Genomic DNA, 45,837 nt, shown 5'->3' with positions numbered 1-45,837 from the left:
GTAAAATCGAATCGCTGAACCTGGCCTCGGCCGTCAACATGTGTGTTTACGAGCTGCAGCGAGGCCGCTAGTGGGCGCTGCCGCCAGCGCAAAACAGGAGGTGCGCTATTACCATGACGCAATCCGATACCGTACAGGCCTATATCGAAAAACACTCGCAATGGCGCGTGCAATTGCGGCAACTGCGCGCGCTGCTATTGGCAACGCCGCTGCTGGAGAGTGTGAAATGGGGGGCACCTGTGTATGCACTGGCTGGCAAAAACGTGGTGGGCCTGGCGGCTTTTAAGCAATATGTGGGGCTATGGTTTTTTCAAGGTGCACTCTTGGCCGATCGCGCCGGGCAATTGGTGAATGCGCAATCGGGTAAAACCCAGGCCATGCGCCAGTGGCGCTTTGGACCCGACGACTGGCTGGACGAGGCGTTGATCGCAGCTTACATCCAAGAGGCCATCGCACTGCAGGCAGCGGGCAGGCGCGTCGCCACTACGCCGGCGCCACTTGAACTGCCGGCGTTATTGCAACAGGCGCTGTCGGCAGATGCTAAGTTAGCGGCGGCATTTGCCGCACTGGCGCCCTACAAACAGCGCGAGTTTGCCGAGCACATTGGCGGTGCCAAGCGCGCCGCTACGCAAGAAAAACGCCTAGTCGCGGCGTTGGCACTGATTGCCCAAGGGCTGGGTCTGAACGATAAATACCGGCAAGGAAAATAGACTTCTGGCGGTTATTCGGTAATTTCTGAGTAGTAGTGTTTACGGCACACGGAAACATAGCGAGAGCTGTCGCCAATTTCAATTTGCTCGCCCTCTTTTACCGCGCGGCCCTGCTCGTCTACGCGCAACACCATGGTAGCCTTGCGCCCGCAGTGGCACACAGTTTTAATTTCAGAAAGCTTGTCGGCCCAGGTGAGCAGGTACATACTGCCCTCGAAGGGATTGCCCAAAAAGTCTGAACGCAGGCCATAGCAAAGCACGGGAATGTCTAGCTCATCGGCAATTTTTGCGAGTTGGCGCACCTGATCTTTGCTGAGAAACTGCACCTCGTCCATCAAAATACAATCAATGGTTTTCTTGCGTAGTTGATCGCTGATTTCGTGCCAAAAATCGGTGTTGGCATCGAACAGGTTGGCATCGGCATCCAGGCCAATGCGCGAACTGATTTTACCCACCCCAAAGCGATCATCGATGGCTGCCGTGTAGAGGCTTACTTCCATGCCGCGCTCGCGGTAGTTATAAGCCGATTGCAGTAAGGTGGTGGACTTGCCCGCGTTCATGGTGGAGTAATAAAAATACAGCTGTGCCATGGGTAAACCGTTGGTGTTTTTAAGACGGGCGCACTTTACCACATTTGGCTGCGCGCGCGAGGGCGGTGCCATAGGGCTCAGCGAGACGCGGCGGTGTTAGGCTTAGGGTTGATGGAAGGCTTGCTGTGGGGGGCGAACCACCGCTGCGCCCAGGGGCAGCGGTGGTGGGTAATGTCTTAGACGAAATAGTCTTTCAGCGGCGGGAAGCCGTTAAATTCCACTGCCGAATAACTGGTGGTGTAGGCACCGGTGGAGATCCAGTACAACCGATCGCCAATGGCCAAATTGAGCGGCAGACCGTACATGTAGTTTTCGTACATAATATCGGCGCTGTCGCAGGTGGGGCCGGCAATCACGGCCTCTTCCAGTTCGCCGGTTTTCTCGACGTAGATGGGGTACTTAATGGACTCGTCCATGGTTTCGATCAGGCCGGAAAACTTGCCCACGTCGGTAAAAATCCAGCGGTTTAAGGCGGTGTGTGATTTTTTGGAAATCAACACCACTTCGCTCACCAAAATGCCCGCGTTGCCCACCAGTGAGCGGCCTGGCTCCAGGATGATTTCTGGCATTTCGTCGCCAAAGTCTTCTTCCAAAAAGCGCGTGATTTCCTCGGCGTAGGTGGTCAGGCTATTGGCTTTGGTCACATAGTTAGCGGGAAAGCCGCCGCCCATGTTAATCATTTTCAGTGCGATGCCATCCTCTTCTTTCAGGCGCTCAAAAATGACTTTGGCCTTGCCGATGGCAGCGTCCCATACGCCAATGTCGCGCTGCTGGGAGCCTACGTGGAAAGAAATGCCGTAGGGTGTTAAGCCCAGGTCGCGCGCCATTACCAGCAAATCCATGGCCATGTCGGTTTGACAGCCAAACTTGCGCGACAGTGGCCAGTCGGCGGTTTGCGATCCCTCAGTTAAAATGCGCACGTAAATTTTTGAGCCGGGCGCGGCCTTGGCAATGTTGCGCAGGTCGGCTTCCGAGTCGGTAGAGAAAAGTCGCACGCCTTTGTCGTAAAAGTAGCGAATGTCTTTGCTCTTTTTAATGGTGTTGCCAAAACTGATCCGATCGGCGCTGACGCCGTGCGCCATCACCTTGTCCAATTCGTAAATGCTGGCAATGTCGAAATTCGAGCCCTTGTCTTTGAGCAACGCAATCAGTTCGTCGGCGGGGTTGGCTTTGACAGCGTAGTAAATTTTTGCCACCGGAAATCCGGCGACCAAGTCGTCGTAGTGCTCGGCTACCGTGGCCTTGTCCACCACCACAAAGGGGGTTTCTTTGGTGTCGGCCAGGTCTTTAATACGCTTGAAGGCTTCGGGGGAAAAGTAATCGTTGATATCGATTCGTTGCTGCATGCTGCAATTCGCTCCAATCTGGTGATGGTTGGGACTCAGAGGTCATTGAAACGTCTGGATTTGCGCGCGGTGTTCTACCGAGCGTTCACCCTATCCGTATCCTCACTTGGGCTCACTGACGAGTCAGCGTAACAGCTGTGGGTGGAGCGTGCCAGCATGGACGTTTGAGGTGGCGAAAGTTAAGACCAAAGCGGGGAGTGGTCAAGCAATAATCTGCCCTCGGAATCAAATAAAATAATCCTTCGGTTTTTAAGGGCACAGTGTCTAGCGCGGGCCCGGCAGACTACACTGATACTGTACTGGGGTATCTTGCTTCGGGCGTTCGCATTCAATGGGGGAGTTTATGGATTGGCAGTCGTGGGTGAGTATCGCGCCCTTTGATTGGGCATCGGTGGGTACGGCTTTGGCGTGTGGTGGTTTGGTGGGCTTGGAGCGACAGTTGCGCGGCAAGCCGGTGGGTATTCGCACCTCGATTCTTATCGTGCTGGGGACCTATATATTCATTGCGGCCTCGATCAGCGTGTCGTCGCACATGACCGACCCCTCGCGCATTATTGGCCAGGTCATCACTGGGGTGGGCTTTTTGGGCGCAGGCGTGATGTTAGCGCGCAAGGGCGTGGTTATGGGTGTGACCTCGGCGGCGGCGATTTGGGTGTTGTCGGCCATCGGTGTCTGCGTGGCCATTGGCAAGCTGTTGGTGGCCTTTAAATTCAGTGTGCTGGTGGTATTTGTGCTTTCCGGCGTGGACTTGCTGGAAGAGTATTCCCAGGTATTCACGCGCGGTGTTTATCGCAAGGTGTTGGACATATTGGATAACTCAAAAAAATACGACGACAACTGAGCGCGTCGAGCATTTAATCCAGGGGCGCACGCGCCGTAGAAAAAGGCCATTGCACCGGCTGAAAGTGATCGCCGCTCCAGCAGTGTCCTTCCAGCGTTACCGGGTAGGGAGTGGCAATGCTCAGATGCAGAGGTTCCTCTGCCTCCGCTTTGGGTACCCAGCGATGGTGGTACACCCACAGGCCCGCACTCTGAGGCTCGGCGGTGGTGAAAATTTGTCCGCGCAGTAATTGCGTGCCCAGTGGTAGGTGGCTCGCTTTGACCACCGCCTCACAGCGAGTCCAGCGCTGAAAAAATTGGGGCAGTAGCTGCGATTCGTGCGCCGCCAGCCAGTCGGCACCGAAGCTGTGCCCTGCCAAGCGCGTTAAGTTAGGCCTGGCTCGCTCGGTTTCGATATCGATACCTATTTTTAGCGCCGGCGTGTGTGCATTTTGCAGCACCAACAGCCCGAGCCAGCCCTTGCAGTGCGACAGGCTGGTGACTAGGCCGGGTACATCGGTAAACAGGGGCGGGGATTTTTCCGGTTGCTGCACGGCAAAGCTGTCGGGCGCACGGCCGGTGATATAGCCAATGGCCAAGCGCATCAGCCAGTGACCCTTGATAAACTCCAGGCGTCGAGCGCTAGAGCCCATGGCCACATAGCGGTGGATTTCATCGTTGCACAGCCAATTTTGCGGGTCGGGCCAGTCTTGTAGATCTCCGGCTCTGGCGAGAAAAAATTGGATGTCTGAGGGCAAAGCAGGCGCTCCCGGCAAAGGCTCAGATGCAAGGTTATTTAGCGAGCCGTGTTTAGTATAGCGGTACCTATTGGTGCACTGCACAGCAAATAAAGGCAGACGACGCCGAGGTGCGCGGGTATTCTATGCCATCGCGACGTTTTACCCCATACCAAAGGAGTTAATCATGAAGCAGTTAGCAGTGGCCGCAATGTTGGGATGCCTGGCAACCAGTGCCTGGGCCGATTGGAATCTGAAACCCGACCAGTCTTCAATGCACTTTATTTCCGTGAAAAATGGCGCTGTCACAGAGGTGCACCACTTTGGTCAATTAAACGGTGCCATTAATGCCGCGGGCAATGCCACCTTCTCTGTCGACCTGGCCTCGGTCGAAACCGGCATCGCCATTCGCAACGAACGTATGCAGAAATTGCTGTTTGATACTGTCAAGTTCGCCACCGCCGACGTGGCGGCGCAATTGGATATGAGTCGCTTTAGCGGTTTAAAGGTCGGCGAGTTTGTAGATGTGGAGCCGGCGTTGGCGCTGAGCCTGCACGGCGTAAAAAAGACGCTCACCGTGCCCTGCCGGGTGACCGCCCTGGCCGGCGGCGGTTTTCAGGTAGTGAACCGCGCGCCAGTCGTGATTAATGCGGCAGAGTTTGGCATGCAGGCCGGTGTGCAGGCGCTGCAAGCGGTGGCCAAATTAAACGCCATCGCCACGCAGGTACCGGTGAGCTTTCAGTTGGTGTTTGAAAAGCAGTAACCGCACAGTTTGGGCAACAAAAAAGCCGCGCTCTGCGCGGCTTTTTTATGGGCTGATGTTCAAACGTCGCTTAAATTACGCGGCGCTTGGTTCCGTCGCCGCTTGGTTTAGGCGCCTAGCAGTTCAAGCGCGCAGCCGCTCGGCAATGCAGAAGGCCATCTCCAATACTTGATCGCCGTTCAGGCGCGGGTCGCACTGGGTGCGGTAGCAGTTTGCCAAATCGCTTTCGCTGATCTGGTAGGCGCCGCCGGTGCACTCGGTGACGTGCTGGCCGGTCATCTCCAGGTGAATGCCGCCGGGCTCCTGGCCCTCGGCGCGCAGGGCGGCAAAAAAGTGGTTGATCTCCGCGAGAATATCGTCGAACGAGCGGGTTTTATAGCCGCTGCTGGCCTTGACGGTGTTGCCGTGCATGGGGTCGGACGACCAGACCACCTTGCGCCCTTCGGCTTTCACCTTTCGCGCCAGTGTCGGCAATTTGTCGGCCAGGTTATTGGCGCCCATGCGGGTAATCAGCGTCAGGCGGCCCGGAATATTGTCTGGATTCAGGGCGTCGATCAGTTGAATCATTTCGTCGGGCTGCATGCCCGGCCCCACCTTCACACCAATGGGGTTGTGAATGCCGCGGAAAAACTCCACGTGCGCGGCATCCAGCTGGCGGGTGCGCTCGCCAATCCAGAGCATGTGCGCAGAGCAGTTGTACCAGTTGCCGGTCAGGCTGTCTTTGCGCGTGAGTGCCTGTTCGTAATTCAGCAGCAACGCTTCGTGCGAGGTGTACAGGTGGGTGGCGTGCAGCGGCGGTGTGTTGTCTGAACTCACGCCACACACTTCCATAAACGCCAGCGCGTCCTGGATGCGCTCGGCCACTTCCAGATAGCGCTCGCGCAGCGGGCTGGCCTCGGCAAAGTCCAGGTTCCACTGGTTGACCTTGTGCAGGTCGGCCAGGCCTCCGGTGGCAAAGGCGCGCACTAGGTTCAGCGTGGCGGTGGACTGGTGGTAGGCCTGCAGCATGCGGCTGGGGTCTGGCACCCGCGCCTGCTCGGTGAAATCCAACTGGTTAACAATGTCGCCACGGTAGGCGGGCAGGGTTACGCCATCGATGGTTTCGGTGTCGGCCGAGCGGGGCTTGGCAAACTGGCCCGCCATGCGCGCCACCTTAACCACCGGCTTGCGGCCCGAGTAAGTGAGCACCACCGCCATTTGCAGCAATACTTTAAAAGTATCGCGAATGCTATTGGCGGAAAAATCGGCAAAGCTCTCGGCGCAGTCGCCGCCCTGCAGTAAAAACGCTTTGCCTTCGCACGCCCGTGCCAGCTGGGCTTGCAGGTCGCGTGCCTCCTGGGCAAATACCAGCGGCGGCAACTTGGCCAGTTGCGCTTCCACGGCCGCGAGCGCGGCCGCATCTGGGTAGGTGGGCTGCTGGTGAATGGGGTGTGATCGCCAGCTGTCCGGGCTCCAGGGTTTCATGGGTGTCCTTATTTTTTCAGTACGGCAACAATCGAGTCTGCCAGGTAGTCCACATTAGCCAAGCTAATGCCCGCAATATTGATGCGGCTGGAGTCTACCAAATAAATACTGTAATCGTGCACCAGGCTGTGCACTTGTTCTTTATTAATGCCCAAGAAAGAAAACATACCCGATTGGCGCTCGATAAAACTGAAGTCGCCCTCGGCGCCTTTTTCCTGCAGCTTTTGGTTGAGCAGTGCGCGCAGCGATTTAATGCGCTCGCGCATCTCGGCCAGCTCTTGGTGCCAGGTGGCGGTCAGCGTCGGGCTGCCCAGAATGGTTTCGACAATGGCGCTGCCGTGGTTGGGCGGCATGGAGTAGATGCCGCGCACCACGCTAAGCAGGTTGCTTTGGCCCTTATCGGCATCTTGGCTACTGGCGTACATGATCGACAGGGCGCCGGCGCGCTCGCGGTAGAGGCCAAAGTTCTTCGAGCAGGAGCTAGACACTATTAGCTCGGGCACAGTGTCGGCCAGCAAGCGCACGCCGTAGGCATCCTGCTCCAGGCCCTCGCCAAAGCCCTGATAGGCCATGTCGATAAAGGGGGTGAAGCCGTTTTGCACCGCCAGCTCGGCAATGGCCTGCCATTGGGGCTGGCTGAGGTCGGCGCCGCAAGGGTTGTGGCAGCAGCCGTGCAACAGTACCAGGTCGCCTTTGCCCACTGCTTTCAGGGTGTCCATCATGGCGCTGAAGTTAACGCCCTTGGTGGCGTGGTCGTAGTAGGGGTAGGTTTTAATGGTCAGGCCGGCGTTGCCCAACAGTGGAATGTGATTGGCCCAGGTGGGGTCCGACACCCACACGGTGGCCTTGGGGTTGGCCTTTTTAATCAGCTCGGCGGCGTCGCGCAGCGAGCCGCAGCCGCCGGGTGTCTGAATGGTGCGCACTCGGCCGCTGGTGACGGCCTGGTGGTCGGCGCCAAAAATCAGGTTTTGCAGCAGGGTATTGGCTTCAGCCGAACCCGGTGGGCCAATGTACACCTTGGTGGTTTCGCGGTTGTGGTAGTCCAACTCGGCCTGCTTGACCGCTTTTAGCACGGGCGTATTGCCTTGCTCGTCTTTGTAAACGCCCACGCCCAAGTCAATTTTTTGCGGGTGGCTGTCGGCTTTGTAAGCGGCAGACAGGCCCAGAATGGGGTCGGCGGGGAGCGCGGTCAATACTTCAAACATCTTGGGTCTCCTGGAGGCTGGCGGGATTGACGTTTTGTTTTTCCCACTGATTTACGCGTTTCATTAATTTGTTGGTGATGTGTTTGAGCGCCTGTTGTTCGTCGTCGCTCAATTGATTCAAAAGGTCCTGTTCGTAGCAGCGCGCCAGCGGGATGATGCGCTGGTAGATGTCGCGGCCCTTGTCGGTCAAGGTCAGCAGCGAGCGGCGGCGGTCGTCTGGGTCCAGCTCGCGGTGAATGCAGGCCATCTCCAGCAAGCTGGCCACGGCCCGGCTGATGGCAACCTTATCCATGGCGGTGCGGGTGACTAAATCGGCGGCGGTTAGATTGTCTTCCAGGCCCAATACCGCCATGACTCGCCAGGCGGGGATGGTCAGGTGAAAGCGGCTGGAATAGGCATCGGCGATGGCATAGCTGATGCGGTTGGCCAGTATCGACAACTTGTAGGGTAAAAAATCTGCCAGTTGCAGTTGGGTAATTGCGTTTTTTTCAATAGTCATCTTACAAAGCAGCCGTCTTGAGGTTGCCATTCGAGGAGCACAATGGTTTCATATGTAACCTTATCATGCAATCATAGAAATGGCGTGAGCGGGTGGGGTGCCAGTGCACAGGCGTTGCGTGCAGCCCCAAGCAATAGGCTGGCAACGGCCAGCAAGGCCTGCGCCGCCGCTGCGACACACTACAATAATCACCTGTGACAAAATCACAACAGGAGCGCCCATGAACGCCGAAGCCTTTATCCCCCTGCAGTTTGAACGCATGACCGAGGCCAGCATGTGCCGGGAGGCCGAGGCATTCTACCAGAGGATGCGCAAGCGCCGCAGTGTTCGCGAATTTTCGCCGGAGCCGGTGCCCATGGCGGTCATTCAGCAAGCTTTGCTGGCAGCTGGCACGGCGCCAAGCGGTGCCAATAAACAGCCCTGGCACTTTGCCGTAGTCACAGACCCGGCCGTAAAGCGCGAAATACGTCTGGCGGCCGAGGCCGAGGAGCGCGAGTTTTATCAGCGCCGCGCCTCAGAGGAATGGCTGGCGGATTTGGCGCCCCTGGGCACCGATGATCAAAAACCGTTTTTAGAAACGGCGCCCGTGCTGATCGGTATTTTTCTGCAAAAGTTCAACCCCGGCAACGACGGCGGCAAACACAAAAATTATTACACCAGTGAGTCGGTGGGCATTGCGACGGGCATGCTGATCTCTGCGCTGCACCTGTCGGGTTTGGCCACGCTGACCCACACCCCAAGCCCGATGAAATTTTTAAACACTATTTTAAAGCGCCCCGACGACGAGCGACCCTACATATTGCTGGTGGTGGGCTACCCCGCAGCGGGCGTGCAAGTGCCCAATATCAGCAAGCACTCGCTGGCCGAAACCAGCAGTTTTTTCTGAGTGCGCGCGCAGAAACAAGACAACCAAACTACCCCTATCGATTGAATAAGTGAGTATTTCATGGCGTTAACCTATGGCGACTATCTGAAGGTCAATGAACTGATTGCGCTACAACAACCGCTGTCTAAGGGCCCAGAGCACGATGAACTGTTGTTTATCACCATTCATCAGGCCTACGAGCTGTGGTTTAAGCAGTTGCTGCACGAGCTGGACCACCTGGTGGTGTTATTTGCAGAAGACGAGCGCTACCGCTGCCTGCACACACTCAAGCGCGTGCGCACCATTTTTAAAACGCTGGTGCAGCAGGTAGATATTTTAGAGACATTGTCGCCATTGGAGTTTTCGTCGTTCCGCGAATTTTTAGATACCGCCTCGGGTTTTCAGTCCTTCCAGTTTCGCGAATTGGAATTTTTACTGGGCATGAAAAATGTGTCTAAGTTGTCGCCTTACCCAGAGGGCAGTCGCGAGCGCGAGCGGCTGCTGGCGCGCCTGGCGGCGCCCACCCTGTGGGATGCGTTTTTGGCATTTTTGTCGCGCCGGGGCTTTGCCGTCCCGCTGGATGTGATGAAGCGCGACCTGACCGAAAGCGTCAAGCCCGACAGCGAGGTGCAAGAGCTGTTGATCACCATTTACCGCACCGAGCCGCTTCTGTCGGAAATTATGGAGGCACTGGTGGATATCGACGAGGGCCTGCAAGAATGGCGCTACCGCCATGTCAAAATGGTAGAGCGCACCATCGGCATGAAGCCCGGCACCGGTGGCTCTAGCGGCGCGGAATATTTGCGTTCGACGCTGTTTGCGCCCCTGTACCCAGACCTCTGGAATATTCGCTACCGCCTGTGAGAAACCTACCATGACCATCACTATTGAAGACCTCAAAGGCGCAGTGAATCCGCTGGCCCAACACTACAGCCATTTTCGCGTGGCCGATCGCCTGTTGTTAACCGGCCACTCGCATCAGGCCTGGCCCGACTGCAGCCTGGGCGCCCAGGAACAGGCCTGGCACGACGCCGCCGAACTGGTGGATAACAAATGGGCCAAGGCCGAACAAATGGCCGAGCAGGTGCGCGCCGGTTTTCGGCGCCTGCTAAACGAACCCGAAGCCGAAATCGCGCTGGCGCAAAACACCCACGAGCTGGTGATGCGCTTTATCTCGGCATTGGACCTGGTGGCGCGCCCGCGCATTGTGACCAGTGACGGCGAGTTTCACACTTTGCGCCGGCAGCTAACCCGGCTGCAGGAAGAGGGCGTAGAATTAATTGTGGTGGCGCAATACCCCGCCAATACCTTTAGCGAACGCCTGGCCAAGGTGGTGGATAAAACCACGGCGGCGGTGATGGTGTCGCAGGTCTTTTTTAATTCCAGCCGCGTGGTCAACGATTTTCACGCCGTGGCGCAACAGTGCCGCTACCAGGGTGCGCAGTTGTTGGTCGACATGTACCACTCGCTAAACGTGTTGCCCGTGAACGTGCACAATTTGGGGCTGGACTCGGCCTTTATCGTGGGCGGCGGCTACAAGTACTGCCAGCTAGGCGAAGGCAATTGCTTTATGCGCGTGCCGCCCGATTGCGAGTTGCGCCCGGTCAACACCGGTTGGTACGCCGAGTTTGGCCTGCTGGAAAGTCAGCCCGACAACCAGGTGCACTACGGCAAGGGCGCGGCCCGTTTTGCCGGCTCTACCTACGACCCCACCAGCCACTACCGGGCCGCCCGGGTGTTTCGCTTTTTTGAAGAGCAGGGGCTGACGCCGGAATTGTTGCGGAAAATCAGTCAACACCAGTTGGCGGTATTGGCTACCACCTTCGAGGGCCTGGATTTACCCACCGAGGATATCCAGCTAGACCACGAGTTGGCGCTGTCGGAGCGCGCGGGCTTTTTAGTGGTGCAAACACCGGCGGCCGGTACCCTGTGCCAATTGCTGGCCAAACAGGGGGTCTACACCGATGCGCGCGGTCACGCCCTGCGTTTTGGGCCGGCGCCCTACCACGCCGATCACCAGTTGCGCGAGGCCATGCAAGCATTGGGCGAAGCCTACCGGCAACTGTAACCTTCAGCTAAAACCAGCGCTGACAATCGCACCCAAAGGCCGCTGCCCAGGCGCGGCTTTTGGGTGCGATTGTGTTTCAACGCTAACGCGGGCTCGGTTGGACTGCTGCAGAAACCGTTGCTGCTCAGTGGGTTTGCAGGTTTTTCAGGCGCGCGGCTGCTTTATCCAGCCAGGGTTTATCGCTTTCGCCGCTCGGGTCCCAGGCATTTTCCTCTTCGAGAATACTGCTGTATTGCGCCAGTGCATCGGTGGGGCGGTTGTGTTGGTAGAGCAGTTCGCCCAGGTGATATTTCACCAGCGCCGTGGGGTGGTATTCGCGCAGGGCGCTGAATTCCTTGAGGGCGCCCTCGGTGTCGCCCATTTCAAACAGGCTGCGCGCATAGAGCACGTGGCCGATTTTAGAGCGGTAATCGGGGTTGGCTTCAATTAAGGTTTCCAGTGTCACCCGGCAATTGGCGTAGCGCTTGTCGCCGAACTGTGCGCGCGCCAAGCCTTCGAGCAGCACCGGGTCGTTGGCGAACTGGCCCTTGAGCGCGCGGCGCCAAAAGCCTTCGGCGTCTTCGAACAGGCCCTTGGCCATGCACTCTTCCGCCATGTTAATCAGGTTTTGCACCGTGTCGTTATTGCGCAAATGGGCGTGGGCCTGGCGCAAATCGCGGTGGGGGTCGGTCATATCCACCACTTTTTTGCGCACCTTGTGGGCCGCCGCGCCCCGGCTCCACTCCGGCAGTAACTCAACCACCAGATAGGCCAAACCGCCAATCATGGGCGCCATCAGCAGTATCCAAATCCACATGTGGTCGCGCCCGGTTTTAATCACGTGCACCACCAGTGCAAGTTGAATAAGTATGGCGAGTAGTAACAGTGGCATCTGCCGTAATCCTTTTGGCGTGAGTGTGAGCGAAAGTCGCATTGAGCCTTGCCAGTATAAACCAGCCGGGCGCGCCAGGTGCAGCGCGGCGGCCCCCACACCTGCCGGCGCATAAACTTTAGCGGGCGCTTGGGATATACTCGGCACCTTTCTTACCTACAGATACTAAGCAGAATCGCGCCATGACCCAGTCTACCAGCCGTTTGTGGAGCCCCGCCGTCGCGCGGCTTGAACCCTATGTGCCGGGCGAGCAGCCCAAGGCCCAGAAGTTGATTAAGCTCAACACCAACGAAAGTGCGCTGCCGCCGTCGCCGGCGGTGTTCGAGGCCATCACCCAGGCCGAGGTGGATCGGCTCCGGCTCTATCCAGATCCAAATTCGCAGGTGCTGGTCGACAGCCTGGCGGGCTACTACGGTGTGGGCGCCAACCAAGTATTTGTGGGCAACGGATCAGACGAGGTATTGGCACACGCGTTTTACGCATTTTTTCAGCAGCCCCGGCCGCTGCTGTTTCCGGATGTGAGCTACAGCTTTTACCCGGTGTACTGCAACCTGTACAACATCGCTTTTAACACAGTACCGCTGCGCGCGGATTTCAGCTTGGCACTGGAGGACTATCGCCAACCCAACGGCGGCATCGTGTTTGCCAACCCCAATGCGCCCACCGGCCTGGCGCTGCCCTTGGATGACATTCGCCGGCTGCTACAGGCCAATCGCGATTCGGTGGTGTTGGTAGATGAAGCCTATGTGGATTTTGGTGCGGAGTCGGCGCTGCCCTTGATTGCCGAATTCGACAACCTGCTGGTGGTACACACCACGTCTAAATCGCGCGCGCTGGCGGGTCTGCGCCTGGGCTACGCCATTGGGTCTGCGGGCTTGATCGAGGCGCTGGAACGGGTCAAAAACAGTTTTAACTCCTACCCCGTAGACCGCCTGTCGCAGTTGGCGGGCGTGGCCTCCATTAACGACGATGCCTATTTCAAACAGGCCTGCGCGCAGGTGGTGGCCACTCGCGATTACACCACCCAGGCCTTGCAGCGGCTGGGCTTTGAGGTGCTGCCCTCCAAGGCCAATTTCGTGTTTGCCAAACCCACGCACGCCGATGCAAAAACCGTTTTTGAAGCCCTGCGCGCCAAGCAAATTATTGTGCGCTACTTCAACAAGCCGCGCATCAGCGACTACCTGCGCATTAGCATCGGCTCGCAGCACGACATGGAAGCACTGGTGGCGGCACTGGAGGCTATGCAGGGGGCATGACACTCGATTGGACCAATACCCACGCCGCCATTTGGCGCGCGCGTAAAAATTGCCTGCGGCCGGCGTTGCGGTTAGACACCATTGCGCTGGCAGATTTACTGGGTATTGATACGCAAAAGCAGGCCCTGCTGGAAAACACCCAGCGCTTTCTGGCGGGCCGGCCCGCCAATCACGCGCTGCTTTGGGGCGCCCGCGGTACCGGTAAGTCCAGCCTGGTTAAGGCCTTGCTCAACCACTTAGCACCGCAGGGGCTGCGCGTGATAGAAGTGGACAAGGACGACCTCAAAGATTTACCGGATATCGTGGACGATATTCGCACCCTGCCACAGCGCTTTATTGTGTTCTGCGACGACCTCTCGTTCGAGGCGGGCGAGGGCGGCTATAAACCCTTAAAAAGTGTGCTTGAAGGTTCCATTGAATTGCCGCCGGAAAATGTGCTGCTTTACGCCACCAGTAATCGCCGCCATTTGATGCCCGAGCAGGCACAAGATAACGCCGGCGTCGCGCTGCGTAATAACGAGCTGCACTACGGCGACGGTGTGGAAGAAAAGCTGTCGCTGGCCGATCGGTTCGGCCTGTGTCTGAGCTTTTACCCGGCCGGTTGGGACGACTACTTTGCCGTGGTCGATGCGCTCTTTAGCGAGCAGCTTGCGCGCGCCCAAGATCCGGCGGCGGCCACCCAAGCCTTGCACGCCGCCGCCCGGCAATTTGCCCTAGACAAAGCCAGCCACAGCGCCCGCGTGGCGAAGCAGTTTTGGCAGGCCAACTGCGAGCCTTAAACACCGGCTGCAATTAACAATAAAAAACGAAGGGAAGCCCATAGGCCATGACCGGCATCAAATCGCACCTTTTATGGTTGGCGCCCGCACTGGGCGCGCTGCTTGGTTATATTTTGTCGCTCTACGGTTGGCAAATGTCGGCCTGCCTGACGGCGGGCTTAACGGTGGTGTGCGGCCTTTGGTGGGTGTTTGAGCCCATTCCCATTCCCATTACGTCGCTAATTCCCCTGGGCGTGTTTCCGCTGCTGGGTATTTTGGATGGTCAACAGGTGGCGGCGGCCTATGGCTCGCCGTTAATTTTATTGCTGGCCGGCGGTGCTATGTTGTCCAAGGCCATGGAAAAAAGTAGCGCACACCAGCGCTTGGCCATGGCCATGGTGCGCCTGTGCGGCGGCAGCAGTTATCGCCGGCTGGTGTTTGGTTTTATGCTGGCCAGCGCGAGCTTGTCCATGTGGATTTCCAATACCGCCACCGTGCTGATGCTATTGCCCGTGGCCTTGGCGGTGATTGAGCGCGCCCACGATAAACGCTTTTCTGTGCCACTGCTGTTGGGCATTGCCTACGCCGGCAGCATTGGCGGTTTGGGTACGCCGATTGGCACGCCGCCCAATGTGATATTTTTACAGGTCTACGCCAATAGCACCGGCGAAACCATTTCATTTGTGGGTTGGATGCTGACCGCGCTACCGGTGGTGGCATTGTTGTTGCCGCTGGCGGCCTGGTGGTTAACCCGGCATCTATCCGATTCCGCCCAGCTAACCCTGCCCGCGCCCACGGCGTGGCGGCCCGCCGAAAAACGCGTGCTGTGGGTATTTGCGCTAACGGCGCTGGCCTGGATGACGCTGACCGAGCCCGCCGGCGGCTGGCAGGGCTGGTTGGATTTGCCCACCGCCAACTACGCGGCGGTGGCATTTACCGCGGTGATTGTTTTGGCCATGTTGCCCGACGGCGAAGGCGGGCGCCTGCTGGATTGGGAGCACGCCAGTAACATTCACTGGGGCGTGTTAATCCTATTTGCTGGCGGTATTGCCCTGGCCTCGGCCTTTACCGCCACCGGTTTGTCGGCCGCCATCGGCGCCAAACTGGGCGCCTTGTCGCACCTGCCGGTGTGGCTGCTGGTGTTGTGTGTGGCCTTGTCGGTGACATTTCTCACCGAAATTACCAGCAACACCGCCACTACCACATTGCTCATGCCCATTCTGGCGGCGGCCGCCATCGGTGCCAATATCGACCCGCTGCTACTAATGTTGCCCGCGGCCCTGTCTGCCAGCTGCGCTTTCATGCTGCCCGTGGCAACCGCGCCCAACGCCATTGTGTACGGCACGGGCGAATTTACCGTGGCGCGTATGGCGCGCGAGGGTTTGGTCATCAACCTCATGGGGGCGCTGGTGATTACCTTGGTGGTTGCGATAACGCATTAAATTCGCACCTTGTTTAAAACCAGCACTGGCGGGCCACCCCTATGACTGCACAGCCACCCACAGAAACGCAGGCCTTGGCGCAATTGCGCAGCGCCATGCAAGCCTATGCGCCCATTCCAGATAGCAGTTGGCAGCACCTGGTTGCCATGGCCAAAGTGCAGGGGCTGCCCAAGGGCGCAGCCCTGTATCCCGCCGGCCAGTTGCCCACAAGTTTTGGCTTTGTGGTGTCGGGCCTAGTGCGCAGTTTTGTGACGGATGCCGAGGGCCGCGAGTACAATAAAAATTTCTTTGCCGAGGGCAGTTTTCCGGGCTCGATGGCGGCACTGCTAACACAATCGCCCTCGCGCTTTACCTTGGAAACCCTCGAGCCCACATCCTTGGTGTTGATCGACTTCAAGGCCTACCGCCTTCAGCTAATGCGCGATGAAGCATTAAAAATTTTTCACATACACTACCTAGAGCGCAACTGGCTGCTCGCCAAAGACGCGCGCGAGGTAGAGCTGGTACAGGAAGACGCCCGCAGCCGCTACCTGCGCTTTGTAACCGACCACCCGGCCTTACACCAACGGTTACCCCAATACCACATTGCCGCCCACCTCGGCATTACGCCCACACAGCTGAGCAGAATTCGCAAGGCGTTGGCGATGTGAAGAAACGCCGCGTGTTCAAAAAAGCTGGCCTTGCCTGGTCTAGAAAGGGGCGGCAATGCTTGACGAAGTTGGATTAACTTTATGAGAAAGTGGATAGATAGCCTGTGACAAGGGAGTGGGAGAGTCGCAATTATACAGCCTTTCAAATGAATGGCTGAAACGAATCAATAGACCAGATTCCTTGACGCCAGTTATTGAAACAATGTCATGATCTCTGGCCCTTTGGTTAAGACTTGGCAGTGAAGATTATTTGTCGCCTTATTGATCTGAAGACAAATTTTGCATAGTGCCTAAGCCGAAATATTCTCGCCGTAAAAAATTCAGTTAGATTAAGTTCAGGATGAGGCTGATAGGGCGGCAGAAGAGTGTTTGTATTGATATTCGACGTGTTTCCAGTTTGAAAGAAACTGATCAGGGCGTTCATGCTCGTTTTTTGGGGAATATTAAATCGCTTCCGCCTAATTGGAGTCTGGAGGGTATAAGCCACTACCAGAGAGCAATAGAGTTCTTTCAAATTTTGTTTCTATCACGCGGGCCAATAAAAACAGCACATAAGTGGATTGATATGTTATAGCTTAAGAAATAGTAACTAGTTATAAGGTCATGCAAAATTTGATAGCTCAATAAAAGTCGAAGTTGATATAGGTAAGGCAGAATACCAAGAGTTGATTTTTGTTACGAGTGTTTATATTGAAGTTCTGCGTAATCTAAACGCTTGCTTAAGATAAACGCTTGTTCCGTAGATCAGCTATTAGGAGAAAAGATGATAATAATGGCGTGAATTTCGTGAGGACTCTATCTATGACTAAGGCATGTCGCTAAATGCGGAGGTAGCCAGCAGACTATATTGTGTACCGCTTTTTCTCGTTATCAACCTATGTTGATGACGCCCGCGCCAACTGCGTCTTACACTGGCGCCCATGAACGCTATTTATCTTTCTGCTTTATTTGCCGGTGCCGCCATTGCCCTTCAGGCGGCGATGAATGCCCGTTTGGGTAGCCTACTCGGTAGCCCGTTGTTGGCCAGCTGTGTGGCCTTTGCTGGGGGGATTGTTTTTTCGGTTATTGCGGTGTTGGCGCTGCAGCGCCAGTTGCCGGCGCGCGCCCTGGTATCTGCGGTGCCAAGTTACCTGTGGCTGGGTGGGGGGCTGTTAAGTGCGTTGGGTATTTCAACCCTGTATTTTTTAATTCCCAAGCTGGGTATGGGCCAACTGATGGCCCTGGCCCTTACTGGGCAATTGTTGGTGGCGATGTTGGTTGGGCACTTTGGCTGGTTTGAGCTGCCCCACCGGCCGGTGAACGGCATCAGGTTACTGGGTGTGGTGGCGCTCCTTGCGGGTGTGCTGTTAATTAATTGGGATGCGGCAAAGGGGTAGCGCAATGGGTGCGGATGAAGCAGTGAATGGGCGCCTTGCGGATGACAGTTTGGCGCACAGCAACTTACATAATTTGTATACACTTTGGCGCTTGTTCGGCGCCAGTGACTGCGCGGTTGCCGCGAATGCCGGGGGAAAAATTTGGCACAGCCATAGCTGGCCGCACCGGGTGTGGTGTGAAGCGCCAAGTGTGCAGGCGTTGGCCGCACTGCGCGCCTTGCCGGTGGCAGATGCGCGATTATTGCAGTTGCCACTCTGGGGCGCCGGTATCGACGCGGCTAATGCGCTGGCGCAACAGCAGTGTGCGCCCGCGTTTCAGCAAACGGCTATGTACCTGCCTGCCTGCGATGGCAACTTGCCGGCGACGGTTGCGCCCAGCGCGCTACGCCTGGTGGCTGTGGATTCACAGGAAATACTAAAGCGCTGGGTGGCACTGGCCGCTGCCGCCTTTGGCTACGACATTGCGCTGGCGCCGGTGGCGGCGCTGCTTAATGCGCCGGCCGCAGAGTTGCTGTTGGCGTATCACGGCGATGAACCGGTGGCCACGGCGCTGTGGTTTCGCACGGGGGCTGTGTTGGGCCTGCATCAGTTTGGCGTGCTACCGGCTGCCCAAGGCCAGGGTTTTGCGCGCCAGTTTTTGACGGCGTTACTGCAGCCGCGCTATGTGAGAGACGCCGAGCTGCTGGTGCTGCAGGCCTCACAGGCGGGGCGGCCACTCTACGCGCGCGCGGGTTTTCAGGCGCAGTTTACTATTTCTAATTTCAGGGTGTCGGAACTGCCGAGCAGGCGTTGAGCATAGAGCGTTGACGGCTATTACCGTGCGCCTGGCGCTACGGCCAGGGTGTCCGGCCGGACACATTTTGTCCGCTATTGGACACATTCTACGGGTGTTTGGACCGCAGCTTTATGCGCCAGGCCCCGCCACTAGGGCCTTGTGTCTATTGGCACAATTGCTGCAATTCATCAATCTCATTAGCCGAGCGGCCGTTTCCCATGGCTGTTTTTTGCAACGTGTTTTTCCTCCAGTTATTACAGGGTGTTAGGTGTGACATGAGTGAGCAACAGCCAATGCCAACACAATCTGAACGCCTAGCTGCAACAGTCGTGTGTGCAAGGCGCGGCCGGCGGCGCGTTTTTTGGGTGGTTACGGCGGCTGCCGGTGTACTGCTGTTGTGCGTGGGTTTTATTCACTTTGATGCGCACCTGTCTGCCTGGCATGCCAGCGCGCGCCAGGATGCGGTGGTGTATCGCCTGGAAACGGGATTGTTTAGCCGTATGAGCGGCCCGCGCTTAGCGGCGGAGCGCCGCCGGGCACAAATACAGGGAACTGGGCCCTGCGCTCGCTAGCCGCTCCCACGCTGCTTTATTCGCTCTGTTCGCGGTACTTTTTGCAAACTATCATCCTCGCTAATCCACCTTTCCGTGTTTTTCTGATCTGCCGACGCTGGCATTTTCTGGCTGCCCTTTTTCGCGTAGGTGTTGTATACCCCCAGTGACCGCAGTGCGAATGCCTGTGTCCGCACCGGACACTATGGGGGCCGCCGGACAGCCTATCTGTCCGCGCGGACAGTTCGCCTTGTTCGTATTTCCCCCACCTTATCGCTAAGTCTTTGAATATTATAAAAATTTACAAGCTGGCACAGGCTGTGCAATGAGCAAAGAGCAAAAAACAAAAGACCAATAAGTCGCGGACAGCGATGGGTGAGCAGGCCAAAAGCTGATCGACCGTTGTGACCGCTGAGTGTTTTTACAATTATTTGGGTAGAGGGGCGCTATGCGCACACTAAAAATTAGCGGGTTGTTGTTGCTGTGGCTGATTGCACAGCCAGCGGCGGCCGATGCACTTACCTCCGAATTGCAGGCGCTGGATGCCCAGTTGTTCGCCGCATTTAATCGCTGTGCAGAGCCCGCACAGCTGGTGCGGCACGGGGCCTACTTTGCGCAAGATGTGGAGTTTTATCACGACCAAGGCGGTGTTACCTGGAATCGGCAGGACATGCTCGATAACACGCGCAAGCACGCCTGCGGTCGCTACACGCGCGCCTTAGTACCACAAACATTTCGCGCCCTAGCCATCGCCAATTTTGGCGCGATGACTCAGGGCGTACACCGCTTTTGCCACACCGATGTGCAGGGCTGCGAGGGCGAGGCCGAATTTGTGATGGTGTGGCGGCGCACCGCCGACGGTTGGCAGGTGACGCGGGTATTAAGTTACGGCCATCGCGCCGCCTCGTCAGCGAATGTGTCGGAAGCCGGAGGTGCCCAATGATTCGCGATACCCGCGGGCAGGATGTCCCCTTGGCGCCCAGTAAGGTGCGCCGTTTGCGCCCGGTGTTAATGACGGGTTTGGCAGTAGCGCTGGTCACCGGCCTGGTCTGGGCCGGCCTGGGCAAAGAGCGCGCCGCCAAATCTCTGGCCGCCGATGAGCTGCGCTTTGCGCGGTTAACCCAGGGCACACTGGTGCGAGATGTGGCCACCACCGGAAAAATTGTGGCGGCAAACGCGCCTATTTTATACAGCACCGAGGCCGGCGTGGTGACTCTGCTGCGCAACCCCGGTGACCAGGTGGCCGAGGGCGATTTACTGGCCACCATCGACAGCCCCCAACTGACCAGCGAATTACAGCAACAGCGCTCGGTCTTGGCGAGTATGGAAAGCGAATTGGCGCGTGCAGAGCTGGCCGCGCGCCGGCAGCAGCTTGAGGCCAACCAGGCGCTCGATATGGCGGCGGTGGATCGCGACGCCGCCGAGCGCGAAAACCGGCGCTCGGCACAATTGATGGTGAATAATCTGATCAGCCAGATAGATTTCGAAAAAGCCAAAGACGATTTGCACAAGGCGCGGCTGTTGTTTGAGCACGCCAGGCAAGAGGCGCAACTAATTAAAGACACCCTCAGTTTTGAAATGGCCAACCAGGCGCACGCCGTGGAGCGGCAGCAGCTGATTATTGCCGAGTTGGAGCGGCAGGTGGCGGCCTTGAATGTGGTGGCTCCTATCGACGGCATCATCGGCAATTGGCTGACCGAACAAAAGGCGCGCCTGGCCGCCAGCCAGCCAATTATGACGGTTGTTAGCCTGACAGATTTTGAAGCGGAACTGGCGGTGCCGGAAACCTACGCCGATGAATTGGGGTTGGGTATGCAAGTGGAGCTGAACTTAGGCGGCGACTTAATCGTGGGCCAGCTGTCGTCGCTGTCGCCAGAGGTGCGCAATCGCGAAGTTACCGCGCGGGTGCGCTTTGACAACCAAGCCGAATACAAGCTGCGTCAGAATCAGCGTTTGTCGGCGCGCATTCTGCTAGAGCATCGCCCCAATGTCTTGATGGTTGCGCGCGGCGCGTTTTTATCGAGCGGCGGCGATGTGGCCTATGTGCGGCGGGGCGATCGGCTGGCGCGCATTGCGGTTACCCTGGGCGCGCGCAGTATGAGCCATGTGGAAGTGGTGGCCGGCGGTGTGGCCGGCGATGAATGGGTGGTGTCCGATCTGCAGGAATTTGGCGACGCGCCCGAAGTGCAAGTGAATGAGTGACAGCGTTTAAACATGAGATTGTTGCCAACAATCGTCAGACATACTTAACGAGTGATCATCCGGCCGTTCGCGAATGGCCCGAACAATAAGGAAGCATTATGTTATCCATGCGCAATATCAAAAAGGTTTACCAAACCGAGCTGGTTGAAACCCACGCCCTGCGCGATTTCAATTTGCAGGTATCGGAAGGCGAGTTTGTGGTGGTCACCGGCCCCTCTGGCTCTGGTAAAACCACGTTTTTGAACGTGGCAGGGCTTTTAGAGGGCTTTACTCAGGGCGAATACCTGTTAGACGGTGAAGATGTCTCCCGCGTAAGCGATAGCGAGAGCGCCCGCATTCGCAATGAAAAAATAGGCTTTATTTTTCAGGGCTTCAACCTGATTCCCGATTTAAATCTGGCGGAAAATATTGAAGTGCCGCTGCGCTACCGGGGCTTTGGCCGCGCCGAGCGCAAGCGCCGGGTTGAACAGGCGCTGGAGCAAGTGGGGCTGGCTGCGCGCACTAAGCACCTACCACCGCAACTGTCTGGCGGTCAGCAGCAGCGGGTAGCTATTGCGCGCGCGCTGGCGGGCGAGCCGCGCTTCCTATTGGCCGATGAACCCACCGGTAATCTCGATAGCCTCATGGCCCGTCAGGTGATGGAGTTGTTGGAAAATATCAACCAGGCCGGCACAACCATCATTATGGTCACGCACGACCCAGAGCTGGCCCGCCGGGCGCAGCGCAACGTGCAAATTGTGGATGGCCAGGTCTGTGATTTCACGTCGCTTCAGAAGGGCCGTAAGGCGACTTCTGAAGCCGTGGCACTGGCGTAGGGGGCACTATGTTTTTCTATTATCTCGATATGGCCTGGCGCAGCATTCGCAAAACGCCGCTGCTGTCTGCCTTAATGGTGTTGGCAATTTCCATTGGTATTGGCCTTACCACTACGTCGTTAAATATTTACCAGGTCATGGCCTTTAATCCCGCCGCTGAGCGCAGCGACCAATTGCACGCAGTGCAGCTCTGGAGCCAGGGCCCGAACACCTGGGAGCGCTACGCGGAGCTGATTACCTACCAGGATGCCATGTTCCTGCGCGAAGGTACGCTGCCCCGCGCCCAGGCGGCCATGTTTCGCACCGGCCAGGCCATTCAAAGTGATAACCCCGATGTATTGCCAGAGTTGCGCAGTGTACGCGTGACCGATGGCGATTTTTTTCGGCTCTTTAACGTGCCCTTCTTGCACGGCGCCGTGTGGTCTGAACAGGTAGATCGGCAGCCAGCTTACGAAGTGGTGATCGGTAAAGCCTTGAGCCTGAAGTATTTCAACAAAGAAAACAGCGTGGGTGAGGTGCTTTACTTGAACCGCAAGCCCTATCAGGTGGTGGGCGTTATCGACAGCTGGAATCCAGAGCCTAAATATTACGACCCCACCAATGGCGCGTTTAACGAGTCCGAGGCGGTGTACGTACCTTTCTCGCTGACACCCGTAGAGGAGTTTTCGGTGTGGGGTAATACCAATGGCTGGCAGTTTGAGCCCATGGTCACCTATGCCGATCGCATGCGTTCGGAAAAGGCCTGGATTATCTTTTGGGCCGATCTGCCCGATGTGCAAACGCGCGAGTCCTATCGCCAGTGGATAAAAGCCTACATCGAACAGCAGCAGGCCCTGGGGCGCTTTACCGATACGGCCAAGGCCGACGTGCAGCTGGCCGATGTGGCCAAGTGGCTAGAGGTTAATAAGGTGCTGCGCGAGGACAATAAAATTCTGGTGGCGTTGAGCGCGTTGTTTCTGTGCGTGTGTTTAGTGAATATTCTTGGATTGCTGTTAACCAAATTCCTGAAACGCGCGCCCGAAGTGGGCGTGCGGCGCGCCATCGGTGCCAGCCGCGCTCAGATTTTTGCACAACATATGGTCGAGGTGTCGCTCATCGGTTTGCTGGGCGGTGCACTGGGCTTGCTATGGGCCTGGGGCTTATTGCACCTGCTGACCGAGCGCTTTCATATGGATGATGTTTTGACGCAGCTCGATGCCAGTATGTGGTTTATTTCACCGGCAATCGCCATGGCGGCGGCTCTATTGGCGGGTTGGTATCCCGCTTGGGTCATCTGCCGCACGCAACCCAGCGTTTACTTAAAAAGCCAATAGGAGGGCCGAGCATGCAACAGCTAACACCCATTATCAGTAGTTTATTGCGCTCAAAAAGCGGCCCGGTGTTATTGATGGTGCAAATTGTACTGTCGGTGGCCATAGTGGCGAATGCCAGCTTTATCATCAGCGAGCGGTTGGCGTTGATGGAGCGACCCTCCGGCATCGCCGAAGCCGAAGTCTTGAGTTTTCGCGTATACAACTTCGACCCCGCCATGGACCTGCGCAAGCAAAACCGGCAAGACCAACTAATATTGCGCGGGCTGCCGGGCGTTATCGATGCGACGTCCACCAATATGGTGCCCTTGAGTGGCAGCGGTTGGGGTGATCGCTATGAAGACAGCCCCAACCCCGATGAGGCCAAATCGCTGCCAGGTTTTGCCTTTTATTTGGGCAACGAGCACATGCTCAATACGCTAGGGGTGAAGCTCATCGAAGGGCGCAATTTCTACCCGGAAGAGGTGAAGATTGGGCCTGCATCAAAAACGCAGACTGCACTAATTACCCAATCTCTTGCCAAGGCGCATTGGGGCGATGAGTCGCCGGTGGGAAAAACGGTGTATCAACAAGATACCAGTATTACCATTGTCGGTGTTATCGAGCAGATGCAGGGCGCGTGGGTAGACAGTTCTAATTTTGAATACAGCGTGATTCAAGCGGTGGATTTTGGTGGCGCCGATAGCAATAGCCTGTATTTAGTGCGCGCCAAGTCGCAAGATATTGCGGCGCTAAAAGTGGCCATTCCCAAGGCACTGCACGCAGAAAACCCCAACCGCGTAATCGATGAGTTCAATACAGTGGCCGAACACCGTGGGCACTCATACAGTGACCACGAGCTGATGGCAACGCTGCTGAGCATTATGATAATTTTGTTGCTGTTAATTACCTCGCTGGGACTCACGGGCATGGTGATGTTCAATATTCAGCGGCGTACCAAGCAGATTGGTACTCGCCGCGCCTTGGGCGCGCGCAAGTCAGATATTGTTTGGTATTTTCTTACCGAAAACTATGTGATTTGTACGATGGGTGCACTGATAGGCGTGGTGGCCGCCATTCAACTCGGGCAGCAGTTAATGACCATTTACAGCCTGCCACAATTGCAATGGCAATACCCGGCAATGACGGTGCTGGGGCTGTTTGCAGTGACGACGGCGGCGGTTATTTTGCCGGCGCGGCGCGCGGCTAATATCGCGCCATCGCTGGCTACCCGGAGCGTTTAGTGTCCGGTTCAACGCCAGGCACAGGGCTGTGCCTGGCGTTGTGTACCGTGATTACAACGCGCCTGCAGTGCTTTAATCTCGTTTGTCTTTGCAATAACCTGCCTATGCAAAAGCCCGTGTTACAATCCCCGTAATGACATAAGGCGCAGCGCCACACAGAGTGCACCGGCTGCCCCTCTAATAACACTATTGCTCAATATCACAGGTCATAGCGAACTTCATGGACCCCATTCTCATCGTCGACGACAATCAGGCGGTGTGCCGCGCGCTGGAGCTGATGCTAGAGCTAAACGGCTACACAGTGCACAGTGTGTACACGCCCGCGGACGCCCTGGCCTATGTGGCACAACAGGATGTGGCACTGGTCATTCAGGATATGAATTTCAGCCGCGACACCACCTCGGGCGCCGAGGGCCGCGAACTGTTTTTTGCCTTGCGCGCGCATCAGCCCAATCTACCCATTGTCTTGCTGACCGCCTGGACGCAATTGGAAATGGCGGTGGAGTTAGTGAAAGAAGGCGCGGCAGACTACCTGGGTAAACCCTGGGACGACAGTAAGTTGTTAACCACTGTTGCGAATCTGGTACAGCTACACAAACTGGCCACCGCCAACGATCAACTCACTCGCGCCGCGCGCGAGCGGCAGGCACTGTTTGAAGGGCGCGATTTGTGCGGCGTGGTGTTTGGCAGTGTTGCTTTGCAGCGCACTATCGACCTGGCGCTGCAAGTAGCTCCCTCGGATGTGTCGGTACTGATCACCGGGCCCAATGGCGTAGGCAAAGACCGGCTAGCGAACATCATTCACGCCAATTCGCCACTGCGCGACCAACCGTTTATCAAAGTGGATGTGGGGGCGCTGCCGCTAGATTTGCTGGAAGCGGAATTATTTGGCGCCGAGGCGGGCGCTTATACCGGAGCTAACAAAGCCCGTATAGGGCGCTTTGAGGCGGCCGATGGCGGCACACTGTTTTTAGATGAAATCGGCAACCTGCCGCTGTCGGGCCAAATGAAACTCTTGCGCATCTTGCAAACCGGTGAGTTCGAGCGCCTCGGCAGCCATAAAACGCGCAAGGTAAAGGTGCGGGTGTTGAGCGCCACCAATGTCGACTTATCGGCGGCCATTGCCGCGGGGCGTTTTCGCGAAGACCTCTACTACCGGTTGAATGTGATTACCCTGCCCATCGCGCCATTGTGCGCGCGTAAAGACGACATTTTGCCATTGGCCAAGGCCTTTCTGGGCGACCAGTGGTCGCTCACAAAACCGGTGCAGCAGGCGTTGCTGGCGCACAGCTGGCCCGGCAATGTGCGCGAACTGGAAAACGCCTGTAAGCGCGCGGCGCTGTTAGCTCGAGGGCCAGCGCTCACCCCTGAGGATTTTGATTTGCGGGCCGCGCCCGCTGCGGCCACGTCGGCGCCGGTTGCTGAGGCGCCGAGCCGCGATCAGATAGAGCAGGCCCTGGCCGCGCACGGCGGCGTAATCGCCCGCGCGGCAAAATCCCTTGGGCTGAGTCGGCAGGCACTCTACCGGCGCATGGAAAAGTTCGACATTGAATCGTGACGCCACAACTCACTGGCAAGTATTGTCCGGAGCCCTCATACAATGCGCGATTTTTCGTTATCCCTAACAGCGCGGCTGACACTGGTGTGTGTGCTGTGCTCGGTGTTTGGGTTTTTGTTGGCCTTTGCACTGCTGGGCCTGTGGCCCGTCGCGCTGGCTTGGCAGTCGGCGGGTTTTTGGGCCCTGTTGCTGTTAAGTGGCGGGCTCACCGCCATTTTGTGTCGGCAACTCTTGCGACCATTGCCGCGCACACTGGACGCATTGACGTTGGGATTATTGAATTTTTACGACAATGATTTCAGCGTGTATGTGCCGGGCCAGTCACAGCCGCAGTTGGCTGCGCTGGTGCGGGCTTTTAATGGCGCGGCGGAAAAAATGCGCACCGAGCGCCAGTATATTTATCAGCGAGAATTGTTGCTCGACAAAGTGATACAGAGCTCGCCCAATGTCATGCTGTTATTGGACGACCGTCAACGGATTATCTACGCCAACGATGCCGCGCGGCATTTCTTTAATGAGGGGGTGCGTCTAGAAGGCGCGCACCTGAGCGATCTGCTAAGCGATACGCCGCAGACGCTGGCCGATGCATTGCTAAACCAGGGCGAAGGCCTGTTCAGCCTGGGCGATGAGGAGGCAGAAACCTGGCACCTGGGGCGCGGCCGCTTTCTACTGAACGGCCAATATCACCATCTGGTGTTATTAAAACACTTAACCCGCGAACTTAATCGCCAGGAAGTGGCGGTGTGGAAAAAAGTCATACGCGTGATCAGTCACGAGCTTAACAATTCGCTGGCGCCTATTGCCTCTATGGTTAATTCGGGCAAGCAGTTGATCAAGGGTGGCGAGCAGCCAAAGTTGCAGCTGATTTTTGACACCATTGAAGATCGCGCCACGCACCTGAATCAATTTATTCACGGCTACGCCCGCTTTGCCAAGTTGCCGCTGCCGCGCCGCGCGGTCATCGACTGGCATAAATTGTTGGATCAACTGGCGGAGCAGTTTCCGTTTGCGCGCCAGCTCTCGCTGCCAGAGGCGCCCGTGCTGCTAGACCAAGCGCAAATTGAGCAGGTGCTACTCAATTTGTTAAAAAATGCTCACGAGTCCGGGTCTGACCCATCGCACATTGCGCTGACCATTAGGCCCGAGCCGCGCGATCAGCGCGCGGGAATTGGCTTGACACTCGCCGATCGCGGCGCCGGTATGTCCACTGAGGTACTGAGTCAGGCATTGCTGCCTTTTTACTCCACCAAGCAATCGGGTACCGGGCTTGGGCTGCCTCTGTGTCGTGAAATTATAGAGGCCCACGATGGCCATCTGAGTTTGCAAAACAGAGAGGGTGGCGGTTTAGTGGTGCGCATTTGGTTGCCACTGCAATAGGCTGCGTTTCTGCCAGCCCCCCAATCTAAAATCACGCGATAAATTAAAGGGCGCATTAAATATGGACAATTTTGTCAAAGAGATTCACGGCGATTTTAGCGTGGCGCTAACGCCGCAAATGGATGATCCAGTACCCGTGGGGCGCCTATTGATCGATAAGGTCTACACCGGTCCATTAGCCGGTAGCGGCAAGGGGCAGATGCTCAGCAAGCGCACCGCAGAGGCCGGCTCGGCGGGTTATGTGGCGCTGGAGGAATTTGACGGTGAGCTAGAAGGTAAAACCGGCTGTTTTACTTTGATGCATACCGGGGTCATGAATAAAGGCGCTTCTGAACTTAGCGTAAAAATTGTACCCGACTCGGGCACCGGTGCACTGACCGGAATTAGTGGAGAAATGCATATCGATATTGCCGAGGGGCGCCACAGCTACCGTTTTTGCTACACGCTACCGGACTAACGCAGGCACAGTGTTGCCATTTCTGGCTTTAGTTTTGCGGTAATTTTAGCGCTCAGTATTTTTGCCACTTAGCTGTTTGTGCCTGGTGCCTATGGCGAGGTTATCCTGGGCAAATCCTGCGTGGGTAATCAACCAAAGGCAACGGCGATTCGCCTTGGGATTGAATATCTTGTGCGTGCAGGCACCGGCGTTGGATGTCATAGATTGTTGCGCCTTTGCGCAGCAGAGTTTAGGTAACGCCGGAGCACTCCAAGCGCTCTCGGGGTATCTGCCGGGCATAGGTTCCTATTGCTCAGCCTTAGCTCAATCGCACCTGCGAGGGCTAGAGTTCGGATTCTGGCACAATGACGGACAATAGCCGAGTCACAAACCGCTGCCAGGCCGATGTTTCTGGTGCTTTGGTGTAATCGACGGGCTGGCCGTTTTCCAGTGTGTGCCAGAGGGGCTTGCCGCGGTCATCCAATGATACCTGATAGGCGCGCGCCAGCACTTGTGCGGCAAAGACGTCGTGCAGTTGCTGGGCGTGTGTTGGACTCTCGAAGAGTACGCCCAGTTCAGTGTTGAGGGCGGCGGATCTTGGGTCGAGATTAAACGAACCGATAAACATAAAGCGCCGGTCGAGTGCCATGTATTTACCGTGTAAGCTCGCGCGCGACGAGCCTTTAATGGTCAGTTGGTGCGCGCGCTGGTCGGCGTGCGGCTTAAATTCGTACAGGGCCACGCCACCCTCAAGCAGTTGTTGGCGGTAGTTGCGATAGCCGGCATACACCAGTGGCACATCGTTGGCTGCGAGTGAATTAGTCAGTACCTGCACGCGCACGCCGGCGGCCACCTTGTCGGTGAGAAAGCGGCTGAATTTATCACCGGGGACAAAGTAGGGCGAGACAATTAACAGGTCTGTTTGCGATTGCTCCATGGCGTCAAACAAATGTGGCGCTAAAAATTCTTGTTTATTGATGGCCTTGCGCGCAACTTTCGCCGGCTTGTCGTGCCAGAAAGCCCAGCGTCCCCAGACGATTTTCCGGTTGTTGAGGTCGTGGAAAATGCGCTGCCAACGACTGTCCAGTGCCTGGGCATAGTCGCCAGTTGTGGCTTCTGCCAGGTGGCTATCGGAGCGCTTGCGAAACGCTTGGTAAGCCGTAGGGGTTACGGTGCTGTCTGCCACTATTTGCGCCAAGGGGTATGCCCACTCGCTGTGCCAAAACAGGTCAAAGGCGGCATTGATTTCCTGCGCCACTGGGCCCACTGCCAATACATCCAGGTCGCTAAAGCCCACCTCGTGGCTGGCATCAAAATATTCGTCGCCAATATTTCTCCCGCCCATGATGCTCACGCTGCGATCTGCCGTGATCGACTTGTTGTGCATGCGGTGATCGAGTCGCTTGGCGTCCGCCATAAAATCCAGCCAGCGCGCTTGCCGGTGCGGGAAGGGATTAAACAGGCGTATGTCGATATTGGGGTGGTGTTGAATCAGCGCCAGTAAAGAGTCTTTACCCGTTGTATCTAAATCGTCTAGTAACAGGCGCACCTTGACGCCGCGATCGGCGGCGGCCAACAGCCGGTTGTGCAACACCTTGCCTACGCGGTCGTCGTGCCAAATATAGTACTGCACATCCAAGCTGACTTCGGCCTTTTCGATCATAGCCAGGCGCGCGGCGAGTGCGTCTATGCCGTCGCTCAGGGGATAAAAACCAGATTGTTCTGGATGCGCGTCGGCCAAAGCCGTAGTTGCGCGGTGGAGTGCGGATTGCGTCACGTCGGGACTGGCGGCCACGGGTTCGGGCGCGCGCGCGGGCAAAGACGAACAAGCGGTTACACAAAGTGCGCACGCCAAGAACAACAGTAAAATACAGCGGCGAACAGTCAGCCGTGTGCCATATCCCATAGAAGGCTCCTTTCAGGGGGCGTCGAGTGTCGCTAGTGAGGCGCCAAACGCCTTGGACCGCGACGGCTAATGCGGCGAAGATGCGTTTAATACTAACGCCCGTTGCCTGCAGCGCCAATAAAAAACTGCGGAGGGTAGTTGTGAGGCGATGGCATTATCAAGCCGGTGCGCTGGACTGGACAACGGACATGCCCAGTGTGTGTCGAGCATTGCAACGAAGAAGATAACCCCGGCGACGGCCGGGGTTAGTGGTTATTTACGGTCCATTGCCTTAGCGGCCCAGGTCAAAGCGATCGGCGGCCATGACCTTGTGCCAGGCGGCCACAAAGTCCCGTACCATTTTCTGTTCGCCGTCTTGGGCCGCATAAACTTCCGCTATGGCGCGCAGCTCGGAGTTGGAGCCAAAAATGAGATCCACGGTGGTGGCGGTCCACTTGGCTTTGCCCGTGGTGCGATCGTAACCCTCGTAAACGCCTTCGGTTTTGGCCTTGCGCCAGGCGGTGGACATGTCCAGCAGGTTGACAAAGAAGTCGTTGCTGAGCGTGCCGGGTTTGCTGGTTAGTACGCCGTGCTTGGTGCCGCCTGTATTGGCATTTAATGCCCGCATGCCACCCACCAGTACCGTTAGCTCTGGCACTGTGAGGTTGAGCAGATTGGCGCGATCCACCATGGCTTCGGCCGGGGCGTAAAAGCTTTGGGGCGAATAGTAGTTACGGAATGGATCGGCCTTAGGCTCTAGTACAGCAAAGGAGGCTACTTCGGTCTGTGCCTGTGTGGCATCGTTGCGTCCTGGCATGAAGGGCACGGTGACTGTATGGCCAGCCTTTTTTGCGGCCGCTTCTACGGCGGCATTGCCCGCCAAAACGATCACATCGGCCAGGGCCACTTGCTTGCCGCCGCCGAGTGTTTTGTTAAATGCCGTGCGGATTTTTTCCAACGCCCGTAAGGTTTTCGCCAGATTTTTTGGATCGTTGACGGCCCAATCCTTTTGCGGTGCCAGACGGATGCGCGCGCCATTGGCGCCTCCGCGCATATCGGTGGCGCGGTAAGAGGCCGCCGATGCCCAAGCGGTTTTAATCAATTCATTGTGCGCAATGCCGGACTTCAAAATACGGCTTTTCAGGTCGGCAATCTCTTGCTCATCAATGAGTTTAAAATCCACCGCCGGAATCGGATCTTGCCAGCTCAACACCTCCTGTGGAATTTCTGCGCCCACATAGCGTGCCCGCGGGCCCATGTCGCGATGGGTGAGCTTGAACCAGGCTTTGGCAAAGGCTAGATCGAATTCCTGGGGATTTTTCAAAAAACGCTCGGATATTTTACGGAACGCAGGGTCTTCTTTTAGCGCCAAATCGGTGGTGAACATGATGGGCGCATGGCGTTTTTTCGGATCGTGGGCGTCGGGCACCATTTTCGCGGCATTAGGGTCTGTGGGAATCCACTGGGTGGCGCCAGCCGGGCTCTTGACCTGCTTCCACTCAAAGTTAAACAAATTGGCCAAATACAAAATGGACCAGCGGGTTGGGGTTTGCGTCCAGGCACCTTCCAGGCCGCTGGTGGTGGTGTCTTCGGCATTGCCTTTGCCGCATTTATTGGTCCAGCCAAAACCCTGCGCTTCGATGGCCGCAGCGGCCGGCTCCGGGCCGGTGCAATCGGCCGGATTTTTGGCGCCGTGGGCCTTACCCAATGTGTGGCCACCGGCCACCAGTGCGACAATTTCTTCGTCGTTCATCGCCATGCGCCCAAAGGACAAACGCATGTCTTTAGCGGCGGCCAAGGGGTCGTGATTACCGCCAGGGCCTTCGGGATTGACGTAGATTAGGCCCATTTGTACTGCCGCTAAATCGCCCTTGAGCTTGCCGTCTTGGGTGCGGCGCTCATCGGCCAGCATTTTTTTCTCGGGTCCCCAGTAAACCACATCCGGCTCCCAGTCGTCGGCGCGGCCACCGGCAAAGCCAAAGGTTTTAAAGCCCATGGATTCCAGCGACACATTGCCCGCAAGAATCATTAAATCGGCCCAGGATAACTTCTTGCCGTACTTTTGCTTGACCGGCCAGAGCAGGCGTCGCGCTTTATCCAGGTTGGCATTGTCGGGCCAGCTATTCAAAGGATCGAAACGCTGTTGGCCGCCACCGGCACCACCTCGGCCATCGCCCACGCGGTAGGTGCCCGCGCTGTGCCAGGCCATGCGGATCATAAAGGGCCCATAGTGCCCGTAGTCGGCCGGCCACCAGGGTTGTGAGGTGGTTAAAACTTTTTCGATATCCTGTTTTACTTCGGCGAGATTGAGGGTGGCAAATTCGGCGGCGTAATCGAAGTCTGCGCCATAGGGATTGGAACTCACATCGTGGGCACGCAGCGGTGCCAAATTGAGTTGCTCCGGCCACCAGAATTGATTGGTCTTTGCGCCCTGTGCGCCCAGGGCACCTAGCGGTAAGGTGAGCGCGGTGACTGTAAGCAAGCTTGCGGCCAGCGCTGCGAGGGTTTTATTGTGCATTTTAACTGCCTCTGTGGTGAGTGAGTGGAAATAACCTCCGGCAGTTATAGTTCAGGCGCGCAATTTACGAAATTGGATAATAGTGAATGTAGCTATAGAAAAAACTGAACGCGTGCGGCTAGTTGTTTTTATTTCGATGGGCGATGTCAAATTCTTTTGAAATTCGATTAGCATCTATATCGGCATCGGTCTCGCGTTTTGACGCGCTTGCTGGGGTTAATGCCAATCTATTTTGACGACTGAGTTAAAATAATTTGAGACACTGGTGCTAGGTGTGTTCTTTTTCTGGGGCGGGTTTCGGGCCCCGGTTAGCGGGCTGAGTGAACCGTGTATGGCGCCTATGCGGCAGAGGTGTCGGCAAAAAAATCAGTGCGCGATATGCGCCAAACAGTAGCGCGGCCGGCGCGCTACGGCTAGATAGCGTTGACAGGTTAGGTTAAGACTGTCGACCAATCTCTTGGGTCAGTGCATTTTGTTTTCTGACGAGCTTGATGACAGTTACTGCCTCCCAGACGGCAATACAGGCACCCACAGCTAATAAAATGTAGCAATTGCTTTCACTGTTCAGCAGCGGAATAAATGCATCGCCCTGTGCGGCGAATACCCCATACATGCCTAGACCAATCAAAATCATACCGGGGGCACCGATGATCTGGGTTTTTATCATGGCCTTTTTAACGGCGGCCAATTCCGATTCCAGTGAGTTCTGCATCAAATATGTTCTCCAAGTTTGTGTGAGGCTTTCCGATAACTGTGCGGATCAATTTCGACAACTTCCACCGATACCGCACAATCTGGCGCGCAGTAAGCGCACAGGCTTTCCAGTACGGAATTCGTGAGGGCCGCTTTTTGCGCATGGTTTCGGCCCGCCAATATGCGCAGTGTGACGTGTACGAAGTCCGCAGGCTGACCACCCACCAGACCGTTGATGTAGGGTTGGGCGCGCACTTTAATATCGGCGCCATCGGCCTCAAAAAGCCCCGATGCCAGGGCATCCTCGTGCACCATATGCATCAGTTGCTGGCCGTTGAGCTGGGCGCTGTGTTCGATATGGCAATGGGGCATGGCCGTCCTTGAGTATCCGTCGGTAAATTTGACCTTAGGTATTGCTGTCCTTAGGCGCCAGAGTCGGTGCATTACGTCGCAACGCAAGCCCTCACAGGTGAGCACTGGTATTGGTGGCGGCCAGTGGCACTGGGGATTGGTCTTGATTCTCGCGCGCCGAATCTACGCTAACCTTATGATTTTATTGCGAAAGTGGCAACTATTTCCGCCAAAGACCAGGCGTTTAGTAGAGAATTTTTCATCAAGCTATTGCGCAACCAATTGGTTTCTTTTATTTTTGCAACCAAATGGTAGCAAATAGGGTGTGCCGTGCAACGAGACATATTTCAGGCAATTGCCGACCCCACGCGCAGGGCGATAATGGTGCTCATCGCCGCCAACGCCATGACCCCCAATGCCATCGCCGACCACTTTGATATATCGCGCCAGGCCACCTCCAAGCACATTCGCATTCTCAATGAGTGCGGCTTGGTGGACAGCGCCAAGACAGGGCGTGAAATCTACTACCAATTGAAAGTGGAAAAACTTAGCGAGCTGGATGTGTGGCTGGAGCAATTTCGACGCATATGGGAAGCGCGCTATCACAATTTGGATAACTTACTGGCCACCATGAAGGGAGACGGCAATGAACGCTAATCTGCAATTTGATTTTATCGTCGATAAAACACAAAACACGCTTACCATCACGCGGGAATTTGCCGCGCCCCGCCAACGGGTGTGGGATTGCTACACCCAGGCCGAGCTGCTAGATCAATGGTTTGCGCCAAAACCCCTTAAGGCCAAAACCCAATCGATGGACTTTCGCGAGGGCGGCCGCTGGCACTATGTGATGATCGAGCCCTCGGGCCAAGAGTATTGGAGTTTGCTGCAGTACCTGACCATTACGCCCCAAGCGCAGTACACCGCCTTGGATGGCTTTTCCAATGCGGCGGGCGAACTGAATCCCGATATGCCGCAGGCGCGCTGGGAAGTGAATTTTTCCGATAAGTCCGATCACGCACTGGTGCAAAGCATTGTGCAATACGCCTCGCTGGCCGATTTAGAAACTGTGGTGCAAATGGGCATGGAAGCGGGTATGGCCTCGGTACTTGAGCGGTTGGACGAACTGCTAGCGCGCCTGTAGCCGCACAGGGTCGACAAGCGATGAGATGCGTGCAGCGCGCGAGTGGCGCACGCAAATCGTTGCTCATCGGTCGTGTATCGCCGATACCGGAATCTATTCGGGATTATAAACGGGAATCTCTGGATCTGGCGTCACCCAGTCGGCTTTATCCTTGGTGTACACCTGCAGTGCTACGGGCTCATTGAACTCACCGGTGATATTGCCGCGGGCCACGTAAATGTGGTCGGGAAACTTATCGTTGTTGATACAGCTCACCGTGGCACCGCATTCAGTACAAAAGTTTTTGCTGAACTTTTCCGTTGCCTGGTAGTGTTTGATGCTATCGGCACCGCTTTCTATATGAAAGCTTTCGACTGGCATAACTACCCAAGAGCTGTAGTCTGCACCACTCAGCTGTCTGCACATATTGCAGTGACAGTTGAGCAGGATAGTTGGCGGTAGCGCTGCCACCCATGTAACGCTGCCGCAATGGCAGCGGCCGGTAATTGATGCTGTCATGCCTGTTCCTGGCTGTAGGAAAAAGTGTTCTTGTGTTGCGGCGTCGTCCCGTCGCCGGAGGTCATCCTTGCTGTCGCCCGTTAGATCCGCACAATGGCACTTTCGAGACCTGCGGATATTGTCCTAGATGTTATCACTTGGGCTCGGCGAGTCCAGTGGCCTGTTAGACCGTTGGTCGCACGCGCATTCGCTTTGCCTCGCTCGCAGGTGCGGCGCGCGACGCTGCGCCCATTGGGGGGGTGGGGATTTGCCCAATGCCCGTTCGAAGCGGCTATACTCTGTTGAACTGAACCAGCCGATTGTCCCCTATGCCTGTTGATTTAGACGCGCTTTATCCAAAACTGATCGGTCTGATGTTAGATACGGTATTTGTGGTTGATCGCAGCAATCACATTGTTTTTGTGAGCGATGCCTGTGAAGCGTTGCTGGGTTACAAGGCGCAGGAACTCATGGGCACCCCGATCATGAACTATATGCACCCAGAGGATATCCCCGACACGCGCGCCTCAATAGCGCAAATTATGCGCGGTCAGCCTACCAGTGATTTTCGCAATCGCTATATTCACAAGAGCGGTGCCATTGTGCATATACTTTGGTCTACTCGCTGGTCTGAAGAGGACGGTGTACGAATTGGTGTGGCACGCAACATTACCGCACTGCACCAGGCGGAAGTAGAGCTTCAGTTTTTGGCGCACCACGACCCGCTGACCGGTTTAACTAATCGGTCATTGTTTACGGATCGACTCAATTTGGCCGTGCGCCTGGCCCGTCGCCACTCGACTAAACTGGCGCTGCTATTTGTGGACATTAATGACTTCAAAGTAGTGAATGATACCCATGGGCACGCGGCCGGTGATCAGGTACTGTGCACGGTTGCGCGGCGGCTGGAAGCTTGTGTCAGAGAGGTGGACACGGTGGCGCGCCTTGGCGGTGACGAATTCATCGTACTATTAACCGACATCCATTCGGCGGAGGATGTGGCTATCAAGGTGCAACAGATTGAAGCCGCTATGGCAGAGCCAATGGCTTCCAAAGCGAAAGGTCTTCAGATGCCTTCGTGCAGCATAGGTGTTGCACTTTACCCAGAACACGGGCGGAGTATGGAGGCGCTGCTGAAGTATGCGGATGCGGCAATGTATCGGCATAAAACAAACCATACGGCTGCCCACTGAGCAAACGCTGCGCAACCCCCTATAGCGGAATACACACCACCTCCAGTTAACAGCCTATTGCACTCGCGCAAGCGGCCGCGCCTGCATGACATGCGCTAGGGCTTTTTGCTGTCCATCATGTTCTTTAAGTTTGCGAAGGGGTTGTGCGTAGCCGGAGCCCGCTCTTTGGGCTTGGTCGAACCGTAGAGCACGTGCTCGTGAAATTTGGCGTGCTCCATGTCGTGGCAATAGATGCACAATAACTCCCAGTTGCTGCCATCGGGCGGGTTGTTGTCGTGATTGTGATCGCGGTGGTGCACAGTCAGCTCGCGCAGGTTCGAGTAGGTAAATTCACGGGCGCAGCGGCCGCAGACCCAGGGGTACATCTTAAGCGCGCGGTCGCGATAACCCTGCTCTTGTTTGATATAGCTTTTCGGTGGGGTTTTATCGAGTGGCATAGTATGTGTTACCGGACGAAGGTGTGCATAGGTTTAGTTTATTAGTCATCGGAGCGGGCGTGCATCTATCGGGAGCTTGCTCGAAGCAGGCGAAGGCATTGCTACACAGCTAGCCCCGTTTTATGCGCACCACCTTCATTATTTCAAACTCCATGCCGGCCACCGTTTCGTGCGCCGGATAGTAAGTGATATTGACCCTGGCGCCCTTAAGGTTCTGGTATTTGCCTTTGCGCCGGAACTTAAAGGGCACATCACAGCCCTCTGTCATCACCGTATGTTGCACCCACTCACCGTCATCGCGCTGAACATGGGATATCACCTTTAACAACTCAGAGTGAATAAGGTTTCTATGGTTATCAACAAGCTTTTTGGGGTCTGACTGGGTACTCATGAGCCTCTGTACTTTGGCGTGCCTCGCGGCGGGTGCATGTCGGGGTGCATTCCAGCATACGCCACCTGGGCGCCGCTGGCAAAACGCGGAGCGCGCGACAACTCGGACGCCAAGCATGATCCGGTGTGCGGGTAACGCATTTCGAGTTTAAGCCCATCGCGACTCAAGGCTGCATTGAGAACAGCGTCTGGGTGCCATCAGGTGAACGGGCGGCCCTGGGCAAACGGCCTGCACGCGTTCCGCTGCGCACTGCCGCTCGCCCATGGAACGCGCGCAGCGCAAGGGGCGCTGATAGGTGTAGCCGAGGCACAATGACCCGTGACGTAAAGGATTAAAGTGCGGCCATGGCCCGCCGGATGTTGGCTCTGGCGGCGCTTTCATGCGTGTCTCTGAAGCAGTCCGTGTGGTAAATGTGGGGGCTGTCCAGAAAGCTGGCGAGTACGGCTTTGCGCTTTCTGCGGTATATAAACCAAGGTACGGCCTTGTATTCGCGGCGTACATTGCGTTCAAACTCATCGTAGACTGACGGTGGCGTGCCTAGGATCGTGAGGTCGATATCGACGATGAGCCGCTCATCGCAGGTGTTAACCGCGCCTGTGTGTAGGGTCGCCATAACCAGCTTAACGATGCGCGCGATGCCAGCCTCATCGTAGCCGCAACCTGCAAGAAAGGTTTTAGCCCATTGGGCGCTGTCTTGCTCATTGGTTTTAGATAGCGGTTTGTAGATGGCGTCGTGAAACCAAATGGCCAGCTCCAGTTCCGCAGGCCGTTCGGCCAGGTCTGCTACACCATCCAGGTGAGTCAGCATGGCCTCAATATGGGCCACCGTATGGTAATGCCTGTGGCGCTCAGAATAATCTTGATACAGTGCCTCATAACAGCCGTTGTCGGCACTGAGCCCCAGCTCGTTCATCAGCGCTTGCCACCTAGCTTTGGTCATCCCGCAACTCCTGCTAACAATTCACAGCCAGGCGCATCCGCCCAACTGATCTTGCGGCCAACCGCATGCAGTAGAATATGTAACTTGTTGCCGCTTCAGCGCAAGGGCAATGTTTACGACGATAGGTGTCAATAGGATGCTTTCACTTTATCTACTAACTTAAGTCTAAGCTTGTTGGGATTTCGTTCATCTGTGCCCGGTACAGGCTAATGCCGAGCCAGATAAACCAGGGAATCTGGCCCAGACCAAAAACAAGTGTCATCAACTCAAACACTGGGCTCCCTCTGAAAGCCGAGAAGAGCGCAAAGAGCGTAAGCGTACCCGCTACGCCCACGGCCAGGCCTAAGTAATTCAACCAGCGGCTAAATAGTTGGTGCTTGATGCCAATGAAGCTGATGATTGCCGTCCACACCGCACCTACTAGCTCAATATCGCCACCCAGGCCTCCCGCAACAACGCCCACCGAACGTTGCAAAGTGATCGCTGCGTCTGGGTCGGTAGCGTAAAGCGTCGTTAGCGCGTTAATACTTACCATTTCAATCAGAGATGAGGCCAATACAATGACGGCCCAAAAAAATCCGATCACCGTAGCGAAGGTGGTGAGGTTGGGCGCGCTCACAACCAAGCGCTGATGCACGGCCAGTACTAATACAACCAGCGCCAAGCTGAATAACAAGCCGGATACAAGCAGGCCCAGCAGGTAACTATCGCTGTTCTCTGTCATGAACTGTAACCGGCCCGTGGCGCCCTCATAGCCCGACGGGTCGAGGACGATCAGAAAAAGCACAATGCCGAAGATGTAGGTTAACCCTTCGATGATAGCGGCGATACCGCCGGATTGTTGTAATGTCATTGCGGTTCCCAGATGTGGAGAATTGTTTCTCTTATAGGCTAGCAGTGTACAGCTTAGTGGTTGGGTTGCGAGAAGAATACGAGCAACCGTGCCTGACCCGTGGTGAAGCGCTGAGCAAAGATGCGTGAACTCGCATTGACCCACTCACTGGCTGCCTGAACTAGCTATAGAGTTGGCTTACTTTGCAATGGAAAGCCAGTTTGACTCCAGGTCTATGGGGCAGACTCCTCGTCCATAATGCAGGAATCGATCTAATGGAATCTGCCATTCACTCTTAATGAAACACCTAAGGTAGAGCTGGATTATTGCAGCCGCTGCACCAGCTCCACACGCCGATTGCGCGCCTTGCCGGCGTCTTTGGTGTTGGTTGCGGCCGGTGCGTAGGGGCCGGCGCCAAAGGCCAGAAGTCGAGCTTGTGCAATTCCTTGTGCAACCAGTGCGGCCACCACGGCGTCGGCCCGTTGGCCGGATAGGGTCTGATTGTGGTTGAGGTCGCCGGTATCGTCTGTGTGGCCAACCACATACAGATTGAGCGTTGGTGTTTGCTTCAGCAGCTTGGTAATTTCCGCCAGTGTGTCGGCCGATTCGGGTTTAATTGTGGCCTTGCCGGTATCAAAATGGATACCGTAAATGCTGGCTTTACCGGTCTCGTCAAGCGCGCGTTTAAGTGACTCTGCAGAGACGCTCACCAGGCCGGTATCCAATTTCTCGACTTCGAGTATCACTTGTTGAACGCTGGCACTATCCTCGTGGCCACCAATGAACAGCGAGACGTGAACGGGGCCTTTTTCAGCAGCTTTGTGCGCCGAGAAAAAGTAGGGCTGGCGGTAGTCGTTATAGACCGAGCCAGAAGGCGAAAGTAGGCCACCCAGTTTGCGTGCTTGGTCGTTGGTACCGCAAGCCGCGAGCGCACAGGAAAAATCTATGGTGAAGCCTGCGGCCAGCAGGGCGGCCTTGTAGTTTTCGGCAATTTTTAAGGTGGAGCTGTTGTCGATGGTGTAAGTGTGTAAGCTTAAGTCGCCAGTTAAGGCTTGGGTCGCAATTTCAAAATTGGCCTGCCCTGGGTTGCTGACACCTACTGGCAAATTGAAGGGTGCATAATCGGTGCGCTTTTCATCGTAAATGTGTGCGCCTGGGTATCGGCTTATAAGGGGGTGGTCGCGCTCCAAATCGGAGGGCGTTGCCGCTGTAACGACTGTCGGTGCGGGTTGTTTTAGCAAGTAATCTTGATTGACCGACAATAGCGATGCATCCAGCGGTTCCTCTTCTACAATAACCTGCTGAATGGCAGATTCGCTGTCGTAGCCGCCAAAAAACAGCGCAACATGAATGGCGCCCTTGTTGCCTTTTCCTTCGGCAAGGATAGCGTAGGCGTCTCGGTAGTAGTTGTACACAGCGCCATTGGGCGACAGTGCCGAGCCAAAGATTCTTGCGGCGTCGCCGGTTCCACAGGCGTCGCGCTCACACTCAAATAGAATCTTAAACCCCAGTGATTGCAATGCTTGTCGATAATTTTTAAAGGTCTTCAGAGTTGATACGCCGTCAAGCGTATAGAAGATCTGGTTTAAGTCACCGGTAACTTGTTTGGTGGGCAGCTGGTCACTGCCCGGAGCTGGCATGCCGGTGGGTAGCGTAAAGTGGGTGTAGTCCAATACCTTTTTAACGTATACATTAGCGCCAGGGTAGGGCGCCAGTAGCGGATGGTTGGCGGTAGTCAGCGCTGAATAGGTGGACAAGAGTGCGCACACAAGTAATACAGAAAGGCGAGACATAATGGGCAAATCCTTTTTAGCCGACTAGAGAATAAACCTCTAGGCTAATGGATCTGTTGGCTGAAAACCAGTCGGTACTGCTCAAATTTGGCGACTTATTAAATCAAGGTTTTGTTGGAGGGTAGGGGTAGTTTAAGGGTCAAGGGGGGGGCAGGCATCCATGATGCTAATACTTACATCGGTTCCCTGGTGTCTGCCCCTTGATATTACCTCGATTTTCTATTTTTCTCGTTGAACCAAGCTAAACCAGTTTCCGGAGTTGTCTAGGCCCATAGCCTCGATACCGTAAAGCTGCTCTGTAGGTGGCTGGATGAATTTCACTCCTTTGGCTAGAAGCTCTTCATAGGTTGTTTTACAGTTGTCAGTTTCAAAAACACCTACTCCAAATGCGCCTTCTTCAATAAGGCTTCGTATTTTCTCGGCAGCGTCTTTGCTGAACATCGGTCCTTCTTTTGGCTCTGCCAATACCAGCTGGAGTTGCGGCTTAGATTTAGGATGTACAGTTAGCCATCGAAAATCGCTTTCCACTTTCATATCATCCCCAACCTCGAAGCCGAGTTTGTTTTTGTAAAAATCTAGTGCTTCGTCCTGATTGAGTACGTATATCGTTGCGTGCGCTATGGATGTGATCATTGATATATTCCCTGTTGTTAATTCATCTATATGCTATAGAAATAGTCAAAACGATGTTTCTCCAATATTGCTCACTTAGCCGATTTGCCCAAAAAATGGTAGGCATAACATGCCGGTATCACCTGCGAGGGAAAGCGAAATGCTTCAGAAGATAGAGCCCAAAGTTTACGACGATATACAGTAGGTGCCATACCCGTGTGCTTTAAAAACAATGAAGAAAAGCTACCAAGGCTTGTGTAGCCCACCTTCTGACAAATTTCTGAGACACTAAAATTTTCAGTGATAAGCATTTTCTTAGCTTGTTCGATCCTAAGCCGAATCAAGAATTCGTTAGGCGCTTCGCCATAAGTATCTTTTAAAACACGCAAAAAATGATAGGGCGACATATATGAGTGCTTTGCCATATCTGGCAAGCTGATCCTTGCGTGACAGTTATCCGAAATATAATCCCTGCTGGCATGCAATCTTCTAATTCTACTGTTCGTAGTCATAAAATATACTTGTTAAGCCATGTAAAATACAGCGCCCACAACAAGCGCCAGCTACGTATTTGCGCAGTAAAAACGCGAACTTTATCTCTTTATTAGCGTTTGTTTAAAACCACGGTACTAAGCCAACCACAAACATACCCGTCAAACCTACCAAGCTGACGGCAAAAGAGGCGCTGCGGGCAATTGATAAACCGCCATAATAGCAGCACATGTGCAGAATACGACCTACAAAATAGGCTATGGCAAACCCACTTAGCCAGGCTGCACTACCAGAAGATAGCACTCCAAAGCATGATAAAAGAATAAAGACGCCAATAGTCTCATTCGTATTTGCATGTGCTCGAGACGCTCTAAAGAGGAAGCTACTATGATCCGATTGCACCGGAAAGCCCGGAGTGTGCTTCAATTTGATGGCAGCGAAGTCCACAATTAATAGCTGTATTAAGCTCACAAGGCCAGTCAACCCCATGATTAAAACCGTGACTTTATACGGTTCAATATACTCCAAGATAAACTCCCTTTTTTGCGCGTTGTTTGATAGTGTAACGTGATTTTTTCGCACAAAGCAGCGGCGTAATTTGCATAACGCCTCTACCACTTGACAGCGGACTGAAATTGTAATTTATGTTGACGAAGTGGCAGCGTAGTGCATAAATTGCAACGAAGGGCTGTTGTTCCGGTGCATGGCTTTGTTATAAATTAATCATGAATACTCATATATAATGGCTGTTGGTAATGGGCAATTGTTGTACAATCTCCCTTTATTGAAGGTTCTATCCTTACATTTATTTTTTTCCCAGAAGTGTAGGCAGCAAGGACCATAGAATCACTACGGCTTGATAGTGCGCATATCCACGGATCTCCAGATGTATTGAGTTTAAATGCAACATGCTCATTACATTTTGTAGGAATGTCCATAACAACAGTCACTTCACCAACACAGTTTTCACTAGCAATCGATAAGTTTGTTGATAAACAAAAAAGTGTTGGAAGTATTAACTTTCTCATATTTAGTACCTATTTATTACGCCGGTGGCAAGGGCAAGTAAAGGGCGAGGCGCGATTGGCGCCGAGTCCAGCAGCGATAGCTGCGAGCTTGGCCGCCCTTGTTACACACTACTCGACAATTGAAATTACAGTAAGCTTTGGAGCTTTGTAGTTCCAGAAGGAGTGACATCCATTTACCCAGCCTGTTATCGATTTTCCTGATGCTTTAGCGGCAAGTGCAATTGAAAACATTTCTTTTTCATAAGGAGAGTCTTTGTTGATTACCAATGTACGCTCTCTACCAGAATCGCATTGCTCAGTATGCTTTTTTTCTCCATCATTAGCTATGTTAACAATAAGCATATGTGAGTCATGCACTGCTACGCTAACAACCCTTACCGGGCCAAAAGAACTATTAGCAAATACCTGCATTCCTGAAGCAGATAAAGCTATTATAAATGATACTTTTGCGATATTTTTCATTCCCTATCCATTTTTTCGTTAATGTGTAACGCCCGTGACAGCCGAGAGCGTTAGCGAGTCGGCTGGTTGCGTTGGATAAAGTGCGACACTGGGTTTTTGCTGCGAAGTAAGCTACGGAGCGCCAGCGATGCCACACTTGATTAATTTTACCAGCAATAATTCCATGCTTGATGGTTACTGGGAGTTTGTTCATTTTATTTTTATACGAAAAGAAAACGAACCAAAAGAAACGTACCCCGGCTACGCGCCCTAAAGGGTTCGTTCGCTCCAGTCGGATTTTAGGGGTCGCGCAAACAGGGTCCTGCCTGATCGTCGCTCAATTGGGCGTCCTTGCCCAATTGCCCCCTAAAATCCGACTTCCGCTCACCGCTGCGCAAGGGGTCCCAATAGCGGAGCTTCGTAGCAAAGCACTTACAATATTTCTAGCGATGCACTAAAAAGCAGAGCACATTAACGCCTGCAACAAACGCGAGCGTAGTGATCCTATACCACTTTCGTTGACACTTTTTACGCACACAGTCTTTCATATTCCTCAGGCGACTGGAAGGATAAACTGGTGTGTATTCGCTCCCGATTGTAGAACTCAATGTATTCAATGATGTATGCCGTGGCCTCAATCTGATCCACAAATGATTTCTGGTGGACAAGCTCTGCCTTCATGCTGTGGAAGAACGACTCGACGACAGCATTATCCAGTGGCGTTGCCTTTCGACTCATGCTTCTGGTCAAGCCTGCTGACTCGACCAATTCGCGATACTCGTGCGCCGCATACTCAATCCCTTGGTCAGAATGAAAGATGCAACCTGATTGAGCCCCCTGTCTCGCAAGCGCCATACTGAGAGCACTCTTCGTGAGCTCAGTATTACGCTTGCGACCAAACGACCAGCCGATTACCTTACGACTAAAGAGATCCATGACAACTGCGTGATAAAGCCAGCCCTTACCTGTCCTTACATAGGTAAAGTCGCCGGCCCACTGGGCACCCGTCGCGGCGGGAGCCTCAAGTTCGGCGAGGTGATTGCCCGCGCCAGAATATAACTCTTGATGACCAGGCCGCCACGTATACAGACCAGTAGTAGAGGCTTTAATTCCCAGCTCCTTCATGAGTCTATTAATCCGTCTGACACTGCAGGTTAAGTTCTATCTGCGCAGTTCGGCATGAAGCCTGGGTGCACCGTAAGCTCGACGAAACCCCTGGTGCGTCTCTTCAATTGCCGACATCAATACAAAGTCATACTGACGAGTAGCGGAAATTGGTCGATTGCGCCATGCGTAGAAGCCACCACTGGTAACACCAAAGAGGCCACAAAGCCTTCGAACATCTCTACCCACGCGGTTCTTCTCTATTAACTCGAAGACTTTTACTTTTTCTTTACGAAGAACCGCTCGGCTTTTTTTAGGAGATCAAGCTCATCGTCACGTTGAGCCAGGTCTTTCTCAAGTTTGCGGATGCGTTTTTCAGCATTACGGAGCTTTTTCTCTAACGCCCTATCTTGATCAGTTTTCTTAGTGCTCGCCACACTCACTCCCTTTGTTGGCTGTCTTTCAGCAAGAGGGTTACCCCTCAGTTCACCATTACGGTATTCCATTTGCCACCGATAAACCATCACCGGATGAAGGCCTAGTGTATCGGCAATATTTTTGGCCTTAACGCTAGGGTTGCTGGCAAGCTTAACAACCATTTTCTTGAAATCCAGCGTATATCGATCGTAGTGACGCTTTCTGGTTTGACCCATCTTCTTCCCCTCTAGATTGACAGAAATTACTGTCAACTAAAGTGGTGTAGGTTCAGTAGCGTAAGCCGTCCCTGCCGCACGTTTTTTGTGCGGCCCAAGAGCCGCTTGTTATGTTTAACGAACTTCAATAGATGTGCATTTTTTGTTTATGCATGATAGCTCTTGGCGAAAGCACATTACCTCAATCTTTGGGCCGGTGTAGTTCTCGCAAACTTCAAGAGTTTTAGCATCATGTGCATCTACGTATATTTGGTTGATCGGGCTTCCGCAGCTCCCTGAGCATCCTGTTTTTACCAATACACACTGATCGTCAGATTCGCAAAATTTATGCTCAACGAGAACCCCATCATCGTCATAGAGTCTGCCTTCCTCGAAGAGAATATATCCTTTTACGACAACTGCGAACATAGCTAGAACAATGATCGAAAATATAACGTTCTTCATTTGCTCATCAAAACATAACGCCTGCATTTGGGGCGGCGGAGCGAACGCGTAGCCGTCCCGCCGCGTTTAGCGGCGAACAAGATGCACTTGTTAGCCATTGATTCCCAGATTATTTTTAACAACTTGAGCGAGGACCTCACCCCAAATTGCAAAAGAAGCATTACCAAGCTTACCCACCATGCCTTTTGCCTGTGCCCATACAGAATCATTGTAAGCATTGGCGATAAACTCATGCCCTTCCCAAGTTAGATTAATTGGTATAGCAGAAGGACTTTTACTTCCCGCGCTTGTATCAACCGCAGCGTCTATGAGTCCGGCATCGTAAAGCAGGTAGCAATGGTATCCAACTTCCTCATCCGTAAATCCCTCTATTGAAAAGTAGTGTGGCGCATGCCCGTGAGCACTATCCTCCATAGATTGAAGTATCTTTCGAACTAGATCCATATTCCGCTTCATGCTTACCTCCTTGGCTAACGCCCGTGACAGCCGAGAGCGCTAGCGAGTCGGCTGGTTGCGTTTGTTAAAGTGCGACACTGGCACTTACTACGAAGTGCTTTGCGGAGCGCCAGCGATGCCACACTTGATTAATTTTACCCGAAACAATTCCATACTTGATGGCTGCTGGGAGTTTGTTCATTTTCTTTTTATACGAAAAGAAAACGAACCAAAAGAAACGCACCCCGGCTACGCGCCCTATCGGGCTCGTTCGCTCCAGTCGAATTTTAGGGGTCGCGAAAACAGGC

49 protein-coding genes and 1 pseudogene are annotated in these 45,837 nt (G+C 54.9%); 24 read left to right on the top strand and 26 right to left on the bottom strand.

What is annotated here, in order from left to right; translation table 11 throughout:
• Positions 1-113: 113 nt before the first annotated feature.
• Complete coding sequence (locus tag ACW8F6_RS02295) at positions 114-710, top strand: DUF1801 domain-containing protein (RefSeq protein ID WP_491574224.1); 597 nt, start codon at positions 114-116, stop codon at positions 708-710.
• A gap of 11 nt (positions 711-721) precedes the next feature.
• Here the strand turns inward: ACW8F6_RS02295 and ACW8F6_RS02290 are convergent, their stop codons facing one another.
• Both ACW8F6_RS02290 and ACW8F6_RS02285 read right to left on the bottom strand, forming a co-directional pair.
• Positions 722-1,300, bottom strand: coding sequence for a thymidine kinase (locus tag ACW8F6_RS02290; protein WP_491574223.1), 579 nt, complete (start codon positions 1,298-1,300; stop codon positions 722-724).
• 176 nt (positions 1,301-1,476) lie between these two features.
• Positions 1,477-2,646, bottom strand: a complete 1,170-nt coding sequence (locus ACW8F6_RS02285) for a type III PLP-dependent enzyme (RefSeq protein WP_491574222.1) — start codon at positions 2,644-2,646, stop codon at positions 1,477-1,479.
• Between the two features lie 343 nt (positions 2,647-2,989).
• Between ACW8F6_RS02285 and ACW8F6_RS02280 the strand changes: the two genes are divergently transcribed.
• The gene (locus ACW8F6_RS02280; protein WP_491574221.1) at positions 2,990-3,487 is read left to right on the top strand and encodes an MgtC/SapB family protein; all 498 of its coding nucleotides are present in this window, start codon (positions 2,990-2,992) and stop codon (positions 3,485-3,487) included.
• Between the two features lie 13 nt (positions 3,488-3,500).
• Here ACW8F6_RS02280 and ACW8F6_RS02275 read toward each other — a convergent pair whose 3' ends face one another.
• Positions 3,501-4,223: a 4'-phosphopantetheinyl transferase family protein gene (locus ACW8F6_RS02275; RefSeq protein ID WP_491574220.1), complete on the bottom strand. Its 723-nt coding sequence runs from the start codon at positions 4,221-4,223 to the stop codon at positions 3,501-3,503.
• A gap of 166 nt (positions 4,224-4,389) precedes the next feature.
• Between ACW8F6_RS02275 and ACW8F6_RS02270 the strand changes: the two genes are divergently transcribed.
• Entirely contained in the window at positions 4,390-4,965 is a 576-nt protein-coding gene (locus tag ACW8F6_RS02270; RefSeq protein WP_491574219.1) for a YceI family protein, read from the top strand.
• A 123-nt stretch (positions 4,966-5,088) separates the two neighbouring features.
• Here ACW8F6_RS02270 and ACW8F6_RS02265 read toward each other — a convergent pair whose 3' ends face one another.
• The 3 genes from ACW8F6_RS02265 to ACW8F6_RS02255 are packed head-to-tail and all read right to left on the bottom strand — an operon-like array spanning position 5,089 to position 8,133.
• Entirely contained in the window at positions 5,089-6,429 is a 1,341-nt protein-coding gene (locus ACW8F6_RS02265; protein WP_491574218.1) for a class II 3-deoxy-7-phosphoheptulonate synthase, read from the bottom strand.
• A gap of 8 nt (positions 6,430-6,437) precedes the next feature.
• Positions 6,438-7,634, bottom strand: coding sequence for an amino acid aminotransferase (locus ACW8F6_RS02260; protein WP_491574217.1), 1,197 nt, complete (start codon positions 7,632-7,634; stop codon positions 6,438-6,440).
• Entirely contained in the window at positions 7,627-8,133 is a 507-nt protein-coding gene (locus tag ACW8F6_RS02255; protein ID WP_491574216.1) for a MarR family winged helix-turn-helix transcriptional regulator, read from the bottom strand. The genes ACW8F6_RS02260 and ACW8F6_RS02255 overlap by 8 nt, the downstream gene beginning before the upstream one ends.
• Before the next feature lie 220 nt (positions 8,134-8,353).
• Between ACW8F6_RS02255 and ACW8F6_RS02250 the strand changes: the two genes are divergently transcribed.
• From ACW8F6_RS02250 to ACW8F6_RS02240, 3 genes are read left to right on the top strand one after another with little or no spacing between them, the layout of a single operon-like run.
• Complete coding sequence (locus tag ACW8F6_RS02250; RefSeq protein WP_491574215.1) at positions 8,354-9,019, top strand: nitroreductase family protein; 666 nt, start codon at positions 8,354-8,356, stop codon at positions 9,017-9,019.
• 60 nt (positions 9,020-9,079) lie between these two features.
• Entirely contained in the window at positions 9,080-9,862 is a 783-nt protein-coding gene (locus tag ACW8F6_RS02245) for a tryptophan 2,3-dioxygenase (protein WP_491574214.1), read from the top strand.
• Positions 9,863-9,872: 10 nt separating this feature from the next.
• The gene (locus tag ACW8F6_RS02240) at positions 9,873-11,066 is read left to right on the top strand and encodes an aminotransferase class V-fold PLP-dependent enzyme (RefSeq protein WP_491574213.1); all 1,194 of its coding nucleotides are present in this window, start codon (positions 9,873-9,875) and stop codon (positions 11,064-11,066) included.
• A gap of 124 nt (positions 11,067-11,190) precedes the next feature.
• On the opposite strand, the gene ACW8F6_RS02235 is transcribed toward ACW8F6_RS02240, so the two are convergent.
• Positions 11,191-11,937 carry a tetratricopeptide repeat protein gene (locus ACW8F6_RS02235; RefSeq protein ID WP_491574212.1) on the bottom strand — a complete coding sequence of 249 codons (747 nt, stop codon included), beginning with the start codon at positions 11,935-11,937 and terminating at the stop codon, positions 11,191-11,193.
• 182 nt (positions 11,938-12,119) lie between these two features.
• Between ACW8F6_RS02235 and hisC the strand changes: the two genes are divergently transcribed.
• The 15 genes from hisC (at position 12,120) to ACW8F6_RS02160 (ending at position 27,687) form a co-directional block, all read left to right on the top strand.
• A complete protein-coding gene (gene hisC / locus ACW8F6_RS02230; RefSeq protein ID WP_491574211.1) occupies positions 12,120-13,193 on the top strand; it encodes a histidinol-phosphate transaminase in 1,074 nt (357 codons plus the stop codon).
• A complete protein-coding gene (locus ACW8F6_RS02225; RefSeq protein ID WP_491574210.1) occupies positions 13,190-13,972 on the top strand; it encodes an ATP-binding protein in 783 nt (260 codons plus the stop codon). Before hisC ends, ACW8F6_RS02225 begins: the two co-directional genes overlap by 4 nt.
• Before the next feature lie 47 nt (positions 13,973-14,019).
• Positions 14,020-15,393, top strand: a complete 1,374-nt coding sequence (locus tag ACW8F6_RS02220) for an SLC13 family permease (protein ID WP_491574209.1) — start codon at positions 14,020-14,022, stop codon at positions 15,391-15,393.
• 41 nt (positions 15,394-15,434) lie between these two features.
• Positions 15,435-16,043, top strand: a complete 609-nt coding sequence (locus ACW8F6_RS02215; RefSeq protein WP_491574208.1) for a Crp/Fnr family transcriptional regulator — start codon at positions 15,435-15,437, stop codon at positions 16,041-16,043.
• A gap of 920 nt (positions 16,044-16,963) precedes the next feature.
• Positions 16,964-17,419, top strand: a complete 456-nt coding sequence (locus tag ACW8F6_RS02210; protein WP_491574207.1) for a DMT family transporter — start codon at positions 16,964-16,966, stop codon at positions 17,417-17,419.
• A gap of 4 nt (positions 17,420-17,423) precedes the next feature.
• A complete protein-coding gene (locus ACW8F6_RS02205; protein WP_491574206.1) occupies positions 17,424-18,212 on the top strand; it encodes a GNAT family N-acetyltransferase in 789 nt (262 codons plus the stop codon).
• 257 nt (positions 18,213-18,469) lie between these two features.
• Positions 18,470-18,766 carry a hypothetical protein gene (locus ACW8F6_RS02200; RefSeq protein ID WP_491574205.1) on the top strand — a complete coding sequence of 99 codons (297 nt, stop codon included), beginning with the start codon at positions 18,470-18,472 and terminating at the stop codon, positions 18,764-18,766.
• Positions 18,767-19,193: 427 nt separating this feature from the next.
• The gene (locus ACW8F6_RS02195; RefSeq protein WP_491574204.1) at positions 19,194-19,688 is read left to right on the top strand and encodes a nuclear transport factor 2 family protein; all 495 of its coding nucleotides are present in this window, start codon (positions 19,194-19,196) and stop codon (positions 19,686-19,688) included.
• A complete protein-coding gene (locus tag ACW8F6_RS02190) occupies positions 19,685-20,947 on the top strand; it encodes an efflux RND transporter periplasmic adaptor subunit (protein ID WP_491574203.1) in 1,263 nt (420 codons plus the stop codon). Before ACW8F6_RS02195 ends, ACW8F6_RS02190 begins: the two co-directional genes overlap by 4 nt.
• A gap of 98 nt (positions 20,948-21,045) precedes the next feature.
• A complete protein-coding gene (locus tag ACW8F6_RS02185) occupies positions 21,046-21,762 on the top strand; it encodes an ABC transporter ATP-binding protein (protein ID WP_491574202.1) in 717 nt (238 codons plus the stop codon).
• An 8-nt stretch (positions 21,763-21,770) separates the two neighbouring features.
• Positions 21,771-23,075, top strand: coding sequence for an ABC transporter permease (locus tag ACW8F6_RS02180; RefSeq protein ID WP_491574201.1), 1,305 nt, complete (start codon positions 21,771-21,773; stop codon positions 23,073-23,075).
• Between the two features lie 11 nt (positions 23,076-23,086).
• Positions 23,087-24,295, top strand: a complete 1,209-nt coding sequence (locus ACW8F6_RS02175) for an ABC transporter permease (protein ID WP_491574200.1) — start codon at positions 23,087-23,089, stop codon at positions 24,293-24,295.
• 220 nt (positions 24,296-24,515) lie between these two features.
• Positions 24,516-25,853, top strand: a complete 1,338-nt coding sequence (locus ACW8F6_RS02170) for a sigma-54-dependent transcriptional regulator (RefSeq protein ID WP_491574199.1) — start codon at positions 24,516-24,518, stop codon at positions 25,851-25,853.
• 42 nt (positions 25,854-25,895) lie between these two features.
• On the top strand, positions 25,896-27,230 hold the full coding sequence (locus ACW8F6_RS02165) for a sensor histidine kinase (protein ID WP_491574198.1): 1,335 nt from the start codon (positions 25,896-25,898) through the stop codon (positions 27,228-27,230).
• Positions 27,231-27,291: 61 nt separating this feature from the next.
• Positions 27,292-27,687: a DUF3224 domain-containing protein gene (locus ACW8F6_RS02160; RefSeq protein WP_491574197.1), complete on the top strand. Its 396-nt coding sequence runs from the start codon at positions 27,292-27,294 to the stop codon at positions 27,685-27,687.
• A 322-nt stretch (positions 27,688-28,009) separates the two neighbouring features.
• On the opposite strand, the gene ACW8F6_RS02155 is transcribed toward ACW8F6_RS02160, so the two are convergent.
• From ACW8F6_RS02155 to ACW8F6_RS02140, 4 genes are all read right to left on the bottom strand, one after another.
• Positions 28,010-29,572, bottom strand: coding sequence for a phospholipase D family protein (locus ACW8F6_RS02155; RefSeq protein WP_491574196.1), 1,563 nt, complete (start codon positions 29,570-29,572; stop codon positions 28,010-28,012).
• A 271-nt stretch (positions 29,573-29,843) separates the two neighbouring features.
• Entirely contained in the window at positions 29,844-32,069 is a 2,226-nt protein-coding gene (katG, locus tag ACW8F6_RS02150) for a catalase/peroxidase HPI (protein WP_491574195.1), read from the bottom strand.
• Between the two features lie 436 nt (positions 32,070-32,505).
• A complete protein-coding gene (locus tag ACW8F6_RS02145; RefSeq protein ID WP_491574194.1) occupies positions 32,506-32,784 on the bottom strand; it encodes a hypothetical protein in 279 nt (92 codons plus the stop codon).
• On the bottom strand, positions 32,781-33,134 hold the full coding sequence (locus ACW8F6_RS02140; protein ID WP_491574193.1) for a 5-carboxymethyl-2-hydroxymuconate Delta-isomerase: 354 nt from the start codon (positions 33,132-33,134) through the stop codon (positions 32,781-32,783). The genes ACW8F6_RS02145 and ACW8F6_RS02140 overlap by 4 nt, the downstream gene beginning before the upstream one ends.
• Positions 33,135-33,443: 309 nt before the next feature.
• Here ACW8F6_RS02140 and ACW8F6_RS02135 point away from each other — a divergent pair, with 309 nt between their 5' ends.
• A complete protein-coding gene (locus tag ACW8F6_RS02135) occupies positions 33,444-33,770 on the top strand; it encodes an ArsR/SmtB family transcription factor (protein WP_491574192.1) in 327 nt (108 codons plus the stop codon).
• Entirely contained in the window at positions 33,760-34,257 is a 498-nt protein-coding gene (locus tag ACW8F6_RS02130) for an SRPBCC family protein (protein WP_491574191.1), read from the top strand. The genes ACW8F6_RS02135 and ACW8F6_RS02130 overlap by 11 nt, the downstream gene beginning before the upstream one ends.
• 93 nt (positions 34,258-34,350) lie before the next feature.
• On the opposite strand, the gene ACW8F6_RS02125 is transcribed toward ACW8F6_RS02130, so the two are convergent.
• Complete coding sequence (locus tag ACW8F6_RS02125) at positions 34,351-34,755, bottom strand: GFA family protein (RefSeq protein ID WP_491574190.1); 405 nt, start codon at positions 34,753-34,755, stop codon at positions 34,351-34,353.
• Positions 34,756-35,063: 308 nt separating this feature from the next.
• On the opposite strand from ACW8F6_RS02125, the gene ACW8F6_RS02120 reads away from it, so the two are divergent.
• Complete coding sequence (locus tag ACW8F6_RS02120) at positions 35,064-35,927, top strand: diguanylate cyclase domain-containing protein (protein WP_491574189.1); 864 nt, start codon at positions 35,064-35,066, stop codon at positions 35,925-35,927.
• 95 nt (positions 35,928-36,022) lie between these two features.
• On the opposite strand, the gene ACW8F6_RS02115 is transcribed toward ACW8F6_RS02120, so the two are convergent.
• From ACW8F6_RS02115 to ACW8F6_RS02050, 14 genes and pseudogenes are all read right to left on the bottom strand, one after another.
• Complete coding sequence (locus ACW8F6_RS02115; RefSeq protein WP_491574188.1) at positions 36,023-36,364, bottom strand: YajD family HNH nuclease; 342 nt, start codon at positions 36,362-36,364, stop codon at positions 36,023-36,025.
• 109 nt (positions 36,365-36,473) lie between these two features.
• Complete coding sequence (locus ACW8F6_RS02110) at positions 36,474-36,755, bottom strand: hypothetical protein (RefSeq protein ID WP_491574187.1); 282 nt, start codon at positions 36,753-36,755, stop codon at positions 36,474-36,476.
• A 331-nt stretch (positions 36,756-37,086) separates the two neighbouring features.
• Positions 37,087-37,695 (bottom strand): HD domain-containing protein, encoded by a 609-nt coding sequence (locus ACW8F6_RS02105; protein ID WP_491574186.1) that lies wholly within the window; start codon positions 37,693-37,695, stop codon positions 37,087-37,089.
• Positions 37,696-37,849: 154 nt separating this feature from the next.
• Positions 37,850-38,548 (bottom strand): DUF4386 family protein, encoded by a 699-nt coding sequence (locus ACW8F6_RS02100; protein ID WP_491574185.1) that lies wholly within the window; start codon positions 38,546-38,548, stop codon positions 37,850-37,852.
• 302 nt (positions 38,549-38,850) lie between these two features.
• On the bottom strand, positions 38,851-40,320 hold the full coding sequence (locus tag ACW8F6_RS02095; RefSeq protein WP_491574184.1) for an OmpA family protein: 1,470 nt from the start codon (positions 40,318-40,320) through the stop codon (positions 38,851-38,853).
• 219 nt (positions 40,321-40,539) lie between these two features.
• Positions 40,540-40,953, bottom strand: a complete 414-nt coding sequence (locus tag ACW8F6_RS02090; RefSeq protein WP_491574183.1) for a VOC family protein — start codon at positions 40,951-40,953, stop codon at positions 40,540-40,542.
• Between the two features lie 71 nt (positions 40,954-41,024).
• Positions 41,025-41,357 (bottom strand): helix-turn-helix transcriptional regulator, encoded by a 333-nt coding sequence (locus tag ACW8F6_RS02085; protein ID WP_491574182.1) that lies wholly within the window; start codon positions 41,355-41,357, stop codon positions 41,025-41,027.
• 190 nt (positions 41,358-41,547) lie between these two features.
• Complete coding sequence (locus ACW8F6_RS02080; protein ID WP_491574181.1) at positions 41,548-41,952, bottom strand: MAPEG family protein; 405 nt, start codon at positions 41,950-41,952, stop codon at positions 41,548-41,550.
• Between the two features lie 191 nt (positions 41,953-42,143).
• Entirely contained in the window at positions 42,144-42,452 is a 309-nt protein-coding gene (locus ACW8F6_RS02075; protein WP_491574180.1) for a hypothetical protein, read from the bottom strand.
• Between the two features lie 108 nt (positions 42,453-42,560).
• Positions 42,561-42,914 (bottom strand): hypothetical protein, encoded by a 354-nt coding sequence (locus tag ACW8F6_RS02070; RefSeq protein WP_491574179.1) that lies wholly within the window; start codon positions 42,912-42,914, stop codon positions 42,561-42,563.
• 507 nt (positions 42,915-43,421) lie between these two features.
• Positions 43,422-44,036 (bottom strand): annotated as a pseudogene (locus ACW8F6_RS02065) (IS3 family transposase); the annotation flags it as partial.
• Positions 44,037-44,275: 239 nt separating this feature from the next.
• Positions 44,276-44,650: a transposase gene (locus tag ACW8F6_RS02060; RefSeq protein WP_491574178.1), complete on the bottom strand. Its 375-nt coding sequence runs from the start codon at positions 44,648-44,650 to the stop codon at positions 44,276-44,278.
• A gap of 534 nt (positions 44,651-45,184) precedes the next feature.
• Positions 45,185-45,550, bottom strand: coding sequence for a DUF2513 domain-containing protein (locus ACW8F6_RS02055; protein ID WP_491574177.1), 366 nt, complete (start codon positions 45,548-45,550; stop codon positions 45,185-45,187).
• 64 nt (positions 45,551-45,614) lie between these two features.
• On the bottom strand, positions 45,615-45,837 hold a 223-nt coding region (locus tag ACW8F6_RS02050; protein WP_491574176.1), incomplete at its 5' end, for a hypothetical protein.

This window comes from Simiduia sp. (genome assembly GCF_058345725.1).
The sequence above is the reverse complement of the archived record's forward strand: the minus strand, read 5'-3'. Positions and strand labels throughout refer to the sequence as shown.

Coding starts and splice junctions, on each gene's coding strand:
- ACW8F6_RS02295 (WP_491574224.1), top strand. CDS start 114: ATGACGCAATCCGATACCGTACAGGCCTATATCGAAAAACACTCGCAA.
- ACW8F6_RS02290 (WP_491574223.1), bottom strand. CDS start 1,300: ATGGCACAGCTGTATTTTTATTACTCCACCATGAACGCGGGCAAGTCC.
- ACW8F6_RS02285 (WP_491574222.1), bottom strand. CDS start 2,646: ATGCAGCAACGAATCGATATCAACGATTACTTTTCCCCCGAAGCCTTC.
- ACW8F6_RS02280 (WP_491574221.1), top strand. CDS start 2,990: ATGGATTGGCAGTCGTGGGTGAGTATCGCGCCCTTTGATTGGGCATCG.
- ACW8F6_RS02270 (WP_491574219.1), top strand. CDS start 4,390: ATGAAGCAGTTAGCAGTGGCCGCAATGTTGGGATGCCTGGCAACCAGT.
- ACW8F6_RS02265 (WP_491574218.1), bottom strand. CDS start 6,429: ATGAAACCCTGGAGCCCGGACAGCTGGCGATCACACCCCATTCACCAG.
- ACW8F6_RS02260 (WP_491574217.1), bottom strand. CDS start 7,634: ATGTTTGAAGTATTGACCGCGCTCCCCGCCGACCCCATTCTGGGCCTG.
- ACW8F6_RS02255 (WP_491574216.1), bottom strand. CDS start 8,133: ATGACTATTGAAAAAAACGCAATTACCCAACTGCAACTGGCAGATTTT.
- ACW8F6_RS02250 (WP_491574215.1), top strand. CDS start 8,354: ATGAACGCCGAAGCCTTTATCCCCCTGCAGTTTGAACGCATGACCGAG.
- ACW8F6_RS02245 (WP_491574214.1), top strand. CDS start 9,080: ATGGCGTTAACCTATGGCGACTATCTGAAGGTCAATGAACTGATTGCG.
- ACW8F6_RS02240 (WP_491574213.1), top strand. CDS start 9,873: ATGACCATCACTATTGAAGACCTCAAAGGCGCAGTGAATCCGCTGGCC.
- ACW8F6_RS02235 (WP_491574212.1), bottom strand. CDS start 11,937: ATGCCACTGTTACTACTCGCCATACTTATTCAACTTGCACTGGTGGTG.
- hisC (WP_491574211.1), top strand. CDS start 12,120: ATGACCCAGTCTACCAGCCGTTTGTGGAGCCCCGCCGTCGCGCGGCTT.
- ACW8F6_RS02225 (WP_491574210.1), top strand. CDS start 13,190: ATGACACTCGATTGGACCAATACCCACGCCGCCATTTGGCGCGCGCGT.
- ACW8F6_RS02220 (WP_491574209.1), top strand. CDS start 14,020: ATGACCGGCATCAAATCGCACCTTTTATGGTTGGCGCCCGCACTGGGC.
- ACW8F6_RS02215 (WP_491574208.1), top strand. CDS start 15,435: ATGACTGCACAGCCACCCACAGAAACGCAGGCCTTGGCGCAATTGCGC.
- ACW8F6_RS02210 (WP_491574207.1), top strand. CDS start 16,964: ATGAACGCTATTTATCTTTCTGCTTTATTTGCCGGTGCCGCCATTGCC.
- ACW8F6_RS02205 (WP_491574206.1), top strand. CDS start 17,424: ATGGGTGCGGATGAAGCAGTGAATGGGCGCCTTGCGGATGACAGTTTG.
- ACW8F6_RS02200 (WP_491574205.1), top strand. CDS start 18,470: ATGAGTGAGCAACAGCCAATGCCAACACAATCTGAACGCCTAGCTGCA.
- ACW8F6_RS02195 (WP_491574204.1), top strand. CDS start 19,194: ATGCGCACACTAAAAATTAGCGGGTTGTTGTTGCTGTGGCTGATTGCA.
- ACW8F6_RS02190 (WP_491574203.1), top strand. CDS start 19,685: ATGATTCGCGATACCCGCGGGCAGGATGTCCCCTTGGCGCCCAGTAAG.
- ACW8F6_RS02185 (WP_491574202.1), top strand. CDS start 21,046: ATGTTATCCATGCGCAATATCAAAAAGGTTTACCAAACCGAGCTGGTT.
- ACW8F6_RS02180 (WP_491574201.1), top strand. CDS start 21,771: ATGTTTTTCTATTATCTCGATATGGCCTGGCGCAGCATTCGCAAAACG.
- ACW8F6_RS02175 (WP_491574200.1), top strand. CDS start 23,087: ATGCAACAGCTAACACCCATTATCAGTAGTTTATTGCGCTCAAAAAGC.
- ACW8F6_RS02170 (WP_491574199.1), top strand. CDS start 24,516: ATGGACCCCATTCTCATCGTCGACGACAATCAGGCGGTGTGCCGCGCG.
- ACW8F6_RS02165 (WP_491574198.1), top strand. CDS start 25,896: ATGCGCGATTTTTCGTTATCCCTAACAGCGCGGCTGACACTGGTGTGT.
- ACW8F6_RS02160 (WP_491574197.1), top strand. CDS start 27,292: ATGGACAATTTTGTCAAAGAGATTCACGGCGATTTTAGCGTGGCGCTA.
- ACW8F6_RS02155 (WP_491574196.1), bottom strand. CDS start 29,572: ATGGGATATGGCACACGGCTGACTGTTCGCCGCTGTATTTTACTGTTG.
- katG (WP_491574195.1), bottom strand. CDS start 32,069: ATGCACAATAAAACCCTCGCAGCGCTGGCCGCAAGCTTGCTTACAGTC.
- ACW8F6_RS02140 (WP_491574193.1), bottom strand. CDS start 33,134: ATGCCCCATTGCCATATCGAACACAGCGCCCAGCTCAACGGCCAGCAA.
- ACW8F6_RS02130 (WP_491574191.1), top strand. CDS start 33,760: ATGAACGCTAATCTGCAATTTGATTTTATCGTCGATAAAACACAAAAC.
- ACW8F6_RS02125 (WP_491574190.1), bottom strand. CDS start 34,755: ATGACAGCATCAATTACCGGCCGCTGCCATTGCGGCAGCGTTACATGG.
- ACW8F6_RS02120 (WP_491574189.1), top strand. CDS start 35,064: ATGCCTGTTGATTTAGACGCGCTTTATCCAAAACTGATCGGTCTGATG.
- ACW8F6_RS02115 (WP_491574188.1), bottom strand. CDS start 36,364: ATGCCACTCGATAAAACCCCACCGAAAAGCTATATCAAACAAGAGCAG.
- ACW8F6_RS02110 (WP_491574187.1), bottom strand. CDS start 36,755: ATGAGTACCCAGTCAGACCCCAAAAAGCTTGTTGATAACCATAGAAAC.
- ACW8F6_RS02105 (WP_491574186.1), bottom strand. CDS start 37,695: ATGACCAAAGCTAGGTGGCAAGCGCTGATGAACGAGCTGGGGCTCAGT.
- ACW8F6_RS02100 (WP_491574185.1), bottom strand. CDS start 38,548: ATGACATTACAACAATCCGGCGGTATCGCCGCTATCATCGAAGGGTTA.
- ACW8F6_RS02095 (WP_491574184.1), bottom strand. CDS start 40,320: ATGTCTCGCCTTTCTGTATTACTTGTGTGCGCACTCTTGTCCACCTAT.
- ACW8F6_RS02090 (WP_491574183.1), bottom strand. CDS start 40,953: ATGATCACATCCATAGCGCACGCAACGATATACGTACTCAATCAGGAC.
- ACW8F6_RS02085 (WP_491574182.1), bottom strand. CDS start 41,357: ATGGCAAAGCACTCATATATGTCGCCCTATCATTTTTTGCGTGTTTTA.
- ACW8F6_RS02075 (WP_491574180.1), bottom strand. CDS start 42,452: ATGAGAAAGTTAATACTTCCAACACTTTTTTGTTTATCAACAAACTTA.
- ACW8F6_RS02070 (WP_491574179.1), bottom strand. CDS start 42,914: ATGAAAAATATCGCAAAAGTATCATTTATAATAGCTTTATCTGCTTCA.
- ACW8F6_RS02060 (WP_491574178.1), bottom strand. CDS start 44,650: ATGGGTCAAACCAGAAAGCGTCACTACGATCGATATACGCTGGATTTC.
- ACW8F6_RS02055 (WP_491574177.1), bottom strand. CDS start 45,550: ATGAAGCGGAATATGGATCTAGTTCGAAAGATACTTCAATCTATGGAG.